Annotated in this window: 52 protein-coding genes (1 of these 52 running past the window's edge); 29 read left to right on the top strand and 23 right to left on the bottom strand. The window is 57.9% G+C overall.

All coding sequences use genetic code 11. The annotated features are described in order from the left end of the window. The 8 genes from paaZ to ACR0JA_RS20375 all read left to right on the top strand — a co-directional run. Positions 1 to 1,700, top strand: partial view of a phenylacetic acid degradation bifunctional protein PaaZ gene (paaZ, locus tag ACR0JA_RS20410; RefSeq protein WP_480579047.1) — the 3' portion only. The gene continues 328 nt to the left of window position 1, outside the view; only the last 1,700 of its 2,028 coding nucleotides appear in the window; its start codon lies off the left edge, out of view; the stop codon is at positions 1,698 to 1,700. Then, positions 1,700 to 2,566, top strand: a complete 867-nt coding sequence (locus tag ACR0JA_RS20405; protein ID WP_480579044.1) for a PaaX family transcriptional regulator C-terminal domain-containing protein — start codon at positions 1,700 to 1,702, stop codon at positions 2,564 to 2,566. Before paaZ ends, ACR0JA_RS20405 begins: the two co-directional genes overlap by 1 nt. 202 nt (positions 2,567 to 2,768) lie before the next feature. Next, on the top strand, positions 2,769 to 3,746 hold the full coding sequence (paaA, locus tag ACR0JA_RS20400; protein WP_480579041.1) for a 1,2-phenylacetyl-CoA epoxidase subunit PaaA: 978 nt from the start codon (positions 2,769 to 2,771) through the stop codon (positions 3,744 to 3,746). 21 nt (positions 3,747 to 3,767) lie between these two features. Further along, the gene (gene paaB / locus ACR0JA_RS20395) at positions 3,768 to 4,052 is read left to right on the top strand and encodes a 1,2-phenylacetyl-CoA epoxidase subunit PaaB (protein WP_480579038.1); all 285 of its coding nucleotides are present in this window, start codon (positions 3,768 to 3,770) and stop codon (positions 4,050 to 4,052) included. Next, positions 4,052 to 4,810: a 1,2-phenylacetyl-CoA epoxidase subunit PaaC gene (gene paaC, locus ACR0JA_RS20390; protein ID WP_480579034.1), complete on the top strand. Its 759-nt coding sequence runs from the start codon at positions 4,052 to 4,054 to the stop codon at positions 4,808 to 4,810. Before paaB ends, paaC begins: the two co-directional genes overlap by 1 nt. A 5-nt stretch (positions 4,811 to 4,815) precedes the next feature. After that, positions 4,816 to 5,277 (top strand): 1,2-phenylacetyl-CoA epoxidase subunit PaaD, encoded by a 462-nt coding sequence (gene paaD, locus ACR0JA_RS20385; protein ID WP_480579031.1) that lies wholly within the window; start codon positions 4,816 to 4,818, stop codon positions 5,275 to 5,277. A 13-nt stretch (positions 5,278 to 5,290) separates the two neighbouring features. Continuing rightward, positions 5,291 to 6,364, top strand: coding sequence for a 2Fe-2S iron-sulfur cluster-binding protein (locus ACR0JA_RS20380; protein WP_480579028.1), 1,074 nt, complete (start codon positions 5,291 to 5,293; stop codon positions 6,362 to 6,364). Between the two features lie 13 nt (positions 6,365 to 6,377). Then, positions 6,378 to 7,139, top strand: coding sequence for a Phenylacetic acid catabolic protein (locus tag ACR0JA_RS20375; RefSeq protein WP_480579025.1), 762 nt, complete (start codon positions 6,378 to 6,380; stop codon positions 7,137 to 7,139). 33 nt (positions 7,140 to 7,172) lie between these two features. Here the strand turns inward: ACR0JA_RS20375 and ACR0JA_RS20370 are convergent, their stop codons facing one another. The 5 genes from ACR0JA_RS20370 to ACR0JA_RS20350 are packed head-to-tail and all read right to left on the bottom strand — an operon-like array spanning position 7,173 to position 13,127. After that, entirely contained in the window at positions 7,173 to 8,684 is a 1,512-nt protein-coding gene (locus ACR0JA_RS20370; RefSeq protein ID WP_480579023.1) for an AMP-binding protein, read from the bottom strand. Continuing rightward, positions 8,681 to 10,102: an acylating sulfoacetaldehyde dehydrogenase gene (gene sauS / locus ACR0JA_RS20365; RefSeq protein WP_480579020.1), complete on the bottom strand. Its 1,422-nt coding sequence runs from the start codon at positions 10,100 to 10,102 to the stop codon at positions 8,681 to 8,683. The genes ACR0JA_RS20370 and sauS overlap by 4 nt, the downstream gene beginning before the upstream one ends. A gap of 57 nt (positions 10,103 to 10,159) precedes the next feature. Continuing rightward, the gene (locus ACR0JA_RS20360; RefSeq protein WP_480579017.1) at positions 10,160 to 11,119 is read right to left on the bottom strand and encodes a Bug family tripartite tricarboxylate transporter substrate binding protein; all 960 of its coding nucleotides are present in this window, start codon (positions 11,117 to 11,119) and stop codon (positions 10,160 to 10,162) included. Positions 11,120 to 11,163: 44 nt separating this feature from the next. Then, positions 11,164 to 11,619 (bottom strand): tripartite tricarboxylate transporter TctB family protein, encoded by a 456-nt coding sequence (locus tag ACR0JA_RS20355; RefSeq protein ID WP_480579014.1) that lies wholly within the window; start codon positions 11,617 to 11,619, stop codon positions 11,164 to 11,166. Beyond that, positions 11,616 to 13,127 carry a tripartite tricarboxylate transporter permease gene (locus ACR0JA_RS20350; protein WP_480579011.1) on the bottom strand — a complete coding sequence of 504 codons (1,512 nt, stop codon included), beginning with the start codon at positions 13,125 to 13,127 and terminating at the stop codon, positions 11,616 to 11,618. Before ACR0JA_RS20350 ends, ACR0JA_RS20355 begins: the two co-directional genes overlap by 4 nt. A 114-nt stretch (positions 13,128 to 13,241) precedes the next feature. On the opposite strand from ACR0JA_RS20350, the gene ACR0JA_RS20345 reads away from it, so the two are divergent. Next, positions 13,242 to 14,267, top strand: a complete 1,026-nt coding sequence (locus ACR0JA_RS20345; RefSeq protein ID WP_480579008.1) for a LacI family DNA-binding transcriptional regulator — start codon at positions 13,242 to 13,244, stop codon at positions 14,265 to 14,267. Between the two features lie 132 nt (positions 14,268 to 14,399). Here ACR0JA_RS20345 and ACR0JA_RS20340 read toward each other — a convergent pair whose 3' ends face one another. Continuing rightward, positions 14,400 to 15,707 (bottom strand): GH1 family beta-glucosidase, encoded by a 1,308-nt coding sequence (locus tag ACR0JA_RS20340; protein ID WP_480579005.1) that lies wholly within the window; start codon positions 15,705 to 15,707, stop codon positions 14,400 to 14,402. 1 nt (position 15,708) lies between these two features. Next, positions 15,709 to 16,740: a substrate-binding domain-containing protein gene (locus tag ACR0JA_RS20335; RefSeq protein WP_480579002.1), complete on the bottom strand. Its 1,032-nt coding sequence runs from the start codon at positions 16,738 to 16,740 to the stop codon at positions 15,709 to 15,711. Between the two features lie 218 nt (positions 16,741 to 16,958). Between ACR0JA_RS20335 and ACR0JA_RS20330 the strand changes: the two genes are divergently transcribed. The 6 genes from ACR0JA_RS20330 (at position 16,959) to bfr (ending at position 24,138) form a co-directional block, all read left to right on the top strand. Further along, on the top strand, positions 16,959 to 18,314 hold the full coding sequence (locus ACR0JA_RS20330) for an ABC transporter substrate-binding protein (protein ID WP_480578999.1): 1,356 nt from the start codon (positions 16,959 to 16,961) through the stop codon (positions 18,312 to 18,314). A 65-nt stretch (positions 18,315 to 18,379) separates the two neighbouring features. Next, positions 18,380 to 19,387 (top strand): carbohydrate ABC transporter permease, encoded by a 1,008-nt coding sequence (locus ACR0JA_RS20325; protein ID WP_480578997.1) that lies wholly within the window; start codon positions 18,380 to 18,382, stop codon positions 19,385 to 19,387. A gap of 12 nt (positions 19,388 to 19,399) precedes the next feature. Further along, entirely contained in the window at positions 19,400 to 20,548 is a 1,149-nt protein-coding gene (locus tag ACR0JA_RS20320; protein WP_480578995.1) for a carbohydrate ABC transporter permease, read from the top strand. Between the two features lie 9 nt (positions 20,549 to 20,557). Then, on the top strand, positions 20,558 to 22,213 hold the full coding sequence (locus ACR0JA_RS20315) for an alpha-glucosidase (protein ID WP_480578993.1): 1,656 nt from the start codon (positions 20,558 to 20,560) through the stop codon (positions 22,211 to 22,213). Between the two features lie 3 nt (positions 22,214 to 22,216). Next, positions 22,217 to 23,293 (top strand): ABC transporter ATP-binding protein, encoded by a 1,077-nt coding sequence (locus tag ACR0JA_RS20310; RefSeq protein ID WP_480578991.1) that lies wholly within the window; start codon positions 22,217 to 22,219, stop codon positions 23,291 to 23,293. Positions 23,294 to 23,652: 359 nt separating this feature from the next. After that, entirely contained in the window at positions 23,653 to 24,138 is a 486-nt protein-coding gene (gene bfr, locus ACR0JA_RS20305) for a bacterioferritin (RefSeq protein ID WP_480578989.1), read from the top strand. 81 nt (positions 24,139 to 24,219) lie between these two features. Here the strand turns inward: bfr and ACR0JA_RS20300 are convergent, their stop codons facing one another. The 7 genes from ACR0JA_RS20300 to ACR0JA_RS20270 form a co-directional block, all read right to left on the bottom strand. Continuing rightward, positions 24,220 to 25,092: an NAD(P)-dependent oxidoreductase gene (locus ACR0JA_RS20300; protein WP_480578987.1), complete on the bottom strand. Its 873-nt coding sequence runs from the start codon at positions 25,090 to 25,092 to the stop codon at positions 24,220 to 24,222. Positions 25,093 to 25,103: 11 nt separating this feature from the next. After that, positions 25,104 to 26,069: a 2-hydroxyacid dehydrogenase gene (locus ACR0JA_RS20295; RefSeq protein ID WP_480578984.1), complete on the bottom strand. Its 966-nt coding sequence runs from the start codon at positions 26,067 to 26,069 to the stop codon at positions 25,104 to 25,106. Between the two features lie 4 nt (positions 26,070 to 26,073). Continuing rightward, positions 26,074 to 26,268, bottom strand: coding sequence for a hypothetical protein (locus ACR0JA_RS20290; protein ID WP_480578982.1), 195 nt, complete (start codon positions 26,266 to 26,268; stop codon positions 26,074 to 26,076). A 4-nt stretch (positions 26,269 to 26,272) separates the two neighbouring features. Continuing rightward, complete coding sequence (locus tag ACR0JA_RS20285; protein WP_480578979.1) at positions 26,273 to 27,628, bottom strand: amidase; 1,356 nt, start codon at positions 27,626 to 27,628, stop codon at positions 26,273 to 26,275. Then, a complete protein-coding gene (locus tag ACR0JA_RS20280) occupies positions 27,625 to 28,989 on the bottom strand; it encodes a TRAP transporter large permease (RefSeq protein WP_480578977.1) in 1,365 nt (454 codons plus the stop codon). The genes ACR0JA_RS20285 and ACR0JA_RS20280 overlap by 4 nt, the downstream gene beginning before the upstream one ends. Then, complete coding sequence (locus ACR0JA_RS20275; protein ID WP_480578974.1) at positions 28,982 to 29,590, bottom strand: TRAP transporter small permease subunit; 609 nt, start codon at positions 29,588 to 29,590, stop codon at positions 28,982 to 28,984. The genes ACR0JA_RS20280 and ACR0JA_RS20275 overlap by 8 nt, the downstream gene beginning before the upstream one ends. A 79-nt stretch (positions 29,591 to 29,669) precedes the next feature. Next, entirely contained in the window at positions 29,670 to 30,764 is a 1,095-nt protein-coding gene (locus ACR0JA_RS20270) for a TRAP transporter substrate-binding protein (RefSeq protein ID WP_480578972.1), read from the bottom strand. Between the two features lie 389 nt (positions 30,765 to 31,153). Between ACR0JA_RS20270 and ACR0JA_RS20265 the strand changes: the two genes are divergently transcribed. From ACR0JA_RS20265 to mmsB, 5 genes are all read left to right on the top strand, one after another. After that, a complete protein-coding gene (locus ACR0JA_RS20265) occupies positions 31,154 to 31,411 on the top strand; it encodes a hypothetical protein (RefSeq protein WP_480578970.1) in 258 nt (85 codons plus the stop codon). 115 nt (positions 31,412 to 31,526) lie between these two features. After that, positions 31,527 to 32,927, top strand: a complete 1,401-nt coding sequence (locus ACR0JA_RS20260) for a selenium-binding protein SBP56-related protein (RefSeq protein ID WP_480578968.1) — start codon at positions 31,527 to 31,529, stop codon at positions 32,925 to 32,927. A 6-nt stretch (positions 32,928 to 32,933) separates the two neighbouring features. Then, complete coding sequence (locus ACR0JA_RS20255) at positions 32,934 to 33,611, top strand: hypothetical protein (protein ID WP_480578965.1); 678 nt, start codon at positions 32,934 to 32,936, stop codon at positions 33,609 to 33,611. Between the two features lie 97 nt (positions 33,612 to 33,708). After that, positions 33,709 to 34,632, top strand: coding sequence for an alpha/beta hydrolase (locus ACR0JA_RS20250; protein WP_480578963.1), 924 nt, complete (start codon positions 33,709 to 33,711; stop codon positions 34,630 to 34,632). A gap of 170 nt (positions 34,633 to 34,802) precedes the next feature. Continuing rightward, positions 34,803 to 35,675 (top strand): 3-hydroxyisobutyrate dehydrogenase, encoded by an 873-nt coding sequence (gene mmsB, locus ACR0JA_RS20245; protein ID WP_480578961.1) that lies wholly within the window; start codon positions 34,803 to 34,805, stop codon positions 35,673 to 35,675. Between the two features lie 81 nt (positions 35,676 to 35,756). On the opposite strand, the gene ACR0JA_RS20240 is transcribed toward mmsB, so the two are convergent. Further along, positions 35,757 to 36,629 (bottom strand): LysR family transcriptional regulator, encoded by an 873-nt coding sequence (locus ACR0JA_RS20240; protein ID WP_480578959.1) that lies wholly within the window; start codon positions 36,627 to 36,629, stop codon positions 35,757 to 35,759. Between the two features lie 100 nt (positions 36,630 to 36,729). On the opposite strand from ACR0JA_RS20240, the gene ACR0JA_RS20235 reads away from it, so the two are divergent. The 5 genes from ACR0JA_RS20235 to ACR0JA_RS20215 are packed head-to-tail and all read left to right on the top strand — an operon-like array spanning position 36,730 to position 42,488. After that, on the top strand, positions 36,730 to 38,175 hold the full coding sequence (locus ACR0JA_RS20235; RefSeq protein WP_480578957.1) for an aldehyde dehydrogenase family protein: 1,446 nt from the start codon (positions 36,730 to 36,732) through the stop codon (positions 38,173 to 38,175). Then, entirely contained in the window at positions 38,175 to 39,149 is a 975-nt protein-coding gene (locus ACR0JA_RS20230; protein ID WP_480579193.1) for a membrane dipeptidase, read from the top strand. Before ACR0JA_RS20235 ends, ACR0JA_RS20230 begins: the two co-directional genes overlap by 1 nt. A gap of 4 nt (positions 39,150 to 39,153) precedes the next feature. Then, positions 39,154 to 40,839 (top strand): hypothetical protein, encoded by a 1,686-nt coding sequence (locus ACR0JA_RS20225; protein WP_480578954.1) that lies wholly within the window; start codon positions 39,154 to 39,156, stop codon positions 40,837 to 40,839. Then, positions 40,836 to 41,465: a DUF3726 domain-containing protein gene (locus ACR0JA_RS20220; protein ID WP_480578952.1), complete on the top strand. Its 630-nt coding sequence runs from the start codon at positions 40,836 to 40,838 to the stop codon at positions 41,463 to 41,465. The genes ACR0JA_RS20225 and ACR0JA_RS20220 overlap by 4 nt, the downstream gene beginning before the upstream one ends. A 12-nt stretch (positions 41,466 to 41,477) precedes the next feature. Next, on the top strand, positions 41,478 to 42,488 hold the full coding sequence (locus ACR0JA_RS20215; protein ID WP_480578949.1) for an Ldh family oxidoreductase: 1,011 nt from the start codon (positions 41,478 to 41,480) through the stop codon (positions 42,486 to 42,488). Positions 42,489 to 42,496: 8 nt separating this feature from the next. On the opposite strand, the gene ACR0JA_RS20210 is transcribed toward ACR0JA_RS20215, so the two are convergent. From ACR0JA_RS20210 to ACR0JA_RS20185, 6 genes are all read right to left on the bottom strand, one after another. After that, positions 42,497 to 43,492: an ABC transporter ATP-binding protein gene (locus ACR0JA_RS20210; RefSeq protein ID WP_480578947.1), complete on the bottom strand. Its 996-nt coding sequence runs from the start codon at positions 43,490 to 43,492 to the stop codon at positions 42,497 to 42,499. Next, a complete protein-coding gene (locus tag ACR0JA_RS20205; protein WP_480578944.1) occupies positions 43,489 to 44,523 on the bottom strand; it encodes a Gfo/Idh/MocA family protein in 1,035 nt (344 codons plus the stop codon). The genes ACR0JA_RS20210 and ACR0JA_RS20205 overlap by 4 nt, the downstream gene beginning before the upstream one ends. Then, a complete protein-coding gene (locus ACR0JA_RS20200; RefSeq protein ID WP_480578942.1) occupies positions 44,520 to 45,359 on the bottom strand; it encodes a carbohydrate ABC transporter permease in 840 nt (279 codons plus the stop codon). The genes ACR0JA_RS20205 and ACR0JA_RS20200 overlap by 4 nt, the downstream gene beginning before the upstream one ends. A gap of 10 nt (positions 45,360 to 45,369) precedes the next feature. Beyond that, positions 45,370 to 46,284, bottom strand: coding sequence for a carbohydrate ABC transporter permease (locus tag ACR0JA_RS20195; RefSeq protein WP_480578940.1), 915 nt, complete (start codon positions 46,282 to 46,284; stop codon positions 45,370 to 45,372). A 63-nt stretch (positions 46,285 to 46,347) separates the two neighbouring features. Then, positions 46,348 to 47,601: an ABC transporter substrate-binding protein gene (locus ACR0JA_RS20190; protein ID WP_480578937.1), complete on the bottom strand. Its 1,254-nt coding sequence runs from the start codon at positions 47,599 to 47,601 to the stop codon at positions 46,348 to 46,350. Next, the gene (locus ACR0JA_RS20185; RefSeq protein ID WP_480578935.1) at positions 47,598 to 48,521 is read right to left on the bottom strand and encodes an N-acetylmuramic acid 6-phosphate etherase; all 924 of its coding nucleotides are present in this window, start codon (positions 48,519 to 48,521) and stop codon (positions 47,598 to 47,600) included. The genes ACR0JA_RS20190 and ACR0JA_RS20185 overlap by 4 nt, the downstream gene beginning before the upstream one ends. A gap of 161 nt (positions 48,522 to 48,682) precedes the next feature. Between ACR0JA_RS20185 and ACR0JA_RS20180 the strand changes: the two genes are divergently transcribed. The 4 genes from ACR0JA_RS20180 to nagA are packed head-to-tail and all read left to right on the top strand — an operon-like array spanning position 48,683 to position 52,474. Next, positions 48,683 to 49,558, top strand: a complete 876-nt coding sequence (locus ACR0JA_RS20180; RefSeq protein WP_480578932.1) for a glucosamine kinase nucleotide-binding domain-containing protein — start codon at positions 48,683 to 48,685, stop codon at positions 49,556 to 49,558. Beyond that, positions 49,545 to 50,300, top strand: a complete 756-nt coding sequence (locus tag ACR0JA_RS20175) for a GntR family transcriptional regulator (RefSeq protein ID WP_480578930.1) — start codon at positions 49,545 to 49,547, stop codon at positions 50,298 to 50,300. The genes ACR0JA_RS20180 and ACR0JA_RS20175 overlap by 14 nt, the downstream gene beginning before the upstream one ends. 12 nt (positions 50,301 to 50,312) lie before the next feature. Further along, positions 50,313 to 51,341, top strand: a complete 1,029-nt coding sequence (locus ACR0JA_RS20170) for an SIS domain-containing protein (RefSeq protein WP_480578928.1) — start codon at positions 50,313 to 50,315, stop codon at positions 51,339 to 51,341. Then, positions 51,338 to 52,474, top strand: a complete 1,137-nt coding sequence (nagA, locus tag ACR0JA_RS20165) for an N-acetylglucosamine-6-phosphate deacetylase (RefSeq protein WP_480578926.1) — start codon at positions 51,338 to 51,340, stop codon at positions 52,472 to 52,474. Before ACR0JA_RS20170 ends, nagA begins: the two co-directional genes overlap by 4 nt. On the opposite strand, the gene ACR0JA_RS20160 is transcribed toward nagA, so the two are convergent. Together ACR0JA_RS20160 and ACR0JA_RS20155 are read right to left on the bottom strand one after the other, a co-directional pair. Next, positions 52,471 to 55,854 carry an error-prone DNA polymerase gene (locus ACR0JA_RS20160; protein WP_480578924.1) on the bottom strand — a complete coding sequence of 1,128 codons (3,384 nt, stop codon included), beginning with the start codon at positions 55,852 to 55,854 and terminating at the stop codon, positions 52,471 to 52,473. The genes nagA and ACR0JA_RS20160 overlap by 4 nt on opposite strands. Beyond that, positions 55,851 to 57,329, bottom strand: coding sequence for a Y-family DNA polymerase (locus tag ACR0JA_RS20155; RefSeq protein WP_480579191.1), 1,479 nt, complete (start codon positions 57,327 to 57,329; stop codon positions 55,851 to 55,853). The genes ACR0JA_RS20160 and ACR0JA_RS20155 overlap by 4 nt, the downstream gene beginning before the upstream one ends. Positions 57,330 to 57,671 lie beyond the last annotated feature (342 nt).

Here is a 57,671-nt window from a genome sequence, read left to right as displayed (position 1 = left end):
TCTTTGCCTCGAAAGGACGTCGCGAGTTACCTGACGGCCAAGTGTATCTTGACGGTGAGGTCGAGCAGCTATCGCGCCACGGGACCTTTCTTGGACAGCATATCTGTACCCCCTTGCATGGCGTGGCGGTTCATATCAACGCGTTCAACTTTCCCGTTTGGGGTATGCTTGAAAAGCTGGCCCCAACGCTGCTTGCAGGTGTTCCGGCAATCGTGAAGCCGGCGACGAGTACCTGCTATGTCACCGAATTGTGCGTCCGGCTTATGCTGGACTCGGGCATTCTGCCTGTAGGCGCGCTGCAATTGGTTTCGGGAGGGCTGGGCGACATGCTTGACCGGCTGACGATGCAGGATGTGGTCAGCTTTACCGGGTCGGCCCAGACTGCGCAAAAACTGCGCTCGAACCCGCGCATTCTGGAACAATCGGTACGGTTCGTGGCCGAACAGGACAGTTTGAACAGTTCAATCCTTGGCCCTGACGCGGAGCCGGGTACACCCGAGTTCGACCTGTTCGTGAAGGAAGTTCAGCGTGAAATGACGACAAAGGCGGGGCAGAAATGTACCGCGATCCGTCGCATCATTGCACCTGAACACCAGGTGCAGGCGGTGGTCGACGCCTTGTCCGCACGGTTGGCCAAAACAACCATAGGTGACCCGAAGCTTGAGACCACGCGCATGGGCGCGCTGGTTTCGAACGGACAGAAGCATGACGTTCTGGAAAAGGCCGCGATCATCGGGCAAGAGGCCGAGCGGGTCTTTGGCGATCCCGACGATTTCGTTGTGGACGGCGCTGATGCGGACAAGGGCGCATTCCTTCCGCCGATGCTGTTTCATTGCGCCAATCCGGACGCAGCGCAACGGGTTCACGATACCGAAGCCTTCGGCCCGGTCAGCACGATCATGGGCTATCGCGACCTCGATCATGCGATCGAGCTAGCGAACAGGGGGCAGGGCTCGCTTGTGGCGTCGGTCATCACCCGAGACCCCGTAGTCGCCAGTCAGGTCGCGATGGGCGCGGGGGCTTATCACGGACGGCTCTATTTCAACAATCGCGACTCGATGAAGGAATCCACCGGCCATGGCTCACCCCTGCCGCATATGGTCCATGGCGGCCCAGGTCGTGCTGGCGGGGGCGAGGAAATGGGCGGCGTACGGGGTGTGAAACACTATATGCAGCGCACTGCAGTTCAGGGCTCGCCAGACCTGTTGACTGCGATCGGGGGGAAATGGGTGCCGGGTTCAACCGAGATCGCAGCACCCACGCACCCGTTCACGCGCCGCTACCACGAGCTGGCGATTGGTGAGACGATCCAGACCGATCCGCGCATTGTAACGCTTGATGATATCGAGCATTTTGCCGAATTCACTGGCGATACTTTCTATGCCCACATGGATCAGGCAGCGGCCGAACGGAATCCATTCTTTCCAGGACGTGTGGCACATGGCTATCTGCTGTTGTCGTTTGCCGCCGGTTTGTTCGTTGAGCCGAACGAAGGCCCGGTTCTGGCCAACACTGGATTGGAAGGATTGCGCTTTATGAAGCCGGTCGCGGCGGGTGACGCCATCAAGGTGCGTCTGACGGTCAAGAATAAGACCGGGCGTGGTGACGCGTATGGCGAGGTTCGCTGGCACGTAACACTGACCCAGCAGGATGATGAAGTCGTTGCGGAATATGACCTTCTGACTATGGTCGCCTATTGATGGCAACGGGCCGCATGGCGGTTTCGCTGCGGCCAGAGTATACTAATCTCATGAAGGATGCGGCACCCGATTGGTTTGAAACCTGTGTTGCCCAGCTGACTGGCTCGGGTACGCTGCGTGTGTGGTCGGTGCTGGTGACAATCTTCGGTGATCTGGCCCAGAGAGAGAAGGATCAGATCAGCGGCGCTTTGATCTCGGAATTGACCGGGCTTGCGGGCATCAAGGCCGAAGCGACGCGGGTTGCGCTGCATCGTCTGCGCAAGGAAGGCTGGATCGAAAGCACCCGGATCGGCCGGAACAGTGTACATCGCTTGACGGAGTATGGCCGCCGTCAGAGCGCGGCTGCCACGCCCCGGATTTATGGTCGCGATCTGGATGCACCCGATACCTGGCACCTGCTGATTGCCAGCAGCACGGACACGTCCCGTAAGGAATTGTCGGTCATCATGCAGGTGGGCGATTATGTTTCTTTGAACGCGTCCACTGCCATGGCTGCGGGCCCGGCCCCAGAGGGTCTGGAAGAGTTATTTGCCGTTCAAGACAGCAAGGGCACCGTTCCGAATTGGGTGCGAGACATCTGCGGGCCGGGCCCGTTGAAAACCGCATATGAGCAATTCTGGGACACAGTTCAGGTCGTGGACCGGAATTTGCCCTCAGAAGGGGCGGGCGACCCGGTCAAGAAGGCGGTGTTGCGGGTTCTGATCGTACACAATTGGCGGCGTTTGGTTCTGCGTCACCCGAACCTGCCCGACATGTTCTTGCCGACCGGTTGGAAGGGCGTTGCTTGTCGTGAGGCGGTCTTCGCGCTGCTGGAAAGACTGCCGCGCAGCACGCTTGAGACTTTGGAAGCAGAACTGGTCGCGTAGATTGCAACGATATGTTACAACTATGCCGGTCGAGCTTTGATTTAGTAACATAAGGCTTGCGTCGAATCGCGCGTGATATTAAAAACCGACCAGACGGTTTAATAATGCGCCGTTCGAACCAGCCGATTCATCTATGAAGGGCGGGCGAGGCGATCAAAGGCGGTTGGGGCGGCGATCGGGACTGTAGGAAAGGAGACGGGACATGTACGCACAGATGGTGAAATCCGAGTCGTCAAATGATGACCCGGAGAAGCTTGCCGAATTCCAGGCGCGGATCGATGCCGGTATCAAGATCGAGCCCAAGGACTGGATGCCGCAGGCGTATCGCAAGACGCTGATCCGTCAGATTGGACAGCACGCCCATTCCGAGATTGTCGGTCAACTGCCCGAGGGCAATTGGATCACCCGCGCGCCCACGCTTGAACGCAAAGCGATCCTTCTTGCCAAGGTGCAGGACGAGGCCGGGCACGGGTTGTACCTGTATTGTGCGGCTGAAACTCTGGGTGTCAGCCGCGATGAATTGACTGAAATGCTGCTGGACGGGCGCATGAAGTACTCGTCGATCTTCAACTATCCCACGTTGAATTGGGCTGATATCGGTGCCGTCGGCTGGTTGGTCGACGGAGCGGCGATCATGAACCAGGTTCCGCTTCAACGTACCTCCTACGGACCCTATTCGCGTGCGATGATCCGGATTTGCAAGGAAGAGAGTTTTCACCAGCGTCAGGGCTATGATGCTATCCGCAAAATGGCTGAAGGCACGCCCGAGCAACGCAAGATGGCGCAGGATGCACTGAACCGTTTCTGGTACCCGTCGCTGATGATGTTCGGCCCGTCCGACAAGGACTCGGTCCATTCGGCGCAGTCGATGGCGTGGAAGATCAAGATCAACACCAATGACGAACTGCGCCAGAAATTCGTCGACCAGACCGTACCGCAGGCCGAATATCTGGGTCTGACCGTTCCCGACCCTGACCTGACATGGAACGAGGAACGCGGGCACTATGACTTCTCGGAACCCGACTGGACTGAATTCTTTGATGTGATCAAAGGCAATGGCCCCTGCAATGTCGACCGATTGGCGGCGCGCAACAAAGCCTGGGACGACGGAAAGTGGGTGCGTGATGGTCTGCTGGCGCATGCCCGCAAGAAACGCGACCAGAAAGTCGCGGCCGAATAAGCACCCCAAGGAGGATTACGCATGAAAAACGAATGGCCCCTTTGGGAAATCTTCATCCGTGGCCAGCATGGGATGAGTCACCGCCATGTGGGTTCATTGCATGCACCCGACGCGGAAATGGCGATCAAGAACGCGCGCGATGTCTACACGCGCCGCAATGAAGGTGTGTCGATCTGGGTGGTTGAAGCCAACAATATCTCGGCCTCCTCACCAGGCGACAAAGGCCCGCTATACGAGCCCAGCGAAAGCAAGGTGTACCGCCACCCGACCTTTTTCGACATCCCCGAAGACGTAGGGGCGATGTGATGGCAAGCGCCGAGGCTTTCCAGCAATTCCTGCTACGGATGGGAGACAATACCCTGATCCTGGGGCATCGCGTCAGTGAGTGGTGCGGCCAAGCGCCCGTGCTTGAGGAAGATATAGCGCTGGCAAACACCGCGCTGGACATGATCGGGCAGACGCAGATGTGGCTGGGATTGGCGGGTGAGATCGATGGCGGAAAATCCGCCGACGATCTGGCGTTTCTGCGCGACGTTTGGGATTTTCGCAATGTTCTGCTTGTAGAAGTTCCGAATGAGGATTTCGGGCGCACTCTGATGCGTCAGTTCCTGTTCGACGCCTGGCACTCGATCATGCTGGGGCGTCTGCTGATGTCTTCGGACGATCGCGTTGCGGCCATAGCGGCGAAAGCCAGTAAAGAGGTCGCCTATCATCTGGAACGGTCAAGCGACACGGTTGTCGGTCTGGGTGACGGAACCGAGGAAAGCCATGATCGGATGCAGGCGGCGCTGGACTATCTCTGGCCTTATGTGGGCGAGATGTTTGCCGGTGATGAGATCGACGCCGAGATGGTTGCGGCGGGCATCGCACCGAACCCTGCCGATCTTCGGGCCGAATATGACGCGCTGGTGCAGCGGGTATTGACTGATGCGACACTGACGATCCCGGACAGCGATTTTGCGCACAAAGGCGGGCGTGACGGGCGGATGCACACCGAGCATCTGGGTCACTTGCTGACGCAGATGCAGTGGCTGCAACGCGCCTATCCCGGTGCCAGCTGGTAGATGACATGCAACACGCGTCGACGGATGAGATATGGGAATGGCTGGACGCAGTTCCCGACCCCGAGATCCCGGTGATTTCGGTGGTCGACCTGGGCATAGTTCGGGACGTCTGCTGGGATGCCGGAGCGCTAAAAGTGACGGTTACACCCACCTATTCCGGTTGCCCTGCGACATCTGTGATCAGCATGGATATCGAAACGGCCCTGCGCGATCACGGGATCACGGATGTGCAGATCGAGACCAGCATATCGCCTGCCTGGACTACGGATTGGCTCAGCACCAAGGGTCGAGCGCGGCTTGAAGAATACGGTATAGCACCGCCGCAACCGGCAGGTGGCCCCGACCGTTGCCCATATTGCGGCAGCAAGGCGGTCGAGAAGGTCAGCCAGTTTGGCTCGACCCCGTGCAAGGCGCATTGGCGCTGCACCGACTGCCTGGAGCCTTTCGACTATTTCAAGTGCATCTGAGGAGGAGCCCAGGATGGCACGTTTCCACGACCTGAAGGTCACAGACATCCACAAGACAATCCGGGATGCGGTGGTCGTGACGCTGGAGCCTGCGGATGGCGCGGCGGATCAGTTCGAATTCACGGCTGGTCAGTACCTGACCTTTCGTCGTGACTTTGACGGCGAGGAACTGCGCCGGTCTTATTCCATCTGTGCGGGTAAGGACGACGGTATTTTGCAGGTCGGGATCAAACGTGTCGACGGTGGCGCATTTTCAACCTGGGCAAATACGGATCTTCGGGTGGGCGAGGTCGTGCAGGCGATGCCGCCAATGGGCAGCTTTCACACACCGATCGATCCGCAGGCAGAAAAGCAATATCTGGGATTTGCGGGAGGGTCAGGGATCACGCCGGTTCTTTCGATCCTGAAAACGACGTTGGCACGCGAACCGCACGCGCGCTTTACACTGGTTTATGCCAATAAAGGCATCAACACGATCATGTTTCGAGAAGAGCTCGAGGATCTCAAGAACCTTTATATGGGTCGTTTGACCGTGGTTCATGTTCTCGAAACAGACGCGCAGGAAATCGACCTGTTCACCGGGCTTGTGACACAGGAAAAATGCGGCAAGCTATTTCAGCATTGGATCGACATTCAGAACGTGGACACCGCATTCATCTGCGGCCCCGAACCCATGATGCTGGGCATTGCCGCAGCCTTACGCGAACACGGGCTGAAAGACGACCAGATCAAGTTCGAACTGTTTGCCAGCGCACAACCAGGACGCGCCAAGCGCAAAACGGGTGCGGTGGATGCGGATAAGAAAGCAAACCAGACAAACGCCTCGATCACGCTGGATGGGTCCACGCAATCCGTCACCATGCCCAAGGATCAATCCATACTAGAGGCAGCGTTGGAAAACGCGATTGACGCGCCATATGCCTGCAAGGCCGGGGTTTGTTCGACCTGCCGCTGCAAGGTGCTTGAAGGCGAGGTCGAGATGCTCGCCAATCACGCACTCGAGGATTACGAGGTCGAAAAGGGCTATGTTCTCAGCTGCCAGTCCTTTCCGGTGACCGACCGCGTGGTCGTTGACTACGACCAATAAAGGAGCAGGACCAATGACCGAAGCCATGTCAATCGACACCTATCTCGCTGCGGGCGGAGTGCTGACAAACCCAACGAATGTGCCGCCGCGCTATCGCGCCGAGTTGATGAAACTGATGGCAACGTTTGTCGATAGTGAACTGGCTGGGGCGGCCGGTTTCGCCGACGTTATTAATCAGGGGCCTGGTATCAAAGAGCGTATCGCTGCGGCCCGGATCGTGCTTGAAAAGACCGACCATGCTGATCGGGTCCTTAACCTCATGGGTGAATTCGGTGCCGATACGCAACGATATGCAAGGCATCACCCTTGGACCGCGCGCCTGGATCGCGACGCTGATATCGGTGCAACGCGCAGCGAACACGACATGCGGCTTGCGGTCTTCAACTACCCAATTGAGGGTTGGGTCGACGCAGTGGTGATGAACTTGCTGATGAGCCGCGCCGTGGCCGAGCAACTGGCAGAGTTCTCGATGGTTTCATACCAACCGCTGGCCGAAGCATTTCGAACCATCGCCCCGACCGAGGCGCATCACGGCGAATTGGCGCTGGAGGGCGCGCTCAAACTGGTCGAACGCGGTGAGGCTGCGCAGATGCAGAAGTCGGTAGACTATTGGTGGCCGCGCGTGGCGATTTCGTTTGGAGGAGATGACCCCAAACGGTTTGCACTTTTGAAGGCTTTGGGGCTTCGTCACAACGAAAACAAGGCGTTGCAGGACCGCTGGGTCCTGTCCGCGACCGAGGCTGTAGCAGCGCTCGGTCTGAAACGCCCCTCTTAGGCCTGACATCTTTCGGGCGATGCGCAAGTTTGATTACGTGGTTGAACCGTCAGTTTGCGCTGTAACGATCTCAAGTATCCGGTTGCGTTGGATTTTCCCCGATGGCCCTTTTGGCAGTTCTGGCAAAAAATGGACACGATCGGGCGATTTGAACCGGCCGACCTGGGTCTCGCAGATCTTCGACAGGTCCATAGAGGTCACTGCAGAACCCTCGCGAATTGCAACCGCAGCTTCAACTGTTTCGCCATAGTTGGCGCAAGGGCGCGCGAACGCCGCTGCTTCGACGACGTCGGGATGGGAATAAAGTGCCTCGTCAATCTCGCGCGGCGCGATGTTCTCGCCGCCTTTGATGATCAGCTCTTTCAAGCGCCCGGTGACAAAGACATATCCGTCTTCATCCATGCGAGCGAGGTCACCGGTGCGTAACCACCCTTCGGTAGTAAATGTGTTCAATGTCGCGTCGGGATCCTTGAGGTATTCCAGCATCACGTTGGGACCGCGTATGACCAATTCGCCCTCGGTCCCGTACGGCACAGGTTCAAGGTCGGCGTCCAGAATTCCCGCTTCGTTTCCATAGGCGATCCCGGGCGACCCGATTTTGCGAATGCCCGGAGGCAGCGGGTTCGACAGAATTTGTGCTGCGGTTTCGGTCAGGCCCATGGTTTCGATGATAGGAATTTCGAAGCGATTTTCAAAACTGCGTTGAACGTCCGGGGCAAGGGCCGAGGATGCAGACCGTCCGAAACGCACGCGCTGTCGGGTGCTGGCATTCGGGCTGGTATCCGAGTGCAGCAGATGAGAAATGATGGTCGGCACAACCGAGAACCACGTTGCGTCAACCTTGCCGAGATTGTCCCAGAATCGGCTGGCGGAAAACTTTTCGCACATGGCCAGTGAACCACCCGAAACCAAGGTGCCGATGACCGTCACACACAGCCCGTTGATATGGTAGATCGGCAACACGCAAAACCCGCGATCAGCCTCGGTCAGCTGGTGCGCAACCGCTGTTGTCCAACCACCTGCCAGCAAACTGGCGTGGGTGTGCACAACCCCCTTCGGGCGTCCCGTTGTCCCCGAAGTGTACATCAATAGCGCATGACTGTTTGATGAGATGCCGTGCAGGTTGCTGCCGGTATCCCGGGCGTTCGAGGTTTGCAGCGCAGTAATCTTTGCGGGATCCGCAGTTCGCGCAAACAGATCCATTTGATCGGTATGCACGAAGCCATAGCGCGCACCGCTGTGGTCCAGCGCATAGGAAACGGCACTGTCGCCGGCAACGAGATTGATCATCGTTGCCCGAAATCCGCCGTAGAGAACGCCGAAAAGAACCTCCAACGCTTCGCGACAATTTGGGTAGAGGATGGCGACACTTTCACCCTTTTCCACACCCAAGTCGGTCAACATGACGGCAACACGACGCGCTGTTTCGCGCAGTTCGCTCCAAGTCAGGTCTGCTGCGCCGTCCGGAAAGACGAAGCCGGTGCCGCCCTGAATAGCTCGGTGATCCAGCCAATCGCGGATTGTGCCTTCGGGCGGGTTGGTCATTGGCCGACCTCCGACCAGTACGTGCCGAAAATCTCGTCTAGGGCGGGTTCGCGCGGCGGTGTTTCGCGCACGATCTTGGTGGTTTGGACGAAATGCCGCCAGTGCAAATTGGTATCGATCGAGTTTCCACCCCAACTGCCGCAGCCCATCGACAACGAAAAGGGCATCCCGTTGGTAAAGCTGCCGCCGGTGGCGAACGTATGCGCCTGATTGACGATCACCCGGCATGTTGGCAGTTCGCGCCCCATCTCAACTGCGCGCGCGTCGTCGCCGGTATGTATTCCGACAGAATGCCCCGCCCCCTGATGCGCCAGAATGCGGGCGGCAATTTCTTTGGCAGCGTTGAAATCCGTCGCGCGATAGAGCGCCAGAACCCGGCTGAGTTTTTCGCCCGACAAAGGATGATCCGCGCCGATACCATCGGTCTCAACCGCAAGAAACTGGGTTCCTTCAGGGACTTTGCCTGCCATCCCCAGGGCGTCGAGCATCTTGTCGGCGTCCTGCGCGATCACGGACCGGTTGAGGTGACCGTCTGGCCAGAGCCGTGAAATAATGCCGTTTGCTTGCGATGACGGCACGAGAACACCACCTTCGGTGGCCATTGCAGCGATGAAGGCGTCGTAAACCGCGTCCACTACGACCAGCGCGTTTTCGGAAGAGCAGGACGTCGCGTTGTCGAAACATTTGGACGCAGCGATCTTGGCTGCGGCATCTTGCAGATTGGCGGTTTCGTCCACAATCACTGTAACGTTGCCAGCGCCGACCGCCACTGCTGGCGTGCCACAGGACTGCGCACGCTGGACGTTGTTTTGACTGCCGGTGCAGATCACCCGATCAACAGTTTCGATTAACCGTTGTGTTTTGGCTTTTGACCCGGGTGCGGGGATCATCTGTACCAGATCTCGGTCCAGCCCCAGTTTGTCAAACTCAGCGTGGATATAACCCAGCAGCATCTCGCAAGAGGCCACGCCTTTGGGCGACGGTGCCACAACGATGGAATTGCCACCCTTGAGAGCATTGATGATGTTGTTCGCGGGCGTAGCGGCAGGGTTGGTCGAGGGGACGACTGCGCCTATGACGCCGATCGGTCGGGCAATCTCGGTAATTCCGGTCGCCGGGTCGTCGCTGATGATGCCTTGGGTTTTTACGTCCGCAATATCCCGCAACAAGCCCAGCGTCTTGCGGTGGTTCTTTGTGATTTTGTCGGGCACGTTGCCCAGACCCGTGGTTTCGACGGCAATCTCGGCCAACGCTTGATTGCGTGTCGGTTCCATGATGGCCCAGCCCGCCGCCAGCGCCGCTTTGTCGTACAGCGCCTGGCTGGCACTTGCCTCAAATGCCGCCTGCGCCTTTCGCGCGCGCGCCACTATGCGATCTATTTCAGCAATTTCGGGGGAAATCCCGTCCTGAGCGTTCATCTTGTCCTCGAATGGTTGGTCGGGGCGGACCCGTTCCGCCCCGCTTTGATCACCGGATCAGAGACCGGCCAGCAACTCGTTCAGCGTTTGTTGACGCTGCGCCCACATCTCGATCACTTCGTCCCGTGTCATGATGTGCATCGGCGAACCGCCTGCCTCCATCTTTTTGGCGACGCGGGAATTGGCAAACATCTCGGGCACGGTTGCTGACAGTTTTTCGATCACCTCGGGCGGAGTTCCCTTGGGCACCATCACACCCCGGAAGTTGACCGACGAATTGTCGACCTCGAGCCCCTGTTCCATCATCGTCGGAACATCCGGCAGGAAGGCGTTGCGTTCCAGATCGGCGACGCCCAGGATTTTGACGTTACCCGCCTCTTGCGCGCGGAACGCATCAGACAGGTTGTTGATGCCGCCCATAACCTCGCCCGCGATCACCGCTTTCATCGCTGCGGCCCCGCCACCCTTTGTCGGGATATAGGCCATTTTGGTCCCAGCGGCCTTGTCGATTTGCAATGCAGCAATGTGGTGGCCCACAAACAATCCAGCACCCGAAACGGTCAGTTTGCCGGGGTTTTCCTTCGCAAAATCGACAACATCCTGCATCGAGTTGAATTCGCTGTCCGCACCGACGACGAACACAGCCGGGTCGGCCCCCCAGTTGGCGATGGGCTCAAAGCTGTCGGTCGAGTATTCGACGCCGCCCTTGATCGATTGGGCGATGAAGTGGGGAACGTTGTAGGCGGCCAAGGTATAACCGTCCGGGTCGACCTGCGTGGCAAACCAGTTCCAGCCAACGCGACCACCTGCGCCGGGTTTGTTGATAATGGCGATGGGCATCCCCAGCGCATCCTCGTTCCCGGCGGTCATGGTGACAATCCGCGCCTGAAAGTCGGTTGCACCTCCGGCGCCATAGCTGACCATCATCATCAGTGGTCGTTCCGGATAGTCTTCGGCCATTGCCGGGCCTGACAGGCCAGCCAGAACCAATGCGGCCCCTGCGATCAGTTGTTTCATTTTGCGTTTCCTCCCTGATTTGGTTCACCCGCAAATTGGTGCGGTCAGAACAGAATTTCTTTTGGTGTGTAGACGTTTAGAAGCATGGCAAAGAGCCCGTACATCACCGCCACAAACACGCCCGTGATGATCCCTCGCCGGAGCCAGCTTTTGGCTTCGGCATGAGGCGCAGGATCGTAGATCGACAGCAGGACAAAAAAGGCGATGGTCGTAGCGGTGTAGAACCCGAGCGTTTTTGCCGCCCAGAACACATAGATCAGCGTGATGATCAGGCCGGGCAGCATGTTGATGAACATTGTCCGCGTCACGCCGTTTCCAACCTTGGATAAGCCCAGCAGAGCTTTGCCAAATGTCCACCCGGCAAGGACCACGAAAACAGAAGCGATAAGGCGCGGGAACAGAAAGGCTTCGGCCGGTTGCTGGGTATAGCTGACCCATGCGACCCACAGCCCAACGGCAAAAACCAGACCCGAGCCGAATATATGCTGAGAGCGGTTCATGCCTGTGCCTCCTCTTTGGTGGTGTAGCGACGGCTGCGCAATTCCATCCAGACCGAGTAGGCGATCGAAGCCAGCACAACTGCGATCAGCAACAGGTTAAGCCCGCCGGTCAGGAAATACGAAGCCTTGCCCACGGTGGCATCAGCGATCATTCCACCCTGAATGAAGTTGGCCTCGGCGATGGGCCCAAGGATCAGCCCCAGCACCAGTGGAGCGGCAGAAAACCCGAAACGTTCCAGAAAGAACATGCCAATGCCCAGGCAGGCCATGACATAGACATCACCCATCGAACCTTGCACCGAATAGGCCCCAAAGACCGACAGCGCCAGCACGATGGCCGCCATGACCGATTGCGGCACCTGCGCCACGCGAGCTGCCAGCCCCGCGACATAAAGACCAAAGATACACATCAGGACCTGCCCGATCAGCATCGAGTTGATGAATGTCCAGGCGACATCGGGGTGATTGTCGAACAGGTCCGAGCCTGGGAAAATCCCGTGGATCAGCAAACCACCCAGAAGAACGGCGGCGGTGGGGCTGCCGGGAATGGACAACGTCAATAAAGGTACCAGAGACGGGCCGACCATGGCATTGTTGGCGGATTCCGCAGCGATCACACCTTCGGAATGACCAGTGCCGAACTTGTCTTTTTCAGCTGAGAATTTCTTGGTCTGATCATAGGCGACAAGACCCGCGATTTGCCCGCCGACACCCGGGATCAGGCCGATGATCGAACCTGTCATCGTGCCGATACTCAGTGCGCGGGTACGGCTGAAAAGCTCTCGGAATGCATCGATGATCGAGTGGCGCTGCACTTCGATAACCTCTGCCCCAGCGTTGTGGCGTCCTTTGGCGAACATCGTCAGCACTTGGGGGATCGCGAACAGGCCGATCAGCGCGGCGATGATGTTGATGCCTCCACCCAATGCCGGGTGAAAGATGAAACGCTGTGCGCCCATGATGTCGTCGAACCCGATGGTCGCCAGCCACAAGCCGATACAGCCTGACAGTAGCCCCTTTACGACCGAGGCGGAATCCAGCGTCCCGATCACTGTCACGCCCAGGATGGCCAGCCAGAACAGATGGGACGGCCCAAACGCCAGCGCCCATTTGGCCAGAACGGGAGTCAGAAAGATCAGAAGCAGAACGCCGAATATTCCGCCCACCGCCGAGGCCAGAAACGAAAGTTGCAGGGCGCGCGCACCTTGGCCTTGTTTGGCCATCGTGTGTCCGTCCAGCGTTGTGGCGATATTGGCAGGTGCGCCGGGGATCTTGAGGAGAATTGCGCTGACCGCCCCTCCGGCCACGGTCGAGGTATAGGCCGCGCCCAACAGGATCAGACCCTGCGCCGCCTCAAGCTGGAAGGTGAACGGGATCAGCAGCGCGACAGCCATGGTCGGCGATAACCCGGGCGTTGCACCCAGAATGAGACCACCGATCGTGCCGCCGAGCAACAGCATGAATGACAACGGGGTAAACACGTCTCCGAAGTAATAAATGAATTCCATTCAGGGCCTCCCAACCCGTCGGTTCATGTTTCTTACTTTTGTTGACAAATCAGGTTAGGCGATGAAAATAGTATTGCAAATGTTTTCATAAATTCGACCAAGCGGGAGAATATTATGTCAAGTTTTCAAAAAGGTAAGGTGGATATTGTGGCGGTCGCAAAGGCCGCAAAAGTGTCACCATCCACAGTGTCGCGCACCTTTAATCACCCGGATCTGGTGAACCCAGCGACTCGCAAAAAGATCAATCGAGCGGTTCAGAGACTGGGGTATATCCGCAACCGGGCCGCGCAAACGATGCATGGCAAACGGTCCGGGACCATCGGCCTTGTGGTGCCCACGATCAACCATGCCATTTTCGCCGAGGTTATTCAGGCATTCTCGGATTCAATCGACAAGGCCGGGTTCAGCCTGTTGCTGGCGTCGCACGGATACGATCTTGACCGGGAATACGCCATGGTCCGTAAACTGCTCGAGCATCGCGTGGATGGCGTCGCGCTTGTCGGTTTGGAACACGCTGAGGCAACCGCCCGCCTGATCGACCAGCAGAAAATTCCAGGGTTGGCGATATGGAACTACTCCGAAGATTCAGACTTGCCATGCGTCGGGGCGGACAACCTGCTGGCGGGGCGACTTGCAACCGAGCATCTGCTGGCCTTGGGGCATCGGGACATTGGTCTGATTTTTCCCAAAACCAATGGCAATGATCGAGCGCAGCACCGGTTCACAGCCGTACATGATACGCTCGCGGAAAGGGATATTTGCCTTCCGGACAAGCGAGTTTCCGAAGCGCCCTACAGTGTCTCGCAGGCAAAGCAGGCTGCCATTTCCCTTTTGACGGATCATCCACGTCCAACGGCATTGTTGTGCGGAAACGACGTTATTGCACAGGGTGCCTTGTTTGCCGCGCAGAATCTGGGCCTGACCGTTCCCGATCACCTGTCGATTATCGGCATCGGCGATTTCAAAGGGTCGTCAGACGTCGAGCCGGGCCTAACGACCATTCGTATTCCGGCAGAAACCATCGGAACGCTGGCGGGGGAAAAGTTCACCGACTACATCACAACGGATGATCCCGAGCACTTCAGGGTTTGCTGCGCATTGGATTGCGTTGTTCGTGGCACAACGAGCCCGCCAAAATAGGCGGCAGCAGATAAATTGGATCCTGGTCTCGGAATACGACGAGACCCCGAATATCAGCCTGGCGAACCTATAGCAGGTACCGTGTGCAATCTGACGTTCGCAATTGCGATCGCGCAGGAGCGCTCGTCACCTTCAAGCCGACAGCGCCTCTTTCAACGCGTGATACGAGGCTTTGGGCGTTCGTTCCAGCGTGTCAAAATCCACATCCACCAGCCCAAAGCGCTTCTCATAACCAAAGGCCCATTCGTAATTGTCCAGTAATGACCAGACAAAATACCCCTTGACGGGCACGCCCTCGGCCAACGCAACCTGTACGGCCGACAGGTGGCGATCCAGATAGTCGATCCGGTCATCATCCTGTTGGCGCGCGGGGCTGGCCATGCCGTTTTCCGTGACGTAGATCGGCAATTCCCCGGTGTAGTCTTTGGCTGTACGGATCAGAAAACGGGACAAACCCTCCGGTTCGATTTCCCATCCCATCTGCGTCTTGGGCAGAGGTCCCGGGACTTCGCGCAGGCCCGGCCAGGGTGTGTCGGAAGGCGCGATCAGCTTGCGCGTATAGTAATTCAGTCCGCACCAATCGACCGGCGCTCCGATCACATCGAAATCGTCCTGCCAGCCGGTCGGCAAATGCGGGGCCAGCCCTTCGAGCACGTTTTCAGGGTAGGATTTGTCGAATACACCGCCCAGAAAAAACCGGTTGTAAATCCCGTCATAGAGCGCAGCCGCCTTTTGCGCCTCGGGGCTGTCATCCGCAGGTTCCGCCCATTCCAGATTGAACACCGCCCCCAGGTTGGACATCCCCAATCCGCGCATCACTTCGGTAGCACGACCATGGGCCAGCAGGACGTGATGCATCGCACGGGCCGTCGCGCGAATGTCGCGCAGGCCGGGCGCGTGGTGGCCCTCGAAATGGCTCAGCCAACTGACGCACCAGGGTTCATTGATGGTGGCGACATTGAACATGCGATCGCCGATACGACGCATGAGGATTTCGGCAAAATCGCCAAACCAGCCTGCGATATCTCGGTTGCGCCACCCGCCCAGATCAGCAAGGGGCGAGGGAAGTTCCCAATGGTATAGCGTTGCGCATGGGCGAATGTCGCGTTCCAGCAAGGCGTCGGTCAACCGGTCATAGAAATCCAGACCTTCCTGATTGACGGGTCCACGTCCTTCTGGCAGCACGCGCGCCCAGCTGGTTGAAAAGCGATAGGCGTCAAAACCAGCGGCTTTGACCAGATCCAGATCCTGCTCGAACCGGTTGTAGTGGTCGCATGCCAGCGCGCCGTCTTCGGCATTGGCAACGTTTCCCGGCGTGGCTGCGAAGTCGTCCCAATGGGTAAGGCCCGCGCCACCCTGCGCGTGTCCTTCGATCTGATAAGCTGAAGTTGCGACGCCAAACAGAAAGTCGGGCGGAAAGTCGCTGCGGTTGTATTTCATTTCAATTCCTTTGCGGAGCCGGACCCGTCGAGTTTCCAACCACCAGTTCTGCTTCGAGCAGGCAGGTTTTTGGGGGATCATTCGGCGCATTGATGCGCTCGATCAGCATTTCAGCGGCCTTTTCTCCGGCGTGGCGGACGGACGAACGAGTGGCAGTGAAGATCGGTACATCCTGGCCGTTGCGCATGTATGACAATTCATCGTCATGAACGATGACCGAAATGTCGCGACCCATTTTCAACCCGTTTTCTTCCAATGCGCGACGGATACCAATTGCCGGGATGATCGATGAAACCAGAAAGGCGGTCGGAGGATTGTCCTGCTTGAGCATGTCACTAGTCGTCAGATATCCGTAGATTTCCGTCATCTCGGCGCTGCGCAACAGGGCCGGATCAAGCGCGATCCCCGCCTTTTGCAAGGCGGCTTCATAGCCATTGCGACGGCGCTGCGCAAAGTCCATCACTTCCAGCCCGTTGATCAATGCGATGCGGCGATGGCCCAGATCGATCAGAAACCGAGTTGCGCGCTCGAACGAGCGCAGATTGTTCACGTCGATCCAGTCATAGGGTATGTCCACGCCGGTCGAACGGCCATGAACGATAAACGGCACGTTCATTTCCGAAAGGACGGAGATGCGTGATTCATTCACCTTGGGGCCTTGCAAGACGACCCCATCTACGGCACCGCGTGTGAACAGGCTGCGATAGGACTCTTCGATCGAGGTGTCGGCAGCATGGGTGAACATCATGTCATAGTCGTTTTCGGCATAAGTCCGGGCTGCGCCGGCGACAAAATCTCCGAAAATCGGGTTCACCATCTCGTGCCGGGACGATGTCGGGATCACATGCCCGATCACCATCGAGCGGCCCGTCGCCAACCCCTTGGCGCGGATGTTGGGGCGGTATCCATGTTTTTCAGCCGCAGCCTGAACCCGAATGCGCGTGCCCTCGTTGACCTCGGGATACCCGTTCAGCGCACGGCTGACCGTGGTTTGAGACAAACCGAGGATTTCAGAGAGCTGTTTGAGGTTCATGATCTCCAAAGCGCCTTCAAATAGATGCTCTTCTTGTTTTGTTTCGAATTTCCTCTTACGTCAACCTGTTTCAGGAATCAGGAAATCACGGCAAGTAAATAAGAGAATCCGAATCCGATTGTTGACAGGAATCGAATGTTAGCGGATAAAGTCGATCATTCAAAGCGCTTTGGAAAACGAATCTCAGGAGGCGCAGGGAAATTTTGGGAGGAGAACTCATGAAACACTCGCTTTATGCAGGCGCGGCGACGATCGCTCTGCTGGCTGGGTCAGTTCAGGCAGAAGATCTGGTTTTTGCACCTGGTGAAGGGCCGTTCAACTGGGACAGCTACAACGCCTGGGCCGAGAATGCTCCTGATCTGAGCGGTCAGACCGTCACGATCTTCGGTCCGTGGCTGACACCCGAGGACGGCTATTTCAACAATATGATTGCCTATTTTGAGAAAGCGACTGGCGCAGATGTGATCTACACCGGCTCTGACAGCTTTGAGCAGCAGATCGTCATTGATGCCGAAGCGGGGTCGGCCCCCAACATCGCGGTATTCCCGCAGCCCGGTTTGGCGTCGATCATGGCTTCAAAAGGCCAGTTGACGCCTCTGGGTGAAGATATGGCCAGCTGGGTCGGCGATAACTATGCAGCCGGTGATTCATGGGTTGATCTTGGCACCTACAAAGATGCCGATGGCAATGATCAGATGTATGGCTTCTTCTACAACGTGAATGTCAAATCTCTGGTCTGGTACAACCCGGAAAACTTCGAGGATGCCGGTTACGAAGTTCCGACCACCATGGAAGAACTGAAAGCGTTGACCGAACAGATTGTCGCCGATGGTGAGACACCTTGGTGCATCGGTCTGGGTTCTGGTGCCGCGACCGGTTGGCCTGCGACCGACTGGGTTGAAGACATGATGCTGCGGACGCAACCGCCCGAAGTCTACGACCAGTGGGTGACCAACGAGATTTCCTTTGATGATCCTCGCGTGATCGCCGCGATCGAAGAATTCGGCTGGTTCGCACGTGACGATGCCAAAGTCTCGGGTGGGGCTGACGCAGTCGCCTCGACCGACTTCCGCGATAGCCCCAAGGGCATGTTCTCATCCCCGCCGCAGTGCTACATGCACCGTCAGGCGTCTTTCGTGCCAGCCTTCTTCCCCGAAGATGTCGAGTTCGGCCTGGATGCAGATTTCTTCTACATGCCGTCTTTCGCAGACAAGGATCTGGGCAACCCGGTTCTGGGGGGCGGTACCCTGATGGCGGTCAGCAATCCTTCGGATGCGACCAGCGCATTCATGGAGTTCCTAAAGCAGCCGATCGCTCATGAAGTCATGATGGCACAGACCGGGTTCCTGACCCCGCACAAGGGCGTGAACACAGAGGCCTACAAGGACGATACGCTGCGCGGTCTGGGTGATATCCTGCTGGGCGCGACGACCTTCCGCTTTGACGGCTCTGACCTGATGCCTGGCGCGGTCGGCGCGGGCACCTTCTGGACCGGCATGGTTGACTATACGGGCGGCAAGTCCGCCGAAGAAGTTACCGGCGAAATCCAGTCGTCTTGGGACGCCCTCAAGTAGATCGCTGAACCTTCGGGCAACCTGTTCATTGGGTTGCCCGGACCCGAAGCAAGGGAGAGGACACCATGAACCCGGCAATTCAGGGCCTGCTGACAATCGCCATAGGCGTGTCGGGATGCGTGGGCTATTTCTACCTGTCCAATCAGCTCTTGGACAAAGTCCTGTTCCCGCCACGTGGACCCAATGCAGGGCGCAATATCAACCGCGCGAACATGATCCGGCCCTGGCTGTTCCTGTTTCCTGCGATCCTCGCGCTTGGCGTCTATCTTGCCTATCCCGTTGTTGAGACGTTGCGCTTGTCGCTGACCGATCGCGTGCCCGGTGGCGGATATGAATGGGCGGGTCTCGACAACTATACCCAGATGTTGGCCGAGCCGAAATTCTGGGAGGCGATGCGCAACAATATGCTGTGGCTGATTGTTGTGCCGGCCATGTCAACCGCATTTGGCCTGCTTGTGGCGCAGCTGACGGATCGTATCAGCTGGGGCAACGTCGCCAAATCGCTGATCTTCATGCCGATGGCGATTTCTTTTGTCGGCGCCTCGGTGATCTGGAAACTGGTCTATGACGCGCGCCCAATTGATCAGGATCAGATCGGCATTCTGAATGCGATCTATATCTTCTTTGGCGGAACCGAAGCGCACACTTGGTTGACGCTGCCGTTTTGGAACAATTTCTTCCTGATGATCGTGTTGGTCTGGATTCAAACCGGCTTTGCCATGGTCATCCTGTCCGCTGCGCTACGCGGGATCCCGGAAGAGACCATCGAGGCCGCCATTTTGGATGGGGCGAACCCTTTTCAAATTTTCTTCAAGATCAAGGTGCCGCAGATCAAAACAACCATCATGGTCGTCTGGACCACTATCACGATCGTGGTCCTCAAGGTCTTTGACATCGTTTTTGCGATGACCAACGGCCAGTGGGAGACGCAGGTTCTGGCCAATTACATGTATGACAAGATGTTCCGCGCCAATGACTGGGGCGTCGGATCGGCCTCGGCGATGGTGATCATGTTGCTGGTAACGCCGATCCTGATCTGGAACGTGCGCAATGCGCGCAAAGAAATGCAGTAGGAGGTTGGGGATATGAGCGATATTGCAGGAACCCGACCGGCCCTCAGATGGGTGGTCCATGCCTCAGTCGTGCTGCTAGTGGTGCTTTGGGTGTTTCCGACACTCGGCCTGTTGATCTCGTCCTTCAGGACGGGTGATCAGATTGCCAGCAGCGGCTGGTGGCGCGCCTTGTTTCCGTCCGAACAGAATCTGACCCTTCGCGCGGCCGGGCCTGAGGCCCAGGAGCTGCAAGGCGACATGTATGTAATCGAGGGCAATATCTTCGAAGGTGAGCGGGCGTCGGATATCTCCAGATGGGGGGTTAATTCCCGTGCGATCGATGCCTTCGCACCCGGCGATACTGCCGAGTTGCGCCGGGGTGGAACGATCACCGTTCAGGCCAATGGCGACTATCGCATGGAGAACACCGAAGAATTCTCGGGCAAGCGTGGTCCCCGCGTGTTTGTGACAACGACATTGCCGCCTGAATTTACAACCGAGAACTATGCCCATGTTCTGTTCAACGCAAATAGCTCTGACAGCATGGGTAAGGCCTTTTTCAATACGCTGACGGTGACCATCCCGGCGACGATCATTCCCATACTGGTTGCGGCCTTTGCGGCCTATGCGCTGGCATGGATGGATTTTCCGGGCCGGGCGTTGCTGATTGCTGCCGTGGTGGGCCTGTTGGTGGTGCCGCTGCAACTGGCGCTGATCCCGCTGTTGAAGTTCCATTTGAATATCGGGATCGGCAAAGGATATCTGGGTGTTTGGCTGGCCCATACCGGCTTTGGGATGCCACTGGCGATTTATTTGCTGCGCAACTATATGGCCGGGCTGCCCCGCGATCTGATCGAAAACGCACGTGTTGACGGCGCCACCGAGTTCCAGATCTTCACCAAACTCATCCTGCCGCTGAGCTTTCCGGCATTGGCATCTTTTGCGATCTTCCAATTCCTGTGGACGTGGAACGATCTGCTGGTTGCCAAAGTGTTCCTGATCGACGCAACGGGCCAGACCACGGTCATGACCAACCGCATCGTGGAACTGTTGGGTACGCGCGGCGGCAATTGGGAAATTCTGGCGACGGCGGCATTCGTGTCGATTGCGGTGCCGCTGATCGTCTTCTTTGCAATGCAGAAATACCTCGTCCGCGGCCTTTTGGCCGGGTCGGTGAAATAGAGGCGTGTGATGAACGTGCAGAACAATGTAAACCTTGAAAACTCGACCAACGCCTCCGCCGATTGGTGGCGGGGTGGCGTGATCTATCAGATTTATCCACGCAGTTTTCAGGACAGTACCGGCGATGGGATCGGTGATCTGAAAGGCATCACGCAGCGCCTTGGCTATATCGCCTCGTTGGGCGTCGATGCGATCTGGATTTCGCCATTCTTCAAATCCCCGATGAAGGATTTTGGCTACGATGTCAGCGATTACCGCGATGTCGATCCGATGTTCGGCACCATGGAGGATTTCAAGGCGCTTTTGGATCAAGCGCATGGCCATGGTCTGAAGGTCATGATTGACCTGGTGCTGTCGCACACTTCCGACCAGCACCCATGGTTCGTCGAAAGCCGCGCCAGTCGCGAGAACCCCAAATCCGACTGGTATGTCTGGGCCGACCCGAAGCCGGACGGCACGCCGCCGAACAACTGGCTGTCGATCTTTGGGGGCTCGGCCTGGCAATGGGATGCGCGACGCCTGCAATATTACTTGCACAACTTCCTGACCTCGCAGCCCGATCTGAATTTCCATTGCAAGGATGTTCAGGATGCGCTGCTTGATGTAGCACGGTTCTGGTTGGACTTGGGTGTCGACGGATTCCGTCTGGACACGATCAACTTCTATTTCCACGACGCTCAGCTGCGCGACAATCCCGGCTTGCCGATGGATCAGCGCAATGCCTCGATCGCGCCGATGGTGAACCCTTACAATCATCAGGATCACCTCTATTCCAAAAGCCAACCCGAGAATATCGCGTTCCTCGAACGGCTGCGCGCACTGACCGACGAGTACGAAGGCCGCGCCTGTTTGGGAGAGGTCGGCGACGCGCAGCGTGGGCTTGAGATCATGGGTGAGTACACGACCGGCGATAAGCGGATGCATATGTGCTATGCGTTCGAATTTCTTGAAAAACGAGCGCTTACCGCAGCCTACGCCAAGCAGGTGTTCGACCAACTTGAGGACAAGGCCGGCGACGCCTGGCCTTGCTGGGCCTTCTCGAACCATGACGTGCAGCGCCATGCCTCGCGCTGGGGGCTCGACGATGCGGCAATCCGGCAGCACGCCGTTCTGATGATGTGTTTGCGTGGGTCGGCTTGCCTGTATCAGGGCGAGGAATTGGGCCTGCCCGAGGCGGATGTGGCGTTCGAGGATCTGCAAGACCCCTATGGCATCGAGTTCTGGCCCGAATTCAAAGGCCGTGATGGGTGCCGCACCCCCATGGTCTGGACTGCGCAGGACGAACATTCAGGCTTTAGTAGTGGCACCCCCTGGTTGCCGGTCAGTTCGGCGCAGGCTGAAAACGCCGTAGACCGTTCAGAGCAGGATCCGCAATCGATGCTGCACCACTACCGCCGCGCGATTGCCCTGCGTCACGCGCATCCCGCGCTGATGGCCGGAGCGCAGGTTGAAATGGACCAGAACGGCTCGGTGCTGACGTTTCTTCGCGAGGACGCAACCGAACAGGTGTTCTGTGCCTTCAACCTGGGTACAGACCCGGCGCAGCTCACCTTGCCCCAAGGAAACTGGCGCGTGATCGGTGAGGATCTGGGCGGCGTGGATGGGACCGAAACGGCGGTACTCAATGCCAACCAATTCTGTCTGATGACCAGAGAAAAGAGGTAAGCCATGTCGGAACTCAAGCTTACGGATGTGGCCAAGACCTATGGTCCGGTCGACGTTCTGAAACACATCGACCTTGAGATCGAAACCGGTGAACTGATCGTGTTCGTCGGACCCTCTGGCTGTGGCAAGTCCACCTTGCTGCGCATGATTGCCGGGTTGGAAAAGATCTCGGGCGGAACGCTGGAGATCGAAGGGCAGGTTATGAACGATGTTCCGCCCGCGCAGCGCGGTATTGCGATGGTGTTCCAATCCTATGCGCTTTACCCGCATATGACTGTGCGCGAGAACATGGCGTTCGCGCTGAAGATTGCAAAGATGCCGTCTTCCGAGGTCAATGCCGCGGTCGAACGCGCTGCCAAAATTCTGCAACTGGAACCCCTTCTGGACCGGTTGCCCAAGGCTTTGTCGGGTGGGCAACGTCAACGTGTCGCCATCGGGCGGGCCATCGTGCGCGACCCAAAGGTCTACCTGTTCGACGAACCGCTTTCAAACCTCGACGCGGCGCTGCGCGTCGCCACCCGCATCGAGATCGCGCGCCTGAAGGAAGCGATGCCCGACAGCACGATGATCTACGTCACCCACGATCAGGTCGAGGCAATGACGCTGGCCAGCCGCATCGTTGTTCTGGCCAACAAGGGGATTGCGCAGGTCGGCACCCCGCTTGAGCTCTATGAAACACCGGATAACGAGTTTGTCGCACAGTTCATCGGTTCACCTTCGATGAACCTGCTGCCCGGCGTAATTTCCGCGACCGGAGAGCAGACCGAAATCACGTTGGACGCGGGTGGTACCGCCGTCTCTTCTATCGCGACCGATCCTGATCAGATGGGTCTACAGGTTAACATCGGCGTACGACCCGAGGACTTTGTTGCAGACGCGGCAGGGTTCCTTGAGGGGAAAGTTGATTTCATCGAAGCATTGGGTGAGGTCACCTTGCTGTACTTGGCCAACCGTCCCGGTGCCGAAGACGTTGTCGCCAAGTTCCCTGGGATCGAAAAGAACCTGCGTGGGCAAACAGTCAAACTGAGCGCTGACCCTGCCAAAATCCATCTGTTCCACAACGGGCAATCGTTGCGGTAGCCCCTGGGTTTGGCCTTACCCAGCACAATGTAGGCACGTTGTTTCAAGAGACAGTAGCGTGGTGTTGCGGAGAGAGCCGTTCGCTGATCCGGGTTTATTCGGAAATGCACAGGCACATACCTGAACGGCGCGTTGTGCCCGGGGCGGCATGCTGAGATATCTGGCTGGTTCTCGATCTAGCTGATTTCGGGAACCGAAGGTCTGTTGGAACTAAACGAACCAGAATCGTCAGATAGTCATCTAACACGCTGGAAAAATACACTGTTCCGCAATTTTGGCCGAAGCTATCTTTAGTGGTAGCATCGTTGCCAAAGACCTTCTTTCCAAGCCGTTTACATTGAAAGCCAGGGAGATTTGAAATGAAAGGTGACGAAAAGGTAATCGAATATCTGAACAAGGCACTTCGGCACGAATTGACAGCCGTGAGCCAGTATTGGCTGCACTACAGGCTTCAGGACGATTGGGGGCTTGGCAGTATGGCCAAGAAGAGTCGCGAAGAGTCAATTGAGGAAATGGAGCATGCCGATAAGCTGATCGAGCGGATCATTTTCCTTGAGGGCCATCCGAACCTGCAAAAGCTTGATCCGCTCAGGATCGGACAAAATCCGCGCGAGACGCTTGAATGTGATCTTGCTGCGGAACGCAGCGCCCGGGCGTTGTACAAAGAGGCGCGCGACGTCTGCAAAGACGCTGGGGACTATGTTTCGATGGGCTTGTTCGAGGACCTGATGTCAGATGAAGAAGGCCATATCGACTTCCTCGAGACGCAACTCGACCTGTACGATCGGGTTGGACCCGAACTGTTCGCACAGCTGAACGCAACCAACATGGAAGACGCTGACTGAGGCATTCTGAATTGTGACTTTCGCAACGCGTCGAGGCATGACCTCAGCGGACGACGACGTAAGCCAACCTATTGCGCTCGCCTAGTCGAGCGCGCGCAACCTTTTGAACAACGACGACGTATCCCACCGACCGCCGCCAAGTTTCTGCACATCTTTGTAGAATTGGTCCACCAGCGCAGTAACTGGTAAGCTTGCGCCGGTCTCGTTCGCGGTATCCAGACAAATGCCAAGATCCTTGCGCATCCAGTCCACAGCAAAGCCGTGATCAAAATGATCGTCCAGCATGGTTTCATAGCGGTTGGCCATCTGCCAGCTGCCTGCCGCACCCTGGCTGATGACTTCTACAACGGACCGGCCGTCCAGCCCTGCTTTCTCGGCGAAATGCAACGCTTCGCTCAGGCCTTGTACCAGACCGGCGATGGCAATCTGGTTGCTCATCTTGGTCAGCTGGCCAGCGCCACTTTCGCCCAGTCTGCGGCAGATTTTGGCGTAGACCTGCATAATTGGTTCGGCGGCATCATATGCCGATTGGTCGCCCCCGCACATGATGGACAGGGCGGCATTCTCGGCCCCCGCCTGGCCGCCCGAGATCGGCGCGTCGACATAGGCAAGCTCGTGGTCCTTCGCAGCAGCGAACAACTCGCGTGTGACTTTGGCAGAGACAGTCGTGTGATCGACCAGGGTCGCGCCGGATGACATTCCGGCGAAAGCACCATCTTCACCCAGACAAACACTGCGCAGGTCGTCGTCGTTTCCGACGCAGGTCATCACAAACTCGGCGTTTTCTGCCGCTTTTCGAGGGGTCTTTCCCACGTTGCCGCCGTAGGTGTCGACCCAGGCTTCGGCTTTGGCGGATGTGCGATTGTAGACCGTTACGTCGTGGCCAGCGTTCTTGAGGTGACCGGCCATCGGATAGCCCATGACGCCAAGTCCGAGGAATGCAAGTTTTGCCATTTTTATGCCCTCTAGTTCAAAAGGTCCCGCGGGGTCCTGCCCGCAAAGAACGCATCCAGATTGTCCAGAGCGCGAAAGCCCATGGCATCCCGGGTTCTGGTCGTGGCGCTGCCGATATGCGGCAGCATGAAGATATTCTGATGGCGTGCAAATTCCGGGTTGCCGCCGGGTTCGGTTTTGAAGCAATCAAGACCTGCAGCCGCCAGTTTTCCGGTTTCGACGGCATGCAACAGCGCATCCTCGTCCACAAGCGAACCGCGCGCTGAATTGACGACAACAGCCCCATCCGGCAGCGCCGCAATGCGGTCGGTATTCATCAGATCCATGGTTTCCGGGGTAGCCGGACAATGAAGCGACAGGAAATCAGCGACCGGTAAAAGGCTTTCGATGCTTTCATGGTATGTCGCGCCTTGTTCAAGATCGGGGGACAGGCGCGAACGGTTGTAGTAGTGGATTTCCATGTCAAACCCACGCGCTTTCGCGGCAAAGGCGCGACCGACGCGACCCATTCCAACGATCCCAAGACGCGCGCCGGTCACCTGTTTTCCGACCATAAACGATGGGCTCCAACTGTCCCAAGTGCCGGTGCGCATTAGCTGATCGCCTCGGACGGCGTGCCGTGCTGCCCCCAACATCAATAGCATCGCCAATTCGGCAGTCGCGTCAGAAAGAACATCGGGTGTGTTCGTGACCGCAATCCCTTTGTTGGCCAGCGCGGCAAGATCACAGTGATCGACGCCGACCGAGTGGTTCGCAACGATTTTCAGGCGCGGGTTCAGACGAGAGACCACATCTGCCGAGAAATGCTCGGAATGGCATGGCATCATGGCGTCCACCCGCGCACTCATGTCGATGATCTCGTCCGCCGTGCCGGGTGTGTCGGCTTCGTTCAGGATCACCTCGTAGTCGCGGCGGGCGCGTTCGATGGTGGCGTCAGAGACCCGCCGCGGCAGCCACAGGACTGGTTTTGCGGTCATCGGATCAGTCCTTTTTGATGGCATCTTCCCAGAAGTTGTAAAGCGCAAGCGCGATGACGAAGAACGCAATGCACATGAAGGGGAAACCGCCCCAGAAGCCTGCGAAACCGGTCGAAATACTGTGCGACAGACCCAGAACAAAAACCATCATCAAGCCTGTGCCGATCAAACCCATGAGAATGTTTGTTAGGCGTGACATATGTTTACTCTCCTTGTTGTTCCTGCTCGGCGAGCTTTCGCTGGACCCAGGATGCGGTGCGCAGAAGGCGGTCGTCTTCTTCTATCGCGCCAATTAGTTGTACACCGACCGGCAGATCGGTCTGTCCGACCAAAAGCGGCAGTGTCAGACAGGGCAATCCGGCCAGCGTCCAGGTCAGACAGAACACCGAATCCCCGGTATGACCCGCGCTCAACGGCACCGCCTCGCCCGTGGCTGACGGGGCGAGGATGGCGTCGAAATCGTTGAAATAGCCCGAAAAGAATTCCTGCGCGGATGCCATGACCGCAACCGCGTCTTCATATTGCATCTCGCTGATCTCGGTACCGCGTTTGATCGCCGCCTGCATTTCTTCGCTAAGCTGGTCCCAGTTGGTCTCGGAAACCGGCGCCATGTTCTGGCGAATTTCGTAGTCGTAGATAATCTTGTGGACATTGATCAGATCGGCCAGTTGCGGCGATGCGGAAAAGCGCTCGACGCGTCCGTCCAGCCCGTCAATTACGGCATTCAATCCATCGACGGTACTTGCATCAAGGCGGTCGTGAAACGGGAAGTCCAACCAGGCTATATTAGGCGCAACCGGCGCGTCGGATTGAGCACCGTCCAGCATGGGTGCGCGCGGTCTTGCAAAGCTTGCGGTGTCGCTCTGGTCGAAGGATGCCAGGACATCGGTCAACAACGCGATGTCTTCTAAGGAGTTCGCAAAGCCACCGACATGATCCAGCGACACAGATGTTCGAAACACGCCACTGCGTGAGATCGTACCGCGCGTTGGTTTGAACCCGTAGACGCCGCAAAAAGAAGCTGGACGGATCACCGAGCCGCCGGTTTGCGAGCCAACGGCAAGCGGGACATGTCTGGCGGCGACCGCAGCCGCCGAACCGCTGGACGACCCGCCCGGAGTGCGCGTCGCGTCAAAGGGGTTGGTCGTGTCTGTCGGGTGCATGAAGGCGAATTCGGTGGTTTTGGTTTTGCCCATTATCACCGCGCCAGCTTCGCGCAAGCGTTCGACAAGACGAGCGTCGGAGTTTGGTTGGCGGCCCGCATAGACCGGGCTGCCGCATTGTGTTGGCATATCCTTTGTGTCGACAATGTCCTTCAGACCCACCGGCACACCGTGCAACGCCCCGGTGGCGCGCCCGGACTTGCGGATGCGGTCCATTTCGCGCGCCTGATCCAGCGCCATACCCGCATCCAGATAGGCCCATGCGCGGATCTCGCTGTCGGTTTTGTCGATCCGCTCGAGGCAACATTCGACCAGCGCTTCGGATGTGATTTGACCCGAACGGATGGCCTCGGCGGATTGAACCGCCGAGAAGAGGGACAAATCATGTTTTGTCATGGGACCCAAACCCCGAACAGATAATCAGGCAGCCAAAGTGCGATCCCCGGGAACTGGTACATCAGCACCATGCATAGGATCACGATGGCCAGATAGGGCATCAGACCCTTGAAGATCTCCATCAGCTGGATCTGGTTTTTCAGCACCCCTTTGAGGTAATAGGCCGACATCGCCATCGGGGGTGTCAGGAAGGAGGTCTGCAAATTCAACGCCACCAGCATCGCGAAGAAATACGGGTTTACTCCGAACGTATCCAGCATTGGCAGAAAGATCGGGACGAAGATGATCAGGATCTCTGACCACTCCAGAGGCCAGCCCAGCAGGAAGATGATCAGCTGCGCAAGGATCAGGAACTGCCACGGTTGCAGGTTCATGCCGACCACCCAATGCTCGATCACGTCGTGGCCACCGAGATATGAAAAGATCGAAGCAAAGGTCCACGAACCGACAAACAGCCAACACACCATTGCAGTGGCTTTGGCGGTCAGAAAGACGCTTTGCTTTACCTTGTCCCATGTCAGCGACCGATAAAACATTGCCAGCACCAGTCCACCAAGCGCGCCCATTGCGGCGGCTTCGGCAGGTGTTGCTAGACCCCCGAGGATCGATCCCAAAACCAGCATGATCAACACGGTCAAAGGTACGAATGAGATCAGCAGATCCATATAGATCTGGCGCTTCGGCGGGATGTCATCCTCTTGCGGCTTGGGGGCCAGGGAGGGGTTTATCCACACGCGGATCATCACATAGACGATGTAGAGGCCGGCAAGCAGTAGCCCGGGGAACACCGCAGCCGCATAGAGTCGCAGAGGCGAAAGCTCGGCGATCGCGGCGTAAACAATCAGCATGATCGACGGCGGGATGAGAATGCCCAAGGTTCCGCCCGCACAGATGACACCTGATGCAAAACTGCGCTGATACCCGGCATTGGCCATCGCCGGATAAGCCAGCAGCCCCATCAGGGTAACGACCGCTCCGACGATGCCGGATGCGGTCGAAAACACCGCACAGGTCAGCAAGGCCGCGATGGCCAGCGACCCCGGAAGGTTGCGCGCAGCCATGTAGAGCGAGAAGAACAGGCGGTCGACGATATTCGCCCGTTCGACCACATATCCCATGAACAGGAACAAAGGGATGGCCACCAGCGTGTCGTTCTCCATCACCGAATAGGTATTCTGGTTCAGTAGATAGAAGATGTTGTTGTTGAAGATATCCGCAATGGTTTCGGGCGCGGATTGGTAATAGGCGTAATAGCCAAACGCGACTCCCATGGCCAGCAACGTGAAGGCAATTGGAAAACCCAGCAGCACCAACACGATAAAGAGGCTGAGCATCAAGATGGCGACCTGAGGATCAGTCATCGCTGCGGCCTCCTTGCTTGGTGTCGGTTGGCTGAAGTTTGTCGACAGTCGATTCCATCAACATGTCCTCGGTCTCTCGCACATCGTCGAGACGTTCGAGCCAGACGCCATTTTTCATGGCCAGCCAGCACCGCGCCATTTCAGCGAGGCCTTGTAACATCAGCAGCATGCCCGCGACCGGGATCAGGGTTTTGAAGAAATAGATCTGGATGCGCGCGGGGCTGTTCCAGCTAACTTCTTCATAGCGCCAGCTGTCTTTCGCGATCTCCCAGCCGTACCAGAACAAGGCGAACATGCCGGGAAAGAAAAACAGAATGTACAGAACGAAATCGACGCGCGCCTGCCATTTGACCGAAAACAGCCGGTATAAGACGTCGCCGCGCACATGCGCGTCCTGGGCCAGCGCGTAGGCACCTGCCATCAGGAACAGCGCGCCATACATCTGGACCATCATGTCGAAGGCCCAGACCGTTGGCTTGTTCAGCACGTAGCGGACAAACACTTCGTAGGACACTGAAAGCGTCAGTATTAGGATGCACCATCCAAAGGCTTTGCCGACCCATTGGCTTAGCCCTTCGATGGCGTGAATTGTCTTGACCAAGATCAGTTCCTCGCCTGTTCTGCCCGAAGTTCAGGAAGCCGCGCAAAGCGCGACCCCCAATGTTTTGCGACCTTAGACGTCAGCCGAAATAGTGTTTATAGGCCAGCTTATAGTCAGGCTGGTTCAGGTTGAGGTAGTTCATAACCGTCTTCGCGTATGCCTTCTGGCTGTCGATGACCTTGGCAAAGAAGGGGTCCTCGTTCGCGATACGCTCGACCACAACGTCCCAGGCATCTAGCTGAGCTTGCATAACGCTGTCCGGAGTCCTGTAGACGTTGACGCCCTGTTCCTCGGCCAGTGTGACCAGGTCTTCGGAATAGCGCTTGGTGTTGTTCCAGTAGAAGTTGGAATTTTCGGCCTCGGACGCATATTTCAGGATCGCCTGAAGCTCGGGCGCAAGGGCGTTGAACTTGTCCTTGTTGAATGTGACTTCAAAGAACTCCTGACTCTGGTGGAACGACGCAAGGTGATAGTGTTTGGACACGTCTTGCATACCAAAGTCGCGGTCGGACGTCGGGTTGTTGAACTCGGCCGCATCGATCAGGCCGGACTTCATCGCGGGCTGGATTTCACCGCCCGGCAACTGCACAACCGACATGCCCATCTCAAGCAGAACGTCCGCAGCAAGACCAACGGTCCGATATTTCAGGCCGTTCATCTGGCCCGCGTCCGTGATCTCTTCTTTGAACCAGCCCAACGGCTGCGCTGGCATCGGCGAGTTGAAGAAGGATACGACATTCAGTCCGAGTATCCCCATCAGCTCGTCAAACAGCTCCTGTCCGCCGCCATAATTCACCCAACCCAGAACTTCCTGGCTGGACCAGCCAAAGCAAGGGCCGGTTCCGAACAATGACGCGGTCTTGGATTTCGAGTACCAATAGGCTGGCACATAATGCGCAGCGTCCAGAACGCCGCGATGAACCGCGTCCTGCATCTGGCTGGTTTTCACGACCGAGTTCACGGGCAGCAGTTCGATTGTCAGCTTGCCGCCCGACATTTCGTTCACGCGGTTCACATAGGATTGCGCGTTCTCAAGAAAGATGCCGCCGCCCCAGGCTGCCTGCATCTTAAACGTGGTTCCTTCCTGCGCATGGACTGCGGGCGCCGCAAGCGCACCTGCGCCCACAACAGCCGTACCACGCAGAAAGCTTCTGCGGTTCAAAGATTTTGTCATGTTTCCTCCCTAAACTGGCTCGTTGCTGATATTTTTCAGCGTTTGGGCCAACCCGCCGTTCGGCGGACACGAGTAACGATAAGGCAGAATTCTGAATTTTCAAAATTTTTCGAAACCGCCCGGGCTATTTTCTGCAAGATTCACGTAACGTAATGATGAAAAATGACTTTATGCTTTTGACAGTTCTTGGGCCCAAGGTCGGGCCGATCTCTTTCATCGATATCCCAAACATCAGCGTCTCTGGCGGCAACCGAATGCCATATTGCGTCGCACCGGTGCTGGTTTTGTTGTCTTAACCAGGATGGAAACGGTGTCGAACGTCCGAATTGGGCGTGGGAACGGAACCGCCCTTGCGGCGCGTAATCCGACCCGGCTTTCAGGAAACGAATTTGAATGCTACGTTCAACGCATTCACGGACCTAGCAAAAACCAAGCGCGAAGATCGGGTGACCGAATTCTGCCCTGTTCCAAAGCAAGGCTTTGCCGATTGTGATCAGAAAGTCGGCATCGGTAAGTTCAGTGTCGCAGCTTTTTTGCGGGTAACGACTTTGGCGAAGCGCTATGCGCATTGGTCGTCCGACCACAGCGGCGTTTCGATCACGAATACAGGCAGGAGATTGGAGCACAAAAGAAGAAATTGGCGATAAAAATTCTGAGCGCCAAACAGCGTAGTGACGTCGCACAGGTGTAGAGGAGGCACTGGTACGGCGATCGCGGACGCGCCTCAGCGACCTGGGGCAAACATATAATGGGAGGACTGAAATGAATCTACGACCAGATCCGACGTTTCATGCGTCACCAAAACTGGCGATGGAAGCGCCGGTCGAGAATTTTGCCTTCACCATAATGCTCGGCAAAGACGCCAGCCATCATGATGGATTGGCGGTGATAGACCTGCGGTCCGGTTCGGACACTTACGGACAAATTGTGCACACCGTCATGACGCCGACCCCCGGTGATGAGTTTCACCATTTCGGTTGGAACGCCTGTTCGTCGTCGTTGTCGCCGCTGTCGGGCCACGCGTTTCTGGAACGTCGCTATCTGATCGTTCCGGGCATCCGCTCGAGCCGTATCTATATCTTCGATGTCAAGGAACCGCTTGAGGCAAAGATTCACAAGATCATCGAGCCTGAAGAGGTGTTTGCCAAAACCGGCTACTCTCGCCCGCATACCATCCATTGCGGACCCGAGGGCATTTATGTCTCGACCCTTGGCGGGGCCGGGCCGGATGGCACCGACGGACCGCCGGGAATTTTCATCATGGATTGTGAAAGCTTTGAGATAATCGGTCGTTATGAAATGGATCGCGGTAAGCAGGACAAACACTATGATTTCTGGTGGAACCTGCCGCAAGATTACATGGTCAGTTCCGAATGGGGTCTGCCACCGCAGTTCGAGAACGGAGTAGTACCCGAAGACCTGCTGAGCAACAAATACGGCCATTCCATCCATTTCTGGGACCTGCGCGCGCGCAAGAATATCCAGACGATTGATTTTGGCGAAAACTATCAGATGGCGCTGGAAATCCGCCCCGCGCATGACCCAAGCAAGTCTTACGGGTTCTGCGGAGTGGTGGTCGACACGACCAACCTGCAGGGCGCGATCTTTACCTGGTGGCGCGATGACGACGGCAAATGGCAGGCGAAGAAGGTCATCACCATCGACCCGCGCCCCGAGGACCCGGAGAACCTGCCAGAGTTGCTCAAGGGCTTTAGCGCCGTGCCGCCGCTGGTTACGGATATCGACCTGAGCCTGGACGACAAATACCTCTATGTCGCCTGCTGGGGGCTGGGCGAGATGCACCAATATGACGTCTCCGACCCGTTCAATCCCGTTCTGAACGGCAAGGTGGAGTTGGGCGGCATTGCGCGTGAAACCAAGCACCCCAACGGCCAGGATTTTGTCTATGGCCCGCAGATGGTCGAGATCAGCCGAGACGGCAAGCGTGTCTACTGGACCAACTCGCTGTATTCCACCTGGGACAATCAGTTCTACCCCCATCACGAAGGTGGCCAGATGGTGATGGCCAATGTGGGCGAAGATGGCAGTTTCGCGATGGACCAAGATTTTTACGTCAGCTTCCCGGAAGGGACGCGAGCGCACCAGATCCGTCTGGAAGGGGGCGACTGTTCGACCGACAGTTTCTGCTATTCCTCCGTGTAGGTGGTAATGGACGGATTGTCTTTGGCGGCCCTTTGGTGGGCCGTCATTTTTTCGGGCGTCTATCACGGCATCAACCCCGGCATGGGCTGGCCGCTGGCCGTTTCTGCCGCGCTGATGGAGCGCAAGCCGGCGGCCATGGCGCGGGCGCTGGCGATGTTGGCGTTAGGGCATTTTCTGGCGATGATCGGCATTCTTCTGCCGTTCTCGCTGATGATCATTCTGGTTGAGCGCGAAACCGAAATTCGACTGGCCGCCGGTGTGATCGTCATTGCCATGGGTGTCTACCTGCTGGTCAATCGCAAGCATCCAAATATCCTGACCCGGGTCCATCCGGCACGGCTTGCGCTCTGGTCGTTCTTGGCCGCGATGGCGCACGGGGCAGGGTTGATGCTGGTCCCGATCTATCTGGGAATTTGCGGTATTTTGGAGCCGGGCAATATCGCCGAAACCGGCCATGCCGCCGTGCAAAACCTGATGAGCAGCGACATTGCAACGGCCTTTATCGTGGCTGCAGTGCATACGTTCGCGATGACACTTGTAGGTGCCGCCGCGGCCGTTGTCGTCTATTGGTGGTTGGGGCTGACATTCATCTCAAAAAGTTGGTTCAACCTCGACGTCGTGTGGGCCGTCAGCCTGATTGTCGTCGGCGCGTTTGGATTCTGGTCGGCCTATGCTGGGCATTGATGGATTGAACAGTGTCTTGCGTAAGTCGAACCCGTTCTCTTTGTCTGTTGGGTGTTTCGTGACAGACTAACCAAGTTGATTGAAAGGAGTTTCCCGGATGGCACTGTTTTTTTCGCGCCGAACCTATAATGCGTCCAAGAAGAAATTTACGCTGAAACCGGCTGTTAAGACACGTTACGTCAGCATCACTCAGACCAGCTCAGACGGGCGTATCCGAAAGGGTGGAATTGTCAAAAAGTCAAATTGGCTCGAACTGGTGCGCCAGCAGGGTGGTGACAAGGAAGTTCTGATTTATGTCCACGGGTTCAACACCTCGCAAAAGGAAATGCTGGACCGGCTAGCAAAGATCGAAAAAGGCGTCAGGGCCAAAGGGTACAAGGGCGCTGTGGTGGCGTTCGACTGGCCCAGTGACGGGTCGGTTCATGCCTATGATAAGGATCGCTCGGACGCCAAAAAAGTCGCCCCGCATCTTGTCGGGGACGGGATGCTGCCGCTGTTGGCCATGTCGCCGCGCCCGAAGGTTCATATAATCGCGCATTCCATGGGGGCGCTCGTCGTGCTTCGCGCCTTTTCTGATTTCGGAGATTCCGCCGGTCCGGGCAGAAGCTGGGGCGCGGATCAAGTCATGTTCGCCTCGGCCGACGTGGATTCCGCCTGGCTGGAGAAAGGGGCCTGGGGCGGGCTGGTCCTGAAGAAACGCTGCAAACGGTTTACGAACTATTACAGCGGAAAGGACAAGGTTCTGGCCCTGTCGGGCGGATTGATAAACGGCGGTCGCGCCCGTGCCGGTCATGTCGGAATGCCGGACCTTATGACCAAGGGACATTGGGACATTTTCTGCGATGAGCAATATCGGCGTGACGTTCCCAAATCCAAGCGGTCCCGCGTATTTTCACATCGTTGGTGGTTCGACAATGACGGTTTCTACAAGGACCTTGCGCTGACGATAGACGGCAGGGACGCCAAGTCGATGCCAACACGCAGGGGAACGACAGGTAGGGACCTGGCCATGCTCAGCTGATCGGTATCCGCGCGCCGATGGTCGCCGGTGCAAATCCGACGACATCGGCACATGGGCGATTGACAAAATCCTTCAACCGAACTGGAAATACCGCAAGTTGGCGCTGTACCATCGGATCGATCATACCAGCGAGCCGGGGTGGTGACCTTGTGATCTGACGGAGGAAAGATATGAAGATCGGATTTATCGGACTGGGCAACATGGGCGGCCCGATGGCAGCCAATCTGGCCAAAGCGGGTCATGACGTTGTCGGGTACGACATGGCGGATGTTGCGATCGAAGGTGTCACGCTCGCCGGGTCGGGGGCCGATGCCGCCACCGATGCCGATGTCATCATCACCATGCTGCCCAACGGCCAGATCCTGCGCGCTGTCGCCGACGAGGTGATCCCGGCGATGACCAAAGGGACGGCGCTGGTGGATTGTTCGACAGTGGACGTCGACAGCGCGCGCGCTGTTGCGGAACAGGCAACAGCGGCCGGGTTGAAATTTGTCGATGCCCCTGTGTCGGGCGGCATCGGCGGCGCCTCTGCCGGAACCTTGACGTTCATGGCAGGGGGAACGGCTGATGCCTTCGCGACCGCAGCCCCTCTGTTCGAGATCATGGGTCAGAAAGCCGTGCATTGCGGCGACGCCGGAGCCGGGCAGGCCGCGAAAATCTGCAACAACATGATCTTGGGCGTCACCATGATCGGCACCTGCGAGGCGTTTGCTTTGGCGGACAAGCTGGGTCTGGACCGCCAGAAGATGTTTGATGTCGTCTCGACCTCGTCGGGCTATAGTTGGACGATGAACGCCTATTGCCCCGCACCGGGTATCGGGCCGGAAAGCCCTGCGGACAACGACTATCAGCCCGGGTTCGCAGCAGAACTCATGCTCAAGGATTTGCGCCTCAGCCAGCAGGCTGCCACCAGCGCAGATGCGGACACGCCGATGGGGCAGTTGGCTGAACAGCTATATGCCCGGTTCGTTGAAGATGAAGACGGTCAAGGTCGCGACTTTTCGGCCATGCTGCCGCGCTTTAGCGCAAGAGGACGGGTCTGACGCCAGCGCCGTTAATCTGACCGCCGCGCCGCGTGAATTCCGACGCCTCGACGTCTGTTGATGCGACGGATTGCTTCTACGTCAGATCAGCTTGCTGTCCAGAATGAAAGAACTGCATGCTTCGGTCAGGTCTGCGGACCGGGGTTTCTCTTTCACGTACAGATAGACCTGCCGTTTATCGGGCAAATCCGAAAGCGCGCGAAACGCGGTGGATTCAGGAATGAATTGCGCAACGGTCTGCGGCAGAACGGTTACCCACTTGCCCGTTCTGACCATGGTGATAAGCGAATGCGTATTGTGGATGGTCACCTCGGTACCTTTGATCGCATCCACAAATTTTGGCGTCTGGATCAGGTCGCACAGGGCATTCCGTACAAATGATGCGGCCATCACGTCCTTGATGCTCGGAGGGTTCGGGTTTGTAACAAGCGGATGGTCGGACGCGCATACAAGCCCGAATTGGTCTTCGAACAAGGGAATGGCTTTGATGCCCTTTAGTGGATGAAGACCCGAGGCAATTCCAATGTCGGCTTTGCCTTCGGCCAGCGAGTCCAGCACCTGTTGCGTATCTGTGTCGCGCAGCTCGACCTTCAGCCCGGGAAATCGCTTGGTCATGTATTCGAGGACCGAAGGAAACACCAACGCGGCGACTGAGGGCACCGACACTATGCGCATCAAGCCATGCGCCGCATCGGCCGCCGCTTCGATGGATTGCACCGTCTGATCGAACTGGCGTATCTGTTTCAGTGACATCTCGAACACCTGCTCTCCCAATGCGGACAGGTGGTTCTTTCGTTCCCCATCGAACAGTTTCTTGCCAAGATGGCTTTCCAATTGTTTGAGAGTCATTGAGACCGCAGATTGGGTGCGTCCCAGACGATCGGCCGCCTCGGCAAGATTGCCGGTCTGAGCGACGGTACAGAAACTGCGCAGCATTTCGATCTTGATGGCCATACTTCAAATTTCCTGAAGTTTCTTTAAGTTGTTTGAGTTTGACTGATGTGGGTCGCAAAGTCCATTCTGCTCCCAACCATTTTTTGACCTGGGGCTTACCGTGAACAACCTGAACCTGATCGCCGGCGAATGGCTGACTGGCGAAAGCGAGATTGAAAACCGCAACCCTTCAGATCTGAGCGACGTGATAGGGCTCTACGCGCAGGCCAGCGCAGATCAGCTTGAGGCGACTCTGGATCAGGCGCGCATCGCGCAGGCCGAGTGGGCAGCCTATGGGCTCGAGCGCAAGCAGGCCGTACTGATGAACATCGGTAACGAACTGATGGCCCGGGCCGAAGAGCTGGGCACACTTCTCAGCCGGGAAGAGGGCAAGCCGCTTGCAGAAGGCAAGGGCGAGGTTTTCCGCGCCGGTCAGTTTTTCACCTATTACGCCGCCGAGTGTTTGCGTCAGATTGGCGAGAACGCGGATTCCGTGCGCCCCGATATCGAGATCGACGTCCGGCGCGAGGCCGTCGGTGTGGTCGCGATCATCAGCCCCTGGAACTTCCCGACTGCCACCGCATCGTGGAAGATTGCACCGGCGCTGTGCTACGGCAACGCAGTGATCTGGAAACCCGCAAACATCACGCCTGCTTCCGCTGTTGCACTGACCGAGATCATCAACCGTCAGGATATTCCCAAAGGTCTGTTCAGCCTTGTCATGGGTTCGGGCCGGTCCATTGGGCAACGGCTGGTGGAAAGCCCCAAGGTCAATGCCATTTCATTCACCGGCTCGGTGCCGGTCGGCAAGGGAATTGCAGCCGCTGCAATCCAGAACCTGACCAAGGTTCAAATGGAAATGGGGTCGAAAAACGCATTGGCCGTGATGGATGACGCCGATCTCGATCTGGCGGTGTCGCTGGCGTTGGGCGGGGCCTTTGGAGGCACCGGTCAGAAATGTACCGCCTCATCGCGCCTGATCGTTCATTCGGCGATTCACGACGCGTTCGTTGAAAAGCTGGTGACAGGTGCGCAGGCGATGAAAGTTGGCCATGCGCTAGAGGATGGCACCCAGATGGGTCCGGTTGTCAGCCAGCAGCAGTTGACCGAGAACCTGGCCTATGTCGATCTGGGGAAATCCGAAGGTGCCGAACTGGCTTGCGGTGGGCAGCGTTTGGATATGCCCCACGATGGCTATTACATGAGCCCCGGCGTGTTCCTGAACACAACCAACGACATGCGCATCAACCGGGAAGAGATGTTTGCCCCGCTGACTTCGGTCATCAAAGTTTACAGCTATGACGAGGCGCTGGCGACGGTGAACGATACCAATTTCGGTCTGACTTCGGGCATTGTCACACAAAGCCTGGCGCGTGCCACGCATTTCCGTCGGAACGCGCGTACAGGGGTTGTCACCGTGAACCTGCCAACCGCAGGCACCGACTATCACGTGCCCTTTGGCGGACGCGGCGACAGCTCGTACGGCCCGCGTGAGCAGGGCAAGGCAGCGGCCGAGTTCTACACAACGGTCAAAACCGCATATATCAGCGCCGGAACGCCGGTGTGATGCGGATCGACGGCCTGCAATACGCCAATTGGTCGGAAAAGATTTTTCGACAACTGCGCGAAGGTGGCGTGGACGCGGTTCATGTCACCATCGCCTATCATGAGAATTTCCGGGAAACAGTTCTGAACTTTGAACAATGGAACAGGTGGTTCGAGCAATACCCGGATCTGATCATGAAGGGCCTGTGGGCCAGCGATATCGACGAGGCACGGGAAACCGGTCGCACGGCAATTTTCTTTGGCTTTCAGAACCCGTCACCCATCGAAGATGATATTGGCTTGGTCGAAATCGTGCACACGCTGGGCGCGCGGTTCATGCAGCTGACCTATAACAATCAGTCCTTGCTGGCGACAGGTTGCTACGAGGCCGAAGATACCGGCCTGACGCGAATGGGCCGTCAGGTTGTCAAGGAGATGAACCGCGTTGGCCTTGTGGTCGACATGAGCCACTCGGCAGATCGGTCCACGATCGAGGCGGCAGAACTGTCCGAGCGACCCATTGCCATCACCCACGCGAACCCGCATGAGTGGTCACCCGCGCTGCGCAACAAGCGTGATGCGGTGATCCGCGCGGTCACCGAAAATGGTGGGATGTTGGGATTTTCGGTCTATCCTCATCACCTGAAGGACAAATCTGACTGCACGTTGGAGAGTTTTTGCGAGATGATCGCACGGACCGCAGAAAAATATGGCGCCAAACATCTCGGGATCGGCACGGACCTGTGCCAGGATCAGCCCGACAGCGTGGTCGAATGGATGCGCGTCGGCCGGTGGAGCAAACAAATCGACTATGGTGAGGGGTCGGCCAGCAATCCCGGTTTCCCGCCGATGCCGGGGTGGTTCAGTGACAATCGGGACTTTGGGAATATCGAAAAAGGGTTGCGCGCAACCGGTCTGAATGACGACGAAGTGGCCGGGATCATGGGTGGAAACTGGTATCGGTTCTTCGCCGAAAACTTTGTCTCTCGGGGGTAACAGCATGGAAACGGCGCAGACACAATTCGGGACACGGGATCCCGCGACCGTCATGCGCCTGTCGCGATTGGGGTCGCTGCATCAATGCCGATTGAGTTTCATGCGGCAATTGACGCGCCGTATGGCACGGGAAAGCTGGTCGTTCTCGCGTCCGGTGTTTGACATCGACGACAACGGTGTCGGGCGTGCTGTCTACACCGCCCACGGACCGGAACGGGCATATTCACTGGTTGCTTTCGCGCATGACCTGCCGCCCGAGAAACGTTCGGACCGGGTCATCGCCGATGCCTGGGACGCGACATTTGCCTTGTTTGACGGTATCCCGACCAAAGCCGATATCGACCGTTTGGCGCAAAACGTACCGTTACAAGAGGCTGGGCGTGTCAGTGAAAGCGAGTTGTCATTGTCGCGGGCCAACCGCTCGGTCCGGTTGTGGGCCCATGTCGTCGATGCCCTTGCCAGTGGGGCGCAGCCGGATTTGGAGCAGATCTACCAAGTCGGTTACCTGATGCGTACGACCGCCGTGTATGGATCGGGCAAATTTGGCGCAGCAGATCGCGAGAAAATCGCCGGACGTCCGGAAACAAGCGCACCGTTTCAGGCCGAAATGTTGTCCGTGTTTCTGACCCGCGCCTTTGTTCGGGATCTGGTGCAGCACATGGCAAACGCCAAGGGCGGTGAGAAGACCGCCAAACTGGACTCAGGCATCGCCCAGTGGTTGGGCATTGGCAATTCAACCGGCCTCGGCATGGCGCCGTTCATCATCAACCACCCGGTCCTGTTCAACAATTGGATCATGGCGAGAGAGGAGGCCATCGCGCGCGTCCGATCGTTGGAGACCGCAACAGTGGCCGAAGCGGAGACCTTCCGTCAAATCTTTGAACGCAGTCGGCTTTCGATTTCTTGGTGGCGGTCAGAACATCCGATTCAGGTCGAGAAGCTGGCAAATCTGAAGGCGGATGTGCAAGCGATCTCGGGCTTTCTTGCCGAGGACGACCTTGTCGGCGATCACCCGTGGAACCGAATGCTGAGCTGGTCGGAAAGCACGCTCAGCGAAGAGGGTCAGGAGCTTTTGGCCTCGTTGGTTCTTGAACCTTACGCCAATCTTGTAGACGGGCTTGCCGCCAACATGGCCGACAGCAACCCCAGGGCGTTTGTGATCGACGGTCGGATGCAGATCGGTGACGTGCGCGACCTTGTTCGTAAGGTGTTCGGGTGGGCGTTGGAATTGGATTGGGGGGCTGCTGAAAACTGCGCACGGGCCTGGTATGTGTCCGAGGAAAAGCTGGAACCCCGATTAGGCGAACGGTTTGAAGAGCCGATTTCCGACTATGAACAACCGCTGGCCCCAGCCCGCGATGCGGCGGCGGCCTATGCCGCGCTTGGCGAATGGGACAATGCCAAACCGGTTGCCGAGTTTCTGCTGCGTCACCCCGAACATCGCCACACGATCCGGCGCATTCAGATGAACGGCATCGCGCCTTATGGCGAAATTTGCGACAACACGATCAGCTCTTCGGTGGCGCCGATTGATATGCTGCGGGCAAAGCTATCGTTCTTTGGTGCCACACATTTTGATCCGCGTTCAGATCGCTGGGTGCGTATCTGTATGTATGCCGGTGCGCCGTACCCCGAGGAATTGACTGGCGATAATGCTGATCTTTGGGTCTATCCGCAGGTGCCGGAATGAACCTTTCACTGAACGAAATGGAGGCGACCGCCAAACGGGCCACCCGCGGCGCGGGCTATAGTTGGGGTCAGGCGGAAGAGGCGTCAAAAGCGACCCGTTGGCTATGCGCCGAGGGGCTGGACGGGGCTGGTGCCCTGGCTCGCTTGCTGTCGCTTGGTTTGGCATCAAACCTTGCCGCACATCGTCCGCAGCAGGTTGATGGCCTCTGGCTGGGTGACGGTGATCTGTGCCCCTTGTCCGCTGGGCCGCTGCTGTCGGACTATGCGCTTCTGCTTGGTGAAGGTCCGATCGAGATGCAGTCCGTGGTATCGCCAGCATTGCTGTTACCTTTTGCCGCGAACACAGCCCGTGTGCTGGAGTGTGCGGTGACAATGGATCTCGACGGTCTAGAGGTGGTCACAGATGGTGAACGTCTCGCCTCGCCCGATGATTTGCCCGACATCGCACGCAGGGTTGTGGTTTCGCGCGGTACTGCCTCTGAAGTCCGCCGTAAACGGCAATCCCGAGCGCATCCCACAGACGATGATTGGGCCGTGCTGAACCGTTTCGCCCACCGCACCTACGCTCCCGCAACCGAGGAATCCCGTCTGCTGGGCGCAGGGGCCGGGCTTTCCGACAACGATTGAAGAGACATCCAAGTGACTGACACACGAACCCTCACCCTTGCTGAAATCGAAGACCTGTCTTTCCGCGCGCTGGTCGCGGCGGGCACCTCCGAGGACAACGCCCGCCCGCTGGCAGAAGCGACTGCGGCGACCGAGGCAGACGGCGTCGCCAGCCACGGTCTGGCCTACATCCCGATCTATGCCGAGCATGTGCAATGCGGTAAAGTTGATGGCCTGGCGAAGCCTGTGCTGTCTCGTCCCAAACCGGGGGTCATTACGGTTGATGCGGCGACCGGTTTTGCCCATTCCGCCATCGATCTGGGGTTTGAAACACTGATCCCGGCTGCGCGCGAGCAGGGCGTTGCGGTACTTGCCATCAGGAACAGCTATAATTGCGGGGTTTTGGGCTATCACACCTACCGGCTAGCGCAGGCCGGACTGGTTGCGTTGGGCTTCACCAACGCACCTGCATCGATTGCACCCTCGGGTGGGTCAAAGCCTGTTGTGGGGACCAATCCATTCTCGATCGCAGTCCCGGGGACCGATGGTCAGCCCGCTCTGCTGATTGACCAGAGCGCCAGCACCATCGCAAAAAGCGAAGTGATGAAACATGCGCGCGAAGGTAAACCGATCCCGGTGGGATGGGCGCTGGATTCCGATGGAAACCCGACCACCGATCCCGAGGTTGGACTGAAAGGGTCTATGGCACCTTCGGGTGGTTACAAGGGCGTGGGCATCGCTCTAACGGTTGAGTTGTTTGCCGCAGCGCTTACAGGCGCGACTCTGGGCATCAACGCTTCGCCATTTTCGGGAACTGCCGAGGGTCCACCAAAAACCGGCCAGTTCTTCATCGCTATCGATCCGGGCGCGACGGCCAACGGGCAGTTCGAAAAAGGTGTCGCTGGTCTGGTTGAGGCGATCCGCTTTCAGGACGGGGCGCATTTGCCTGGGGACGGACGCCGGGCGAAACGTCTGGCAGCGCGCAAAGACGGCGTCGCCGTGAACACCGCGACGCTTGCCAGGATCGAGGCCCTATTGGGCTAGGCGCGCCCTCAAACGATGCGTTCGCCGCTGGGGCCGAACCGATAAGTGCGCTCGGGCGGGTAACCAAAGTGGATCGGTTGACCTGCGCTGACTTCATGCTGGCCGAACAGACGTGCGGTGATTTGGTGCTCCTGCATTGACGCAATCACGTTTGTGTCTCCGCCCAGATGCTCGACATGGGTGACCTGGGCGGCAAGGGGGCCGTCATCCGCCAGAAACAGATCCTCGGGGCGAATACCGGTTGTGACATCTGCACTTTCGCCAATCAGGCTGGCGGGAAAGAAGTTCATCGAGGGCGCTCCCAGAAAACCGGCCACGAACTGGTTGGCCGGGTTGTTGTACAGCTCCATAGGGCTGCCGACCTGCTCGACGCGACCGTCGCGCAGGACGACGATCTTATCTGCAAGCGTCATCGCTTCGGTCTGGTCGTGGGTGACGTAGATCATCGAGGCGTCTAGCTGCTGATGCAAGTTGGCGATCTCCAGTCGCGTGTTCATGCGGAGGGCAGCATCCAGATTTGAGAGCGGCTCATCAAACAGGAACAGCTTGGGCTCGCGCACAATGGCGCGGCCGATGGCGACTCGCTGGCGTTGACCGCCGGACAATTCGGACGGGTAGCGGTCAATATAAGGCTCCAGATTCAGCATTTTGCTGGCCTTGGCGACGCGTTCTTCGATGATCTGCTTGCTCTGACCTTCCTGTTTCAGCGCCAGCGACATGTTTTTGCGTACGTTCAAATGGGGGTAAAGCGCATAGCTCTGGAACACCATGGCAATACCGCGTTTCGACGGAGGTGTCAGGTTCACGATGTCACCACCAATGCGGACCTCACCGGACGAGACATCTTCAAGCCCGGCAATTACCCGCAGAAGGGTGGACTTGCCGCAGCCCGACGGGCCCACGAAGACGACAAACTCTCCGTCGTCAACTTCGATATTGATATCTTTCAGCACATGGACGTTGCCAAAGGACTTGTTCACGTTCGTAAGCGTCAGGGCGGTCATGCGTTTGCCTCTTTCAGCGAAATGGGTTGGCCGGTGCGGATGCTTTCATCGGCGGCCAGGCAGATGGCCAGCGATTGCACAGCGTCGTTCATGTGGCGGGTCAGGTCGATGTCTTCGGCAATAGCGCGCAGCATATAGGCTTGTTCGGCGTCGCAGAGTTCCTGGTGGCCGGGCTCATCAGGCATGTCGATGGTCTGGTCACCCTCGGGCCGGTGTACCAGAAGGCCACCGACCTTGGTGTGGCCATCGATATCGGCTGACGCGCCCTTGTTGCCATCGGTGATCGAGACCGACCCGTTGGGTGACACGATGTCTTTCACGAAGAACGCGGTTTCCGACATCATCGGCCCCCAACCGGCCTCATACCAGCCGACCGAGCCGTCCTGGAAGATCACCTGAAACTGGCCATAATTGTACATGTCTTCGGCGATCTCGTTGCTTAGGCGCAGGCCCATGCCGTGCACGCGCACGGGGTCAGAGTCGGTGATCTGGCACATCACATCGACATAATGCACACCGCAATCGACGATCGGCGAGGTGGTCTGCATCAATGCCTTGTGTGTCTCCCACTCGGCCCCGCTGCTTTGCTGGTTGAGGTTCAGGCGGAACACGTAAGGCCCGCCCAGATCGCGCGCTTCCTTGATCAGGCGCATCCACGAAGGATGGTGGCGCAGGATATAGCCAATCACCAGCTTGCGGTTGGTCTCAACGGCTTTCGCAACAACGCGCTTGGCATCAGCCACAGTCGTCGCCAGCGGCTTTTCAACAAAGACATGCGCCCCGGCCTCCATCGCCGCGCAGGCGAAGTCGGCATGGCTGTCGGAATAGGTCGCGACAACCACCAGATCGGGGCTGGTTTCGGCCAGCGCTTCTTGGAAAACCGAATAGGCCGGGTAGTCGGATAGATCGGGATGATCTACACGACCGGACCGGTTCACCAGTCCAACGATCTGCGCGTCCGGGTGGTTGTGATGGGCCAATGCGTGGCTCAAGCCCATATTGCCAAGGCCAGCGATCAGAACTTTGGTCATTTGACAGCTCCTGAAGTGAGGCCGCGGATCAGCTGGCGCGAGAAGATGACATAGAGCACCAGCACCGGCAGGATAGCCATGCTGAGCGCCGACAGAACTGCGTTCCAGTCCGTCACAAACTGGCCGATGAAAACCTGGCTGCCCAGTGTCAGGGTTTTGGTTTCTTCCGAGGGTGCCAGGATCAACGGGAACCAAAGGTCATTCCAGATCGGGATCATGTTGAATACGGCCACTGTCGCCATTGCGGGGCGGACAAGAGGCAGGACCAGACGGAAGAAGATCGTGTATTCCGACAAGCCGTCCACGCGGCCCGCGTTTTTCAGATCGTCCGAGACCTGACGCATGAATTCGGACAGGATGAATACCGCAAGTGGCAACCCTTGGGCGGTATAGACGAGGATCAAAGCCCAAAGAGAATTCACCAGGCCGGTCGCCACCATCAACTCGAGAATGGCGACAGTGCCGATGCGGATCGGGATCATGATGCCAAGCGCCAGATACAGGCCCATCAGCATGTTGCCCTTGAACCGGTATTCACTAAGCGCAAAGGCCGCCATGGCACCGAACAGCAGAATGAAGACGAGTGATACGACAGTGACGATCAGCGAGTTCTGGAAATAGAGGAAGAAGTCCCCTTGCTTCATCACCGTTTGGTAACCGACCAGAGAGAAGCTTTCCGCGTCGGGCAGGGCGAGCGGTTCGCGGAAAATGGCGCGGCGGGTTTTGAAGCTGTTGATGATGATCACGAAGACCGGGAACAGCGCGATCAGCGTGTAGAGGATCAGCGCCCCGTGCATGGCGGCCGTATTCAGCGGGTTATGGCGTGCTTTGTTCATCTGTTCACTCTCACAGCTGATACCGGCGCATCCGGGTCTGGATGCCGAAGAGGTAGATACAGACACCCACTAGGATGATTGCGAACATGGCCCCGGCGATGGCCGATCCCATATGTGGATCACCCAGTTGCAACTGGAAGCCAAAGAAGGTCCGATACATGAAGGTACCAAGGATGTCGGTCGAGAAATCCGGACCTGCCAGCGCGCCTTGTGACACATAGATCAAGTCGAACGCGTTGAAATTCCCCACGAATGTCAGGATCGAGATGATGCCGATCGAGGGCAGGATCAAAGGCAGCTTGATCTTCCAGAATGCGGACGCTCCGGTGATGCCATCGATCTCTCCGGCCTCAAGGATCTCTTCGGGGATCGACAGCAGGGCGGCGTAGATCAGCATCATCGGGATGCCGACAAATTGCCAGACCGAGACCAGCGCGAGTGTTGTCAGAGCATACTCTTCTTTGCCCAACCACGGTGCAAACAGCGATTTCAGACCTATGGCGTCCAGCATCGACGGAGCAATGCCCCACAATGGCGACAGGATCAGTTTCCAGGCAAAGCCCACGATCACAAAGCTCAGGACGGTCGGGATGAAGATTGCTGACCGATATAGCGCGGCGAAACGCAGTCTGGGGTGGGACAAAAGCGCGGCCAACGCGACCCCGATTGGGTTCTGCACCAGCATGTGGATCAGGAAAAACCAAAAATTGTTGCCCAGGGCGTTCCAGAATTGGTCCGACCAGATTGGGTCAAAGAACAGCGTTCGGAAATTCTGCAAGCCCACAAAGATGCGGGTTTGATCAACCTCGGTGAACAGCGCAAGGCGCAGCGTGTTGAACAAGGGGAAGATCATCACCGCCGTGTAGACCAGCACCGCAGGGGCGAGGAAAACGGCAATGTGCCAGCGTATGCGGCGGGTTTGCATGGGAATCTCCGAGGAATGGGACCGGACGCGACCTGGCCGCGTCCGGTGTGAGTGGCCTGGGTTTTACTGGTGTGGTGCGTACCAGGTGGTCAGGCCGTCTTGCAGCCGCTGGCCGGCATCCTCGGGGCTTTCTGCACCCCGCACCACATTGGCCGATGCGTTCCAGGTTTCCAGTTCGAGGTTCGGTTCACCTCGAGACAGGATCTGGTAGGTCGAGCGGATTGTTGTTTCGCAATCATTGCGCCAGCTCACGAACTCTTTCGCGAGCGGGTCTTCCAGCTCAACCGGCTCGTTAGACAACGGGAAAAAGCCGGGCAGGGCGTTGCCGAAAATATTGGCAAACTCGGGCGACGCAACCCAGGCGAGGAACGTCCTTGCGGCCTCGGGGTTTTCTGTGGCCGCGTTCATGCCGATACCGATATCCGTGTGATCCGAGATATAGCAGGTATCGCCTGCATTACGCACCGGAGGTTTGAAAGCGCCCATCTCGAAATCGGCCTGCGTGTTGAAACCCGAGATCTCCCAGCTGCCTGCGGGATAGACAGCTGCGCGTCCCAGCGTGAACAGGTTCTGGCTGTCGGGATAAGTCTGCGCTTCGTACCCGTCGCCCAGATAGTCACCCCATTTCGCAAGTGTCGCATATGGCGCAACCCATTGTTCATCGGTCAATTTTTGCGAACCATCGATCAGGGCAATGCGTCCTTCCTCGCCCTTCCAGTAGGTGGGACCGATGTTCTGATAGCCCATCGTGGCAGCTTCCCACTGGTCGTTGGTTCCCATTGCCATCGGGATATAGGTGCCGTCTTCCTTGATTTTGTCGAGGGCGGCAAAGAACTCTGCCTCTGTGGTTGGCACCTCAATCCCCAGCTCGCTGAAAGCGTCCTTGTTGTAGATGAAACCGTGGATCACCGACGCCATCGGAACGCAAAACGTGGCCGAACCGTCATCGGTCTGCCAAGCGGCTTTTGCCACGTCGGAGAAGTTGGACATTGCGGAAAGGTCCGACAGGTCCGACAGATGTCCGCCGTCATAGAGCCCCAGAGACCGGTCAAATGGGCGGCAAGTTATGATGTCTCCGGCAGAGCCTGCTTCGAGCTTTGCATTCAGTGCAGCATCGTATTCAGTGGGGGCAAACGGCGAAAAAACAAGCTTTATCCCGGGGTTAGCGGATTCAAATGCCGGAATGATCTTGTCCTGCCATAGGGTCAGGTCGTCGTTTCGCCAGCTTTCGATCGTCAGTGTGACGTCTTCGGCGTAAGCGCTGCTTGCGACGAGCGCGGTGCTCATCAAGGCCAAGCTCAAAACTCTGCGTTTCATGTGTTTTCTCCCAGGTTGATGGATTCGTTGTTGTGTTTCAGGTGCGCCATGGCGGGGCGCAGGTGATCGTCTGCGTCGCGCAGCAAATCCCTTGCTTCGTCCGGTGTTTTGGCACCGGCGGCGATAAGGGCTGCTTGCTTGAGGTTGCCATCTGCTGCCATCAACGCGGCGTCGGCAATTGCGGGTGTTACACCGGTCAATTGGCAGACAATGCCATTGGCGCGTGCGCGCAATTTGTCATTGTCGGCGCGCAGGTTGATCATCATGCCGTCCTGAATATGGCCGAGTTCGAGTGCCATCAACGTCGACAACATATTCAACGCGATTTTCTGTGCGGTCCCGGCACCCATTCGGGTCGAGCCCGAGATCAGCTCGGGCGGGGTAGGTAGCAAAACGGCGTGATCGGCCAGTTCAAGCAACGGCGCGTTCGGGTTATTGGCAATGCCGATAACGGGTGTCCCATTCGCGCGGGCAATTTTGGCAGCGGCGATGGTATAGGGGGTGGTTCCACTGGCTGAGACAGTGATCAGAATGTCCCGCGGGGACAGATCGCCCAGTTCATCTTCCAGCTCATCCGCAACATCTTCGACGTCACCCGGCATCATGGCCGAGGTTGGCAGACCCCCGGCTAGGTGGATGCGTATCTGGTCCGCTGGAATTGAAAAGGTTCCCCCAAGTTCCAGTGCGTCGGACGCTGCCATAAGGCCTGATGATCCGGCAGCCAAATAGCGCAAAGCGCCGCCCGACCGGATCGTATCGGCCATGGCTTTTGCACCTGCGCAAATGTTGGTTACAGCGTTCAAAGGGGCTGCGGCAGCTGCGGCTTGCGCCTGCGCCAGAAGACAAGCGACCTCGAGCAGCGGCCTGATGTCGAGCCCGCGCGCGTCTTGGTGCAATTGTTCGGTCACTGGCGTGGTCACCTGATTCTCCCCCAAAGCTTCTGGCATCATACCTTTTAGATACCATTAGTCTACCATTTATTTTGCCCTAACAAAAACAAGGGGTATTTCAGCGGTTTGGTTATATTTGGGACTTCAAATTTCTACAAAGGTATTATAAAGGTATTTCCATGGACCAATCTATGGAATCACTCGTTTTGGCCGCCGATGGCGGCGGGACGCGCTGCCGGATCGCTGTTTCTGGCGGCGGTTTGGATCATAGGGTCGAGGTTGGCGCCGCCAATGTGACGACCGACTTTGACGCGGCTTGCGTCGAATTGCGCCGAGGGTTTGATGTTTTGGCATCTCAGCTCGGTCGCTCATTGAATGAACTCGCGCGCGTTCCGGCGTATCTCGGGCTTGCGGGCATTACCGGCAACGAAATAGCCGAGAGACTCGCGGCGGCTTTGCCCTTTGACAAAGTTCGGATCGAAGATGACCGCACATCAGCGCTGCGTGGGGCCTTGGGCCCAAAGGACGGGTTTGTGGCGCATTGCGGGACCGGGTCTTTCATTGCGGCGCAAGCATCTGGCGGCGTTCGACTTGCCGGAGGGTGGGGCCCTGTTCTTGGGGATCAGGCGTCGGCGCAATGGGTCGGTCGGCGAGCGTTGTCAATGTCTCTTGAAAACGTTGATGGGACGGCCCAGCCGTCAAAATTGGTGAACGAGATTTTGTCTTCGTTTGGTGGGGCAAGCGAAATCGTTCAGGCCGCTGCCAAAATGACACCCGGTGAATTTGGCGCGTTTGCGCCGATCGTGACGAAGCACGCAAAGCGTGGCGATGGGCTGGCCGAAGACATAATGCGGGATGGGGCAGGCTATCTGGCAGATCGTATGACCAAATTGGGTTGGGTCGCGGGCTTGCCGATTTGCCTGACCGGTGGAATCGGGCCGCTATATACCGAATACCTGCCCAAAGCCATGCAAGCCGATCTGGTCGAACCTCTGGGCGACCCGCTATCGGGCGCTCTGGCATTGGCGCGCGCGTACCAAAGGGAGATCGAACATGAGCGTAGCTGATTTCCTGCGGCCCGAGGGGTGGTTGGGGCAGACATCCGGCCCGCGTTACGTGCAACTGCGTCAACGGCTTGAGAAAGGCATCGAAGAGGGGATCCTGCCGCCCAACAGTTCGCTGCCGCCCGAGCGCGAAATCGCTGAACTGACAGACCTGTCGCGCGTGACCGTTCGGAAAGCCATTCAAGAGCTTGTGCGCAAGGGGGCGATCGAACAGCGGCAAGGGTCCGGCTCGTTTGTGCGCGAACCAGTGGCGCGGGTCGAGCAGTCGCTATCGCACCTGACCTCTTTCACCGAAGACATGGAGCGGCGCGGATACGAGACGACCTCAAAATGGCTTGAACGGGGAATTTTCCTGCCGTCGCCGGAAGAGATGATGGCGCTGGGTTTGTCCGCAAACGAGCAGGTTGCGCGCATCCACCGTCTCCGCGAAGCAGGGGGGCGGCCGATGGCGCTGGAGCGCGCAGCCCTGCCGCTGGATATCCTGCCGAACCCGACCGAAGTGACCGGGTCGCTTTATGCGGTTCTCGATCAATCCGGTTTTCGGCCCGTTCGCGCGATTCAAAAGATCTCGGCCATCAATCTTGAAGCGCCCGAAGCTGAACTTCTGGATGTCGCAGAAGGTACGGCCGGGCTGCGGATCCAACGGACCTCTTATCTGGAAAGTGGCCGGGTCGCCGAATTGACCCGGTCGATCTATCACGGCGATGCCTACGATTTCGTGGCAGAGCTGCGCCTGTCAACTTGAAAGCCTGGGAAAATGTCTGACAAAACCACTCAAATGCGGCTGGAAATCAATGAGATACCCGACGCCGTGGATCGTCTGCTGACGGAAGGCGCGGATCTGATTGCAAAGGCGGCCGATGAAATTCGTGCCCGCGATCCGCGTTTTCTGATCTCGGTGGCGCGTGGATCTTCGGATCACGCCTGTAGTTTTCTGAAATATGCCTCCGAGCTGTTGCTCGGCCTGCCAATGGCGTCGGTCGGACCATCGGTCAAGTCGATCTACGGTGTCGATATGCGGTGCGACGGTGCGGTGTGCATATCGGTTTCGCAGTCGGGCCAAAGCCCGGACATTGTTCAACTGACGCAGTCGCTGACCGCAGGCGGGGCCTATTCGGTCGCCATCACCAACAACACCGCCTCGGCGCTTACCGAAGCGGCGACCGCGACTTTGCCGATCCATGCCGGACCCGAGTTGAGCGTGGCAGCCACCAAGACATTTGTGACCTCACTGGTCACAGGTCTTTGGTTGATCGCGCGTGTGAAGGGCGATGACCAATTGCTGCGGGCGATCCATGGGCTTCCGGACAGCCTGTCCGCGGCCATTGCCTGTGACTGGAGCGTCGTGGCAAATGCTGTTGACGGAAGCTCGTTGTTCACGCTGGGGCGCGGCACGTCTTTTGCGATCTCGAACGAAGCGGCGCTGAAGTTCAAGGAAACCTGCCAGATTCACGCCGAAAGCTATTCAGCGGCCGAGGTTCTTCACGGACCGGTTTCTATCGTTGATCACGGGTTCCCGGTCCTGGCGCTGTCGTCGGGCGATGCGGCCGAGGCCAATATGGCCGATGTCGCCGATCAGTTGGCCTTGAAAGGGGCCGAAGTCTTCGCCACGACCAGCCGCGTAAAGCAGGCGACGGTGCTGCCGCATGTTCGAACTTCTCACTGGATGACGGATCCGATACCAACAATCGCCTCGTTTTACGGGATGGTCGAATATGTTGCCGCGCAACGCGGTATCGATCCAGACACCCCGCGCCACCTAAAAAAAGTGACTGAAACGGTATGAGCATCCCACAGGTGACATTTGCTGGCGGCCTGATCTTTGATGGCAACACATTGCATGAAGGTCATGCCGCGCGCTTCAGGAACGGTCTGTTGGATGCTGTCATCCCAGACACCCAGATACCCGCAGAGGACCGGGTCGAAGATCTGGCCGGTGACATTCTCAGCCCGGGCTATGTCGATCTGCAGGTGAACGGGGGTGGTGGGGTCATGTTCAATGACGACCCATCTGCCGAAACGCTGGCGCGGATCGCTGCGGCCCATCGGGATTTAGGCGCTACCCGCATCCTGCCGACGCTGATAACGGACACACCCGAGAAAACGCGTGCCGCCATTGCCGCCGCCATCACGGCCGTTGATCAGAATGTCCCCGGCGTTGCAGGGCTGCATCTGGAAGGGCCGCACCTGTCCGAGCGGCGCAAGGGTGCGCACGACGCCACCTTGATCCGCCCGATGCTACAGGCCGATCTGGATGCGATGATCGAGGCTGCGGCGCGCCTGCCGGTCCTTATGGTCACACTGGCGCCCGAGAGCACGACGCTGGCGCAGGTTGAGGCTCTGACGCAGGCCGGTGTGATTGTCTCATTGGGCCATACAGATGCACCATTTGAAACCTGCATGGACTATGCTGGTGCCGGTGCGCGCTGCGCCACGCATCTGTTCAATGCCATGAGCCAACTTGGCAGCCGAGAGCCCGGTTTGGTCGGCGCTACGCTGGCCTGCGGTGAGATGTCGGCGGGATTGATCGCAGATGCCGTTCACGTACATCCGGCAACGCTGCGTGCCGCGTGGGATGCCAAACGCGGTCCCGGGAAGTTGTTCCTGGTCAGTGACGCAATGGCGGTGGCGGGCACGTCGCTGTCAGAGTTCACGCTGGAAGGTCGCGTCATCCGCCGCAAGGACGGCAGGTTGAATCTAGAGGACGGCACTCTGGCTGGCGCTGACCTGGATCTCACCACGGCTGTTCGCGTGCTGACGACTCAGGCGGGTATTCCATTGCCGCACGCAATGGCGGCGGCGACAAGCGTTCCTGCGGCCCTCATTGCAAACGGACGGGCATCACAACCGCTGAAGCTGGCTGAAACCATACGGATTGCGCCGGACCTTTCCCAAGCCAGCCCTGTGCGTTCGCTTTAGTGAAAGTCCCGGCTGGGGAACAGCCGCTTAGCCTGGTCGCGAGGGTGCATTGCGCGGGCGGGGTAGCGGGTATTTTTGGGGGTATCATCTGTCCGGGGACCTTCGGTGGTCAGCGCTTCGGGTTGTGGGTGGCCCAATTCGGACAGTTTATGTGACAGGTCTTGCACATCCTGCGCGATCAGATGCACGACAATCCCTTCGCGCTGTAGGTAACCTGTAACGCGGAGCAGCCGTCCGCCCATGACGGTACGCCGGAAACGCTCATAGACCTTGGGCCAGACGACCACATTGCTGACGCCGGTTTCATCTTCAAGCGTCAGGAAGATCACGCCTGATGCCGTGCCCGGGCGTTGCCGGGTGATGACAAGGCCACAGACACTGTAACGGCCCAGGGGGATCTCTGGCAAAGACGCGTGCGTCACAAGCCCGGGGATCATGGGGCGCAAAAGCTCCATCGGGTGGGCGCGCAGGGTCAGTCGGGTAGAGACATAGTCTTCCACGACCTCTTCGCCCAATTGCATATTGGGCAGCAGAACATCTGGCTCATTGATAATTTCGCCATCGATGGGGTCATCAAACAAGGGCAGCGGTTTGGTGCTTTGAATGGCTTTGACTTTCCAAAGCGCATCACGCCGCGTCAGGCCCATGTCGGAAAACGTGTCCGCTTCGGCAAGCCGCACCAACACATCCGGTCGGGCACCGGCCCGAAGCCACAGCGCCTCGGGGTCGGGGTAACCATTGCCCCGGGCGGCGACAATCCACCTTGCGTCCTCTTCCTTGAGCCCTTTGATCTGACGGAACCCAAGCCGAAGGGCCAAGGCCCCGTCAGGGCGGCGTTCCAGCGTGTTGTCCCAATCGGAATGGTTCACACAGATCGGACGGGTTTCCACGCCGTGTTCGCGGACATCACGCACAATTTGCGCCGGGGCATAAAACCCCATCGGCTGGGAATTCAGCAAAGCGCAGGCAAAAATCGCCGGGTGGTGGCATTTCAGCCAGGCCGACACATAGGCCAGCATGGCAAAGGCCGCGGCGTGGCTTTCGGGAAAGCCATAATCGGCAAAGCCTTCGATCTGACCAAAGCAGCGTTCGGCCACGCCCTGAGAATAACCGTTCTTCAACATACCGGCGATGAACTTGTCCCGGTATTTACCAATTGTGCCCATGCGCCGGAACGTTGCGAGTGAGCGGCGTAAATGATCGGCCTCTTCGGCGGAAAACCCGGCGCCCACGACAGCGATCTGCAGCGCCTGTTCCTGAAAAAGCGGAACACCCAGTGTGCGCTTGGTCACCTGTTCCAGTTCCGGGCCAAAGGGCTCGGGCTTTTCCAACCCGTTTCGGCGGCGGATATAGGGCTGCACCATATCCCCCTGAATGGGGCCGGGGCGGACAATGGCGACCTCGATGACCAGATCATAAAATTCGCGCGGCCGCATTCGGGGCAGAAAGTTCATTTGCGCCCGGCTTTCGACCTGAAAGACGCCAACGGCATCGGCACGACACAGCATGTCATAGGTGGGCTCATCCTGTTGTGGGATAGAGGCGATGCTGTGGCTGATGTTGTTGTGCTGCTGCATCAACTCAAAGGATTTCCGAAGACAGCTGAGCATCCCCAGCCCCAGCACATCCACTTTCAGGATGCGCAGCGCATCGATGTCATCTTTATCCCAGCAGATCACAGTGCGGTCTTCCATCGCCGCGTTTTCGATCGGGGCCAGTTCGTCCAGCCGCCCGCGGGTGATGACAAAACCACCAACATGTTGGGACAGGTGGCGGGGAAAGCCGATAATCTCGCCAATCAGGCGGATCGTCTGCATCAGGCGGCGGTCTTGTGGATCAAGGCCCATCTCGCGGATCCGGTCCATGTCCACTCCGCCATTGCTCATACCCCAGATTTGACCCGTCAGCCCTGCGGTCACATCCTGGCTGAGCCCCATGACTTTGCCCACCTCTCGAATGGCGGCGCGTGTGCGGAAATGGATCACAGTCGCGCAGAGCCCGGCACGGTGACGGCCGTATTTCTCATAAATCCACTGGATCACCTCTTCGCGGCGTTCATGTTCGAAATCCACGTCGATATCGGGCGGCTCGCCCCGATATTTGGACACGAACCGTTCAAAGACCATCGCGATCAGATCGGGGCTTACATCTGTGATGCCCAAAAGGTAGCACAGGATGGAATTGGCCGCAGAGCCGCGACCCTGACACAAGATGCCTTTTGATTTGGCAAATTGCACAATGTCATGAACGGTCAGGAAATAGGCCGGGAACTCAAGCTCTTTGACGACCGCCAACTCTTTGTGCATGAGCTGGATCGCCCGTTCCGATGGGCCATCAGGGTATCGGCGCTTCAAACCCTCTTTTGCCAGGCGCTCCAGGCGTTCTTGGGGCGCTTCGCCATCGGTTTCCTCATGCGGGTATTCATAGGACAATTCGCTCAGGTCGAAGCTGCATTTGTCAGCGATCTCCAATGTGCGCCGCAACGCGGCCGGATGATCCCGGAAAACACGCGCCATATCGGCCCCCGCTTTCAGACGGCGCTCGCCATTGGGCAGGGCACGGGTGCCGATCTCATCAATGGTGATATGTTCGCGCATGCAGGTCAGCACATCCGCAAGCTGCCGCCGATTGGCGCGGTGCATCAGAACGTCGCCCACTGCCACCATCGGGGTTGATGCCCGTTGCGCGGCCCGGGCGCAGGCCGCCAAATAGGCTTGATCACCGCCGTCATAGCGTGGGGCCGTTCCCAGAAAGACGTGATTGGGGAAATGGCGTGCGAGTAATCGAATGTCCCGGATCGCTTCGTCCAGCCCCGCCTGAGGCAAGGCGATCAAGCTCATGCCTTTGCAGGCCGAAATCATATCCTTGGGGTATAGAATGCATTGCCCTTTTTCTGCGCGCCGCTTGCCGACAGTCAGCAGGCGCGTCAGTCGTTGATAGGCAGCCCGGTCATGCGGCAGCGCAACCCATTCAACCGCGCTGTCCTGCAACACCAATCGGCACCCCACGATAAGTTTTGGAAACTTTGTTAGGGGCGGCCTGTCAATTGGGGTGCTGTTTCCAACCTCTTGCCGAGAGGATGAGTCCACCCGTTGGTGAGAGCGGATTTGCAGGGTGTCCTGTGTGTCCTGTTTGAGCTGCTTCAAGGCGCTCCAGGCGCGCACGACACCCGCCAGCGAGTTCCGATCGGTAATTGCCAGCGCGGACAGGCCCAATTCTGCGGCGCGCACCACCAACTCTTCGGGATGCGAGGCGCCGGTCAGAAAGGTGAAGTTCGTGGTGACGCATAATTCGGCATAGCTTTGCCGCTGCGCGCGACTGTCCAGCACATCACGCCGAGCGGCCTCGGCCAGGCGATGGGGCTGGTTGACGTCGGTCATGCGAATTCCCCCTGCACGAACCAGCCCGGGTTTTGCGGTGTGTAAAACAACCACAAACGCCGCCCTTGCGTGGTTTCCACGCGCCAGTAATCGCGAAGACCCGAGCGCCAGTTCTCGTCATCCAGCCACCATTCAGGGGCAATGCGTTCGGGGCCTGTGGCGCGGGTGGTGGTCAACGGCATGCGCCGCCAGCGAAAATGTCTTGGCGGGCGGGCCCCTTGTCCCGAAACTGGTTCGGCGGGAAAAAGGCAGATCGGGCGCGGCTGGACGCAGGCCCAACTGCTGGCAGGTTCTGAATAGGCCGCAGGCGCAATGATAAAACTACGCTCGGGAATATGGCTGTCGGCGGGCAGAAACCGTTGGATGTTTTCCAGGCCAATCCGTGTGCCCAGCCGCGAGATCAGATCGTCCAGCTTGTCTTTGCCGCCATCCGAGACATGGCTGATCTGTTGCACGGGCAGGGCTTCCACCTGGGTGGCCTCAAGCCTCAGCATGTCAATGCCAAACCCCGCATCGATCTCGGCCAATCCGCGTTCAAAGAGCGGCAGAATGCGGTGGGGGTCGCGCAGCGGACGGGCCAGACGCAGCTCAACCTGTTGCTGATCCTGATCGACCCGGCGCAGAGACAGGCAGAGACGCCGCGCACCCATGTCCTGTGCTTTCAGTTTTGCGCAGAGTTGGATCAGCAACCGCTCGGTCCCTGCCATTACGTCTGACAGCAGGCCGATCGGGTCGGGCAAGGTCATCCGCACCGCATAATGTGGTGGGGTACGATGCGGAGAAATCTCTTCCGGCTGCGCGCCCAGAGCCTGATCCAGCCGCCGCAACAGCACGGGTCCAAAGCGGCGGTTCAGCGGCCCGCGCGCTGCCTGCGCCAGATCGCCAATGCTGCGCAGCCCAAGCCGTTGCAACGCGATCGACATCTGTTCGTCAATGCGCAAAGCGGCGGCAGGCAAGGCGCTTAACGTGGCCAGCATCTTGCCGCTTGGGGCAATTCCCTCATCATAATGCGCCAAGGCCCAGGCCGCCCCGCGCGTATCCGCCAGACCAATCTGAACCGATAGCCCGGCGCGCATCAGACGGCTGCGCATATCCGCCAGCATCGCCTCTTCCCCGCCAAAAAGATGCGCCGACCCGGTAATGTCCATCACCAACCCGTCTTCTCCTTCCAGCCCGACCCAGGGGCAATAGCGGGTGGCCCATCGGCACAGAAGGTGCAGGAACCGCTGGTCCAGTTCCGGCTCTGCCACACGGCTTTGCAGGTTTGGACAAAAGGCGCGGGCATCCGCATAAGACATGCCGTGATGCAGACCCTGCTGCAGCGCGTCGGTATTGAGGCAATAAAGGCGATTGGCATTTTTCTGGTTCAGCGTCAGCGCAAACGGCCCATCCACCGGGCATCGCCGAAGAACCCGGTCACTGGCGAGACGGGGAAACCACAAGGAAACGACGCGACGCTGTATCCCATCGAACATGCCAGACACCAAATGTTCCTGATTTGTTCTTTATAAGTCTCTGCCTTTACGGAGTCGAGTCGGAGAAAGAGACACGGGTATTCTTGGGTTTCCGGATGAAGTGCACTTTTGAACGGTCGCCGCCCGGTAACAATATCTCGGCCAAAGCCTTCCTGCACCGCAGCAAACGCGAAAAGCCTGATCAGAAAGGCGTTTGCACCGTGTTCAGATCATCGCATTCTGCGCCAGTGACAGGTTGTTTTTAACAGAATGGCTTATTTTGTTGAAAAACTCATCCTTGATCGCCGCATGAACTGCTGATTCAATTCTTCCAATGGGCTGGAGGATTGGCGATGATGGGAC

The sequence above is a fragment of the Ruegeria sp. AM4 genome (assembly GCF_056540665.1).
The sequence above is the reverse complement of the archived record's forward strand: the minus strand, read 5'-3'. Positions and strand labels throughout refer to the sequence as shown.

Bases quoted from the DNA above. Each gene is read 5' to 3' on its own strand.
- ACR0JA_RS20300 (WP_480578987.1), bottom strand. From the start codon at position 25,092: ATGGCAAAACTTGCATTCCTCGGACTTGGCGTCATGGGCTATCCGATG.
- ACR0JA_RS20405 (WP_480579044.1), top strand. From the start codon at position 1,700: ATGGCAACGGGCCGCATGGCGGTTTCGCTGCGGCCAGAGTATACTAAT.
- ACR0JA_RS20325 (WP_480578997.1), top strand. From the start codon at position 18,380: ATGAACCCGGCAATTCAGGGCCTGCTGACAATCGCCATAGGCGTGTCG.
- ACR0JA_RS20155 (WP_480579191.1), bottom strand. From the start codon at position 57,329: ATGTTCGATGGGATACAGCGTCGCGTCGTTTCCTTGTGGTTTCCCCGT.
- ACR0JA_RS20370 (WP_480579023.1), bottom strand. From the start codon at position 8,684: ATGACCAACCCGCCCGAAGGCACAATCCGCGATTGGCTGGATCACCGA.
- paaA (WP_480579041.1), top strand. From the start codon at position 2,769: ATGTACGCACAGATGGTGAAATCCGAGTCGTCAAATGATGACCCGGAG.
- paaD (WP_480579031.1), top strand. From the start codon at position 4,816: ATGCAACACGCGTCGACGGATGAGATATGGGAATGGCTGGACGCAGTT.
- ACR0JA_RS20310 (WP_480578991.1), top strand. From the start codon at position 22,217: ATGTCGGAACTCAAGCTTACGGATGTGGCCAAGACCTATGGTCCGGTC.
- ACR0JA_RS20350 (WP_480579011.1), bottom strand. From the start codon at position 13,127: ATGGAATTCATTTATTACTTCGGAGACGTGTTTACCCCGTTGTCATTC.
- ACR0JA_RS20335 (WP_480579002.1), bottom strand. From the start codon at position 16,740: ATGAACCTCAAACAGCTCTCTGAAATCCTCGGTTTGTCTCAAACCACG.
- ACR0JA_RS20240 (WP_480578959.1), bottom strand. From the start codon at position 36,629: ATGGCCATCAAGATCGAAATGCTGCGCAGTTTCTGTACCGTCGCTCAG.
- ACR0JA_RS20225 (WP_480578954.1), top strand. From the start codon at position 39,154: ATGGAAACGGCGCAGACACAATTCGGGACACGGGATCCCGCGACCGTC.
- ACR0JA_RS20340 (WP_480579005.1), bottom strand. From the start codon at position 15,707: ATGAAATACAACCGCAGCGACTTTCCGCCCGACTTTCTGTTTGGCGTC.
- ACR0JA_RS20170 (WP_480578928.1), top strand. From the start codon at position 50,313: ATGTCTGACAAAACCACTCAAATGCGGCTGGAAATCAATGAGATACCC.
- ACR0JA_RS20320 (WP_480578995.1), top strand. From the start codon at position 19,400: ATGAGCGATATTGCAGGAACCCGACCGGCCCTCAGATGGGTGGTCCAT.
- ACR0JA_RS20200 (WP_480578942.1), bottom strand. From the start codon at position 45,359: ATGAACAAAGCACGCCATAACCCGCTGAATACGGCCGCCATGCACGGG.
- nagA (WP_480578926.1), top strand. From the start codon at position 51,338: ATGAGCATCCCACAGGTGACATTTGCTGGCGGCCTGATCTTTGATGGC.
- ACR0JA_RS20220 (WP_480578952.1), top strand. From the start codon at position 40,836: ATGAACCTTTCACTGAACGAAATGGAGGCGACCGCCAAACGGGCCACC.
- ACR0JA_RS20280 (WP_480578977.1), bottom strand. From the start codon at position 28,989: ATGACTGATCCTCAGGTCGCCATCTTGATGCTCAGCCTCTTTATCGTG.
- ACR0JA_RS20160 (WP_480578924.1), bottom strand. From the start codon at position 55,854: ATGACCGACGTCAACCAGCCCCATCGCCTGGCCGAGGCCGCTCGGCGT.
- ACR0JA_RS20250 (WP_480578963.1), top strand. From the start codon at position 33,709: ATGGCACTGTTTTTTTCGCGCCGAACCTATAATGCGTCCAAGAAGAAA.
- ACR0JA_RS20210 (WP_480578947.1), bottom strand. From the start codon at position 43,492: ATGACCGCCCTGACGCTTACGAACGTGAACAAGTCCTTTGGCAACGTC.
- mmsB (WP_480578961.1), top strand. From the start codon at position 34,803: ATGAAGATCGGATTTATCGGACTGGGCAACATGGGCGGCCCGATGGCA.
- ACR0JA_RS20315 (WP_480578993.1), top strand. From the start codon at position 20,558: ATGAACGTGCAGAACAATGTAAACCTTGAAAACTCGACCAACGCCTCC.
- ACR0JA_RS20175 (WP_480578930.1), top strand. From the start codon at position 49,545: ATGAGCGTAGCTGATTTCCTGCGGCCCGAGGGGTGGTTGGGGCAGACA.
- ACR0JA_RS20230 (WP_480579193.1), top strand. From the start codon at position 38,175: ATGCGGATCGACGGCCTGCAATACGCCAATTGGTCGGAAAAGATTTTT.
- ACR0JA_RS20270 (WP_480578972.1), bottom strand. From the start codon at position 30,764: ATGACAAAATCTTTGAACCGCAGAAGCTTTCTGCGTGGTACGGCTGTT.
- paaB (WP_480579038.1), top strand. From the start codon at position 3,768: ATGAAAAACGAATGGCCCCTTTGGGAAATCTTCATCCGTGGCCAGCAT.
- ACR0JA_RS20380 (WP_480579028.1), top strand. From the start codon at position 5,291: ATGGCACGTTTCCACGACCTGAAGGTCACAGACATCCACAAGACAATC.
- ACR0JA_RS20285 (WP_480578979.1), bottom strand. From the start codon at position 27,628: ATGACAAAACATGATTTGTCCCTCTTCTCGGCGGTTCAATCCGCCGAG.
- bfr (WP_480578989.1), top strand. From the start codon at position 23,653: ATGAAAGGTGACGAAAAGGTAATCGAATATCTGAACAAGGCACTTCGG.
- ACR0JA_RS20295 (WP_480578984.1), bottom strand. From the start codon at position 26,069: ATGACCGCAAAACCAGTCCTGTGGCTGCCGCGGCGGGTCTCTGACGCC.
- sauS (WP_480579020.1), bottom strand. From the start codon at position 10,102: ATGAACGCTCAGGACGGGATTTCCCCCGAAATTGCTGAAATAGATCGC.
- ACR0JA_RS20260 (WP_480578968.1), top strand. From the start codon at position 31,527: ATGAATCTACGACCAGATCCGACGTTTCATGCGTCACCAAAACTGGCG.
- ACR0JA_RS20375 (WP_480579025.1), top strand. From the start codon at position 6,378: ATGACCGAAGCCATGTCAATCGACACCTATCTCGCTGCGGGCGGAGTG.
- ACR0JA_RS20195 (WP_480578940.1), bottom strand. From the start codon at position 46,284: ATGCAAACCCGCCGCATACGCTGGCACATTGCCGTTTTCCTCGCCCCT.
- ACR0JA_RS20190 (WP_480578937.1), bottom strand. From the start codon at position 47,601: ATGAAACGCAGAGTTTTGAGCTTGGCCTTGATGAGCACCGCGCTCGTC.
- ACR0JA_RS20255 (WP_480578965.1), top strand. From the start codon at position 32,934: ATGGACGGATTGTCTTTGGCGGCCCTTTGGTGGGCCGTCATTTTTTCG.
- ACR0JA_RS20345 (WP_480579008.1), top strand. From the start codon at position 13,242: ATGTCAAGTTTTCAAAAAGGTAAGGTGGATATTGTGGCGGTCGCAAAG.
- ACR0JA_RS20180 (WP_480578932.1), top strand. From the start codon at position 48,683: ATGGAATCACTCGTTTTGGCCGCCGATGGCGGCGGGACGCGCTGCCGG.
- ACR0JA_RS20330 (WP_480578999.1), top strand. From the start codon at position 16,959: ATGAAACACTCGCTTTATGCAGGCGCGGCGACGATCGCTCTGCTGGCT.
- ACR0JA_RS20360 (WP_480579017.1), bottom strand. From the start codon at position 11,119: ATGAAACAACTGATCGCAGGGGCCGCATTGGTTCTGGCTGGCCTGTCA.
- ACR0JA_RS20355 (WP_480579014.1), bottom strand. From the start codon at position 11,619: ATGAACCGCTCTCAGCATATATTCGGCTCGGGTCTGGTTTTTGCCGTT.
- ACR0JA_RS20290 (WP_480578982.1), bottom strand. From the start codon at position 26,268: ATGTCACGCCTAACAAACATTCTCATGGGTTTGATCGGCACAGGCTTG.
- ACR0JA_RS20205 (WP_480578944.1), bottom strand. From the start codon at position 44,523: ATGACCAAAGTTCTGATCGCTGGCCTTGGCAATATGGGCTTGAGCCAC.
- paaC (WP_480579034.1), top strand. From the start codon at position 4,052: ATGGCAAGCGCCGAGGCTTTCCAGCAATTCCTGCTACGGATGGGAGAC.